Genomic DNA, 56725 nt, shown 5'->3' with positions numbered 1-56725 from the left:
CACTGCTCACCCAAGGAGGGTTCGCGCTGCTCGTCGTCGGCGGCGTCGCGGCCGGGTTCGGCTGGCTGATCGCGGGGCGCGTGCTGGCCCCGCTGTACCGGGTCACGGACACGGCGCACCGTATCGCCAGCTCGCCCGCCGCCGACCGGGGCCTGCATGAGCGCATCGCGCTGCGCGGCCCCGACGACGAGGTCAAGGATCTCGCCGACACCTTCGACACCATGGTCGAGCGGCTCGACCGCTCCTTCGACGGCCAACGTCGCTTCGTCGCCAACGCCTCCCACGAACTGCGCACCCCGCTGACGCTGGGCCGCGCGCTCGTCGAGGTGGCCATGCACCGCAAGACGGCCTCCGAGGACGTCCGGCAACTCGGCGAGAACCTGCTGGAGATCAACACCCGGCACGAGCGGCTGATCACCGGCCTGCTGCTGCTCGCCCGCTCGGAGAACGAGATCGCCGAACGGCTGCCCGTCGACCTCGCCGACGTGGTGACCCATGTGACGGACCAGATCATGGGGGAGGCGGGGCGCGCCGGAGTCACCGTTCAGGAGAAGGCGGAAGAGGCGCTCGTCCTCGGCGACGCGCTGCTCCTCGAACGCCTCGTCCACAACCTGGTCGAGAACGGCGTCCGGCACAACACCGGCGACGGGGGCTGGGTCCAGGTGGTCAGCCGCACGAACGACGAGGGCCGGGTGGAGGTGGAGGTCACCAACTCCGGTCCCGCCGTGCCGCCGTACGAACTCCCCGCCCTCTTCGAGCCGTTCCGCCGTCTCGGCGTCGACCGCGTGGTCACCTCGAAGGGCGCCGGCCTCGGCCTGTCCATCGTCCGCTCCATCGCCCGCGCCCACCTCGGAGAAGCCCTGGCCCGCCCGCGCGAGGACGGCGGACTGACGGTGACGGTGACACTGCCGGAGTGCCCGCAGGACGCGCACCCGTGATACCCGTGACACCGGCGCGACGGCTGTCACCGCAGCAGGGCCGTGACGTCGGCGGCGGCGGCCTTCAGCGCAGGATCGTGACACCCGCGGCGGCCTTCAGGGCAAGGCTGTGACGTTGGCGGCGGCGGGCTTCAGGGCAAGCCGTGACACCCGCGCGGCGGGCTTCAGCGCACGGTCATGACACCGGCGCGACGGCCTTCAGCGCAGCAGGGCCGTGATGCCGGCGATGGCGGGCTTCAGCGCAGGGTCATGAGACCCGCGTGGCGGCCTTCAGGGCAAGCCGTGACACCCGCGCGGTGGGCTTCAGCGCACGGCTGTGACGCCGGAGCGGCGGCTTTGAGGGCAAGTGACCGCACAGATGCGATGGCCGTGAGGGCAAGGCCGGGCGGGTCAGAGGCCGAACCTCTGCGGGTCGGTTGTCAGCGCCCGGAAGTACTCCCGCGGGTCCGCGACCAGCCTGCGCTCCTTGAGGTCCAGCAGCCCGCCGACGCTGGTGAGTTCGGCGGACACGGTGCCGTCCGTCCTGCGTATCGTCTGCTCAAGCCGGAAGGTCTTCCCTTCGCCCCAGACGAAGCCGCACGTCACCTCGACCTCGTCGCCCGCGCGCAGCTCCCGCAGATAGCGGATGTTCGTCTCCAGGACCACCGGGCCCACGCCCTTGCCCATCAGTTCCGTCTGGCTGATCCCGGCCGCGTGCAGTATCGACCAGCGGGCGTGTTCGGCGTACTGCAGGTAGACGCTCTGGTTGAGGTGTCCCTGTACGTCGGTCTCGTACCCGCGGACGGTCACTGGGACGGAAAACTGCTCTGCCACGACTTCCCCTTCAACGACGGTCAGGTCTGATCCAATCGGTCCAACTCCCTTCTACAGCAAGCCATTCCACCTTCGTCACACACGCCGGGGCGAAGCCAGCACATACCGCACACCGGTGCGCGGCTCCGTGTGCTCGCCGACCTGCCACCCCGCCTTCTCCAGCGTGGCCGCGCAGGCACGCAACGCCCCGGGGTCCGGCTCGCGCACGGCAACCGCCTCCGGCTGCGGTGTCGCGCGCACCCGATAACCGGCGCTCGGGGCATCCGCGTCGGCGGGTCGGTGGCCCGCCGCCTCCAGGGCGAGCGCCGCGGCCTGCACCAGATGCGTCCGCTCCCACCCGCATGGACGGTCCGTGGATCCGTCCGGATTGGTCATCCGGCGCAACTCCAGCAGCCCCTGCCAGGCGCTGTGCACCTCACGTACGCGGGCGGGCCCGGTGTCGGCCGCCGGTTCGCCGCCGATCCGCGCGGCGAACACCCCCGAGCCGGTGGACGTGGGCGTCTCGGTGACCATGGCCGGTTCGGGCTCGGGAACCTCACGTATGCGGTGCCCGGCAGGCGTCAGGAAGTGATCGCGCGGCGGCCTTGGATGCCGGAAGGCGAGCCCGCGCTTCACCAGTGCGGCGAGCTGCGTCTCCGTACCCCTCAGCCGCCCGGTCTCGGGGTCGGCGGCGTCGATGACACGCCGCTGTGCGGCGGTCGGCGGTCGTGTCACGGCGCGCTCCCTCCAGGGCCGGTCAGTGCTCCTCGGGCCCCTGTCCCGACGGGGAGAGCGGCTCATGAGAACAGTACGAGCCGGGTCTGACATTCCAGCCGGCCACCACATGCCGCCGGTGCTCCGTGCTCAACCGGCTCATCGTCCCGGTGCCGAGCTGGAACAGCGCGCCGTCCCCGGCGGGCAGCCCCAGCCGCCGCGCGGTCAGCACCCGCAGAAAGTGCCCGTGCGACACGACCACCACAGTGCCCTCCGCCTCGGAGAGCGCCGCGTCGATCTTCGCCAGCATCCGCTCCGCGCGCGCCCCGACCTCCTCCGGACTCTCTCCGGGGTGCTCGGGCGGTCCGGGCGTGACCCCGTCCGTGAACAGGAACCAGTCGGGTCTGCTCCGGTGGATCTCGACGGTCGTGACCCCCTCGTACCCGCCGTAGTCCCACTCGGACAGGTCCGCGTCCACCCGCGCCCCGCCGATCCCGGCCAGCCGTGCCGTCTCCTGCGCCCGCTGCATCGGGCTGACGAACGCCGCCGCGATGTGGTGGCGGGCGATCAGCGGAGCGAGCCTGCGCGCCTGCTCCCGCCCGTTCTCGGTGAGCGGGACATCGGTCGACCCCGTGTGCCGCCCGGACAACGACCACTCGGTCTCACCGTGCCGTACGAGGAGAAGGTCGCCCATGGCCGAAACCCTTTCTGTCCCTTCGCGCGCAACTGTCCTTCGTACGGTGACACCGGCCGGCGGCGCTCGCAGCACCGGCTGCGCCGGTCGGCCCTACGGCGGGTACCCGCTACTGCCGGTACCCGCTCAGGAACCGCCCGATCCGGCTGATCGCCGCGTCCAGGTCGTCGGCGTAGGGGAGGGTGAGGATGCGGAAGTGGTCGGGGCGGGGCCAGTTGAAGCCGGTGCCCTGGACGACCTGGATCTTCTCGCGGAGGAGGAGGTCCAGGACGAACTTCTCGTCGTCGTGGATCTTGTGGACCTTGGGATCGATGCGCGGGAAGGCGTACAGGGCGCCCTTCGGTTTCACGCACGAGACGCCGGGGATCTCGTTGAGCTTCTCCCAGGCGCGGTTGCGCTGTTCGTGCAGGCGGCCACCGGGGGCGGTCAGTTCGTGGATGGACTGGCGGCCGCCGAGCGCGGCCTGAATGGCGTACTGGGCAGGCGCGTTGGCGCACAGCCGCATGGAGGCGAGCATCGTCAGGCCCTCCAGATAGCTGCGCGCGTGCTGCTTGGGGCCCGTGACGACCAGCCAGCCGGAGCGGAACCCGGCGACGCGGTAGGTCTTCGACAGGCCGCAGAAGGTGAGGACGACCAGGTCGGGGGCGAGTGCGGCGGCCGTGTGGTGCACGGCGTCGTCGTACAGGATCTGGTCGTAGATCTCGTCGGCGAAGACCAGCAGGCCGTGGCGGCGGGCGAGGTCGAGGATGCCCTCGATGATTTCCTTGGGATAGACCGCGCCCGTCGGGTTGTTGGGGTTGATGATGACCACGGCGCGGGTCCGGTCGGTGATCTTCGCGGCCATGTCGGCCAGGTCCGGGTACCAGTCGGACTGTTCGTCGCAGAGGTAGTGCACGGCCTTGCCTCCGGCGAGCGTGGTCACCGCCGTCCAGAGGGGGAAGTCCGGGGCTGGGATGAGGACTTCGTCGCCGTCCTCGAGCAGTGCCTGTACGGCCATCGACACCAGCTCGGAGACACCGTTGCCGAGGAAGACGTCGTCGACGCCGACCTCCAGGCCGCGGTCCTGGTAGCGCTGGGCCACCGCGCGGCGGGCGGAGAGGATGCCCCGCGAGTCCGTGTAGCCGTGTGCCTGCGGGAGCATCCGGATCATGTCCTGGAGGATCTCGTCCGGCGCCTCGAAACCGAAGAGCGCGGGGTTGCCGGTATTGAGGCGCAGCACGCTGTGGCCCGCCTCCTCCAGCGCGTTGGCGTGCTCGATCACCGGGCCCCGGATCTCGTAACAGACCTCGCTGAGTTTGCTCGACTGCCGGAACTCCATGCGCTGTGCCCTCCGGTTCGTTGTGATGCTTGGTTTTACCAAGTAGGCACTTGGAAAGTCCAACAACATGTCTAGACTGCGTCGCATGTCACCTCGCCGAAGCTACGACCAGTACTGTTCCGCTGCCCGGGCGCTCGACGCCGTCGGTGACCGCTGGACCCTCCTGATCGTCCGCGAACTCCTCGGCGGGCCGCGCCGCTACACGGACCTGCACGCGGACCTGCCCGGCGTGAGCACGGACGTCCTCGCGTCGCGGCTCAAGGACATGGAGCGCGACGGGCTGACCACCCGGCGGCGACTTCCACCGCCCGGCGCGGCATACGTCTACGAACTCACCTCGCGCGGAAGGGAGTTGCTTCCCGTGCTACAGGCACTCGGTGACTGGGGCGCCGCCGAGCTCGGCGAGCGTCGGCCCACCGACGCCGTACGGGCGCATTGGTTCGCGTTGCCGCTGTTGCGGGGGCTGGAAGGCGAGGGGCTGGTGGAAGTCCGCCTGGACGAGGGGGAGTTCCATGTGTGGCTGGGAGCCGAGGAGGGGCCCGTGTACGGGGACGGGCCCGCCCGGGAGGAGCCGGACGTCCGGCTGTGCCTCGACACGGCGACGTGCGAGGCCGTGAGCCGGGGGGAGTCGACCCTCCTCGACGCGGTGCGGGAGGGGCGGGTCGGGGTGGTGGGGGAGGGGACGTTGGCGAAGGGGTTGCGGGAGGGGTGAGGCGGGGAAGTTTTTCGCCCCCTCCGCCTCTACCCGTCCCGCATCTCTGAGGCTCCGCCACGCTTCAGCCCGTCCGGCGTTTGAGGACGAGGCCGTTGAGGCCGAAGCGGGGGTCTGGGGGCGGCAGCCCCCAGATACGGGATGGGCAGGGGCGGAGGGGGCGAAAAACCACCCCTGCCCATGGGCGGTCAGACGCCCCGCGGCACCCGCGACGGTCGCCCAGACCCGCGGGTCAGTGCGTATCCGCCGATGCCCGCCAGGGCGGCGAGCACGCCACCGAACGCGGTCCACACCCACCGGTCGGACCACCACCCGGAGGCCCACCCGTCATCGGGTTCCAGAGACGACAGCGTGGCCGTGGTCGCCCCCTCGGAGTCGTCCGAGGTGTCCCCGGTCGTCGCAACCCCAGGAATCAGCGGCTGCGCGAGCGCCCCGTCCACCGCCGCCGCGCCGCCGATCTCCTTGGAGTCCACCTGGACCTCGGCGCTCAGCGGCAGGCCCAGATCGGAGGCCTGTAGACCGGTCGCGGTCAGCCGGATGTAGTACGTGCCCGGCAACGGGTCATCGGCCCAAGTCTCCGACCAGGCACGGACGTTGCGCAGAGTGCAGGACAGCTCCACGGACGCCGCGTCCTGCGCCGCCGTCCGCGTCTGCGCCCCGTACTGGCACGCCTGACGGCGCCGCAACCCGTCGTACACATCGAGCTGCCAGGTCTGCGCAGCGGTCCGTGTCGAGGCGTCCGGCAGCCGCACCGTCGCCTTCACGGTGGGCCGCTGACCGGCGTCCGCGGGGAACGACCAGTACAGGAAGTCGCTCGTGGACCCGCTCGCGGTGGCCTGCTGACCCTGCTCGATCTCGGTCGCCGTACGGAACGACGTACCGGCCTGGGTGGGTCCGGCGCTGTCGTCCGAGGGGCTCGCCGAGGGCGAGGAGTCGGCGACGGCGGGGGCCGCGGCCACCCCGAGGAGGAACAGGGTGATGGTCAACACTCGTCGGATACGCATCAGTTGGTCCTCCATACGGCGACCCGCAGGCGCGAGATCCAGCCCCACAGCACACCGGCGAGGAAGCCGGTGAGCACGAGGGCGCCGAGCAGCCACCAGCCGCGCCCGAGGCCGAACGAGGCCACGTCGGAGGCCTGGTCCGGCGCGTCGACGACATCGACCGTCAGCTCCAGTGGCAGTCCGGGTGTCGTCTTCACGCCCCCCGCGGCCGAGAAGGAGTTGGCGACCTGGATACACACCGTCTCGGCGGTGGCGTTCTCGTCGTCGCTCTCGGCCTTCGGATAGCGCAGCCCCGTCGAGATGACGTCGGTTCGGCCGCTGCCGGCCGCCTCACCACGGACGATCTCCCGTCCGCTCAGGGTGACGGCCCGCAGCAACACCCCGTAGTCCGGGCTGACTTCGCGGTCCGCGGCGACACTCACCGAGGCGCGCAGCTCCTGGCCCGGCTCGACGTCGACGCGGTACCAGCGGTGCTGCGCGAACTCCTCACGGTCGGTGAAGAGCCCCGACTCGATCGTGGGCGCCTTGGCGCACGACTCGGCGCCCTCGACCGCCTGCGGCACGACCACCGGATCGGCGGCGCGGTCCACCAACTGGTTGACCTTGTCGGTGAGTTCGTCGGTGTGTTCCACCGACGTGTATGTGCCGCCGGTGGCCTCGGCGATGCAGCTCAACTGCTCGCGCATCTTGGTGTTCGGCACCAGTCCGAGCGTGTCGATGGTGAGACCGATGCCCTTGGCCGCGATCTCCCGGGCCACCTCGCAGGGGTCGAGCGGGGCGCAGGTGTCCTCGCCGTCACTGATGAGGACGATGCGCTTGGAACCGTTGCCGCCGTCGAGGTCGTCGGCGGCCTTGAGCAGCGCGGGCCCGATCGGGGTCCAGCCGGTGGGGACGAGGGTGGCGACGGCGGTCTTCGCCTCGGTCCGGTCCAGTGGGCCGACCGGGTAGAGCTGTGCGGTGTCCTTGCATCCCGTCTTCTGGTCGTCGCCGGGGTAGTTGGCGCCGAGTGTGCGTATCCCGAGCTGGACTTCCTCGGGCGTTGCGTCGAGCACCTCGTTGAAGGCCTGCTTCGCCGCGGCCATACGTGACTTGCCGTCGATGTCCGTCGCCCGCATCGAACCGCTGACGTCCAGTACCAGGTCGACCTTGGGAGCGGCCTGCTCCGCCGTTTCGTCGGCGACCGCGCCGGCCGGGTAGGCGATTCCGGCCGCCAGGGCGGCGATCAGAGCACAAAGCCCTGTCGCCAGCCGTTGTCTTGTGATCATCGGCGGATCCTATTGACCAAAGGTGTCGTGCTTCAAAACGAGACCTCACAACGAGACCTCACTACGAGGTTCACCACGAGATTCACAACAAGGTTTTCACAAGGAGGAGTTGAGGAGCGGGTTGGGTAGCTGTGCCCAGGTGTCCCCGGGTGTCTCCGGAGAAAGCCGCATCAAGGTCAGCGCCTTGGTGGGGAGCGGCTCGTTCCGGAGGGCCGCGAGGTCCGGGGAGTCCGGCAGATCGGGTACGACCGTCTCCAGCGCCTCGCGCAGAGCGGCCGTCGATCCCGCCGTCGCGCCCAGTGTGCCGCCGACGAGGGCGCCGAAGAGCTTGCGGCGCAGGGTGGTCACGTCGTCGGTGACGATACGGCCCGCGAGGTCCGGCACCGGGATGCCGTGGCGGGCCAGGCGGGCCGGGCTGATCCTGATGTCGGCCAGGTCGCGATAGACGAGCCGGAGAGGGGTGCCCGTGGGGGAGAGGACCACGAGGAGGTTCTGGCCGTGCGCCTCCAGGGCCACGCCCAGGTCGAGCAGGCGCAGACCGGCGGTGAGGGCGAGACGGGTGAACTCGGCCATCCAGGCCGGAGATTGGGGCAACCCGGTGGTGGCGAGGGCGGCCACCGGGACGACCCGCTCACCGGAGTTCGCGTACATGTCCGGGGACTCCCTCAACACCGCCGCGAGATCAGGGCTGTTGGCGGTGGCGGCGCCCAGGGTCCGGGTGATGTGCAGCGGCACGTCCGGACGCTCCGCCATCGCCTCCATGAACGCCGAGACCGTCGCGGCCGTCTCGATCGAGTACACCGAGATGTCCCGCACGGAGGAGGTCAGCCGGGCGCTCAGCGCCGTCTTCACATGCGGCCCGTCCGGCAGGGCGAGGGTGCGCAGGGACATCAACGGGTGCGCGACGAAACCTTCTTGACGCAAGCCGCCTCCGTCGAGGCCCCCTTTGCTGAACCCGCCTCCGCCGAGGCCCCCCGTGCCGAACCCGCCTTCGCCGAAGCTCCCCTCGCCCAAGCCCCCCGCCGCGCCCGTCTTCTCCTGGCCCGGACCGCCCAGCACATGCGCCGTCTGCCAGGGGTGGACCGGAATCAGCACCCGCTCCCCGTCCCGCAGCCACTTCGGCCACTCTCCCGTCACGAGACAGTCGTCCGAGGCCACCAGCCCCAGCTCCACCAGCGGCCGGTGCTCCGGCCCGTACGCCAGCTGCTCGGCCGCCGAGAACCCGGGCCGCGAACGGCAGTTGGGGTGGTAGGGGTGCCCGTCGACGACCCGCTGCTCCCACTCCCAGCCTGCGACCGGCTCCTGGTCGGCGGCAGGCTGACCTGCGCGGGACAGGGCCAACGAGGCGACGCTGTTGCCGAGTTCAGCGGCGAAGGAGGCGGCGTGCGGGACGGCGAGGGCTGTCAGGAGCCGGTCCGGGCGGTCGTGCCAGGTGCCGTCGAGCCGTACCTCGGTGACGTACGCGGTGGTGGCGTACGGATCGGCGCGCGGGCCGTGCAGCCGGCGGCCGTCGGTCAGCCGCAAGGTGAGACCGTCACGCCCCGCCTCGCGGCGCGCGACCCAGGGCATCGGCTCGTACGCCAGCGCACGCCACAGCCGGGTCAGTACGGCCGCCCGCGCGCCGGGCAGCGCGGCCGCGTACGACGCCGACAAGCCGGGCCGGACAACACTCAGTTCCTCCGCGAGCGTGACCTCGGCCTCGGGTGTGGGGGGACGGTGCACGGTGGAGCTCCTTGGGTACGGGGGCGTTCGTCGAGTGGTCGCTCGCGACGAGGGTCTGTCGCCGCGGTCGCCGAAGCCCGACGTCGACACACATAATGATCACCAGAGCACCGTATGGAACGAATGGATCGCGTGGCCCCCATGCCCCCCATGCTCCCCCCGCCACCCGGAAACGACCTGAACGACGGCCTTCCCGGGGACCGCACGGACGACAGAGAAGAAGCCGCCGACGAGTATGCCGCGGCGCCGTTGCTCAATTGTCTGCTGCGGGAGGTGGGAGAGCCCGCCGGGGCCCCCGGCACATACCGGCTCCGTGCCAGTGACCGGCTGATCAGGGTCCGCGGCAGCCGCCGACCGACCCGCCCCGAGGTGTACGCCGACGACACCTGGCACCGGCTCACCCACGCCGAGCTGATCAAACTCACCGCCGAGGAACTGCGCGCCTTCACCGGTCTGGCCAATTCCGAACTGCCCACCGAGATGACCGACAGCCGGGACGCGGTCGCCGCGATCCTCGCCGCGCGGGCCCGTGCCACGCCGCCCGCGGACCCGTATCTGCGCTCCGAGCAGTCCCTGATCACCGGGCATCCGCACCATCCGGCCCCCAAGGCCCGCGGCGGCGGCCCGGTCGCCGGCTGGCTGCCGTACGCACCCGAGGCGTACGCCCGTTTCCCGCTGGAGCTGCTCGCGGTACGCGAGGACGCGGTCGTCGAGGAGGGCGACACGACAGCGCTCGACAGCCTCGGGGTCCCGCCGCCCGGCTACCGGATGCTCCCCGCCCACCCCTGGCAGCTCGACCTGGTCGCCGCCCGCCCGGCGATCCGGGACGCCTTCGCGGACGGCCGGCTCGTCCGGCTGGGGCGCACCGCGCACCCGCTCTGGCCCACGGCCGCGATCCGCACGTTGTACGACCCCGACCCCGACCCCGACGCCGACTTCTTCCTCAAGTTCAGCCTCGATGTGCGCATCACCAACGACATCCGCCGGCTGTGGCGCCACGACCTGCTGAAACTGCGCCGCACGGACGACGCGACCGCGACGGCGTTCGCGGCCCTCCCCGGCCCCGCGGCGTGGCTGAGCGACCGCGGCTACCGCACCGCCGACTTCGCCTTCGAGGAACTCGCCGTCATGGTCCGCGACGGACTGCGCGCCCATATCGTCCCCGGTGCGACCCCGCTCCTCGCGGCCGCCCTGGTCGAAGGCTTCGACGGCAGCCCCCTCGACCGGCTCACCGACCCCGCCGACTGGTGGGCGGCGTATCTGCGCCAGGTCGTGCCCCCGGCACTGGAGGTGTTCGCGCGTCACGGCGTGGTGGTCGAGGCACACCTTCAGAACACGGTGGTGGCGGTGGACGCGGGCGGCATGCCCGTGCAGGCGCTCTTCCGGGACGCGGAGGGGGTGAAGCTCCTGGCGGACGTGGACCGGGCCGCCGGGTGGGAGCGGTTGGTCTACTGCCTGGTCGTCAACAACATCACCGAGGTCGCCGCCCTGCTGGCGGAGGACCACCCGGGTTGGGACCCGTGGCCCGCCGTACGGACCGAGCTGGCCCGGCACGACCTTCCCGAGATCGCGGACCTGCTCTCCTCGCCCACCCTCCCCGGCAAGACGAACCTCCTGCTGCGGTGGACGGGCGCGGACGGGGCGGACGCCCGCTATGTGCCGCTGTCGAATCCACTCGCGAATGCACCGGCCGGCGAATAGTCCCGACGCCGCAGGTGACCGGCCGTTTCACCGTGGCCGGCTTCAGCCCCTGCTGCCGGGTTGACGGCCTGCGACGGTCGCGCCCTCCGCCCGAAGATCCTCGTCCGCGAGGAACCGGTGTCGGCACTCCAGGTGTCCGCGCAGGCGCAGGCGGTCAGCCTCCTCAAGGAGCCGCAAGGAGGCTTCGGGCTCGGTTACGTCTTCGTCGCGCATGACCTGACCGTGGTCCGGCACGTTTCCGACGAGGTCGCCGTCAGGTGTCCGGGGCGGATCGTCGAGAATGGCGAACGTGACACCGTCTACGTCCGCCCCGCGCCTCCCCGCCACCCGGATCAGCGGATCAATGGCCTGTTCCGGCCACGGAGTCGACGGTCGGACCACAACAGGTGGCGTGCCACTTCGCCGAGCACCGACGAGCCGTGCCACCGAGCACCACCGAGCACCACCGAGCACCGACGAGAACGGAAACGCAGCGCATGCTCCAGCAGGAGATCTTCCGGGTCGACGACCTCGGATGGATGCGTGATCTCACGCGGGCCCACCCCTGGGCGACCCTGATCAGCCACACGCCCCACCGCGGACTGGTCGTCTCCCACCTGCCGGTGCTGGTGGACGACGCGCCGCACGGCACGGGGGACGGCGTCCCCACCTTCCTCGGCCACCTCGCCAGAACCGACGCGGAGGCGCACGAACTCGGCTCCCACGAGGTCGTGATCGTGCTCCAGGGGCCGCACGGCTACATCTCGCCGCGCTGGTACGAGGAGACACCGCACGTTCCGACGTGGAACTTCACGGTCCTGCACGTCCACGGCCGTCCCGAAGTCCTCGACCCGGCGGACACCTACGACGTACTGTCCGCCACCGTCGACCACTTCGAGGACCGTTTTCCCGAGCCATGGCGGCTGGCCCGGGTGGAGACCTACGCCCACCGGATCGCCGCCGCCGTCACCGGATTCCGGTTGTCCGCCACCAAGGTGACGGCCAAGGCGAAGCTCAGCCAGGACGAGTCCGAGGACATCGTGCTGCGCCTTGCCGACGCCCTTGATTCCGACGGGCCGTACGCCGGTCCCGAACTCGCCCGCGCCATGCGCGACACCCGGAGGAAGCCGTGACCACCACGAACACCGCCAGCGCCGAGCCGATCACCCTGTGCCGCGTCCACCTCGGTGCGGGCGGACCGCTGAGCGATGTCCGTATCGAGTCCGGTCTCGTAGCGGCCGTCTTTCCGGCGGGCGAATCACCGCGCGCCGACGGGCGGAGCATCGATCTCGACGGCCGCACCCTGCTGCCGGGGCTGTGGGACTCGCACGTACACATGGTCCAGTGGGCGGGTCTGCGCCGTCGGCTCGATGTGTCCGGCGCCGGTTCGGCGCGGGAGGCCGCCGACGCGGCCGGCGAGCGAGCCGCCGTCCTGCCGCCCGGTGAGCCGGTGATCGGCCACGGCTTCCGCGACGGACTGTGGCCGGACGTGCCTCACAAGGACCTCCTCGACGCCCTTGTTCCGGACCGCCCCGCCCTGCTGATCAGCATGGATCTGCACTGCGCCTGGCTCAACTCGGCCGGCCTCGCCCTGCTGGACCGCGGTGACCACGCCACCGGCCTGCTCCTTGAGAACGAGTGCATGCAGGCCATGGCCGAACTCGCCACCGCTTCGGTGGAGTTGACCGACCAATGGGTCCAGGACGCCTGTGTGGCCGCCGCCGCGCGGGGGATCACCGGCATCATCGACTTCGAGTTCGCCGACAACATCACGGACTGGACCCGCCGAATGGACGGCGCCGCGGTGCCGCTCCGGGTGGCGGCCTCCATCTGGCCCCCGCACCTGGACGCGGCGATCAGCCGCGAGCTCCGCACCGGCCGGCCCCTGGACACCCCCGGCGGGCTGCTGGAGGTCGGACCATTCAAGCTGTTCACCGACGGCTCGCTCAACACCCGCACCGCGTTGTGCCACGAGGCGTACCCGGGCGCGATCCCCGGCGCTCCCGGCTCCCACGGACTGGAGCAACTGTCCCCGCAGGAACTGGTGTCCCTGCTGCGTCGCGCCTCCTCCCACGGGATCGAACCCGCCGTACACGCGATCGGGGACCGCGCCAACGAGATGGCCCTCGACGCCTTCGAGGCGGTGCGCTGCCGCGGCCGTATCGAGCACGGCCAGCTACTCGCCGCCAAGGACATCCCGCGCTTCGCCGAACTGGGCGTCATCGCGAGCGTCCAGCCCACCCACGCGGTCGACGACCGGGATGTCGCCGACCGGCACTGGGCGGGCCGGACCCACCGGGCCTACGCCTTCGCCGACCTGCTTGAGGCCGGGGCCGTCCTGGAGTTGGGCTCCGACGCCCCCGTCGCGCCCCTCGACCCCTGGCTGACCATGGCGTCAGCGGTGACCCGGACCGGCGACGAGCGCCCCGCGTGGCACCCGGAGCAGCGGATTCCGGTGGCGGCCGCCCTCGCGGCTTCGTCCCAGGGGCGGCGGCTGATCCGGGTCGGCGACCGGGCGGACCTGGTGGTGACCGACGCCGACCCGCTCACCGCGGACGTCCGGACACTGCGCGAGATGCCGGTGCACGCCACCATGCTCGCCGGTGCCTGGACCCACGGCCCCTCGCTCTGACATGTCGGCGGTCACCCTCGGTCACTATGCTGACTTCATGCCGGAGGCCGGAAGCAAGGGGCACACCGCCACTGACGGGCCGCTCGGAGGACAGGGGACGTGCATGCCGGTCGAATCCTCGCGGACGCTGCGAGAGGTCACCGCGACCCGCTACGTCGCGCCCCTGCACTCCGGTGGTTCCGTGCCCGGAGTCGTCGAGGCCGATGACCTGGGGACGTATGTCGTGAAGTTCACGGGTTCCGCGCAGGGCACGAAGGCCTTGGTCGCCGAGGTGATCGTCGGTGAGCTCGCGCGCGCCCTCGGGCTGCGGTTCCCCGAGCTGGTCCTGGTGCACTTCGATCCGGCGGTCGCCGCGCACGAGCCCCACCAGGAGGTCCAGGACCTGCTGCGCGCCAGCGCCGGGCTCAACCTCGGCATGGACTATCTGTCGGGCGCAAAGGACTTCACCCCGGAGATCGCCGAGACGTTCGCCGTCGACCCGCTGGAGGCGGGCAAGGTCATCTGGCTGGACGCCCTCACGGTCAACGTCGACCGCACGGTGCACAGTTCGAACCTGATGATCTGGCCCACGCTCGGTTTCGCGCCCCCGCGCCTGTGGCTCATCGACCACGGCGCCGCCCTCGTCTTCCACCACCGCTGGGACACCTCGGCGCCGGAGAAGTCGTACGACTTCAGACGCCACGCCCTCGGCGGCCACACCCCGGACACCCGCGCGGCGGACGCTGCACTCGCCCCCCTCGTGACCGAGGAGCTGCTGCGTGGGATCACGGCCGAGGTCCCCGACGCGTGGCTCGCGGACGAGCCCGGTTTCGCGACCCCCGACGAGGCGCGTGAGGCGTACGTCCGTTATCTCCTCGCCCGGGTGCGGGCCTCCGCGCAGTGGCTGCCCACCGGCTTCCCCACCGGGGGACAACTCGCCGCTGAGGACGCGGACCGCGCGGCGAAAACCCGGCGAGGACGGCCGAACTGGCTCAAGCAGGTACCTGACCTGCACGGCAAACCGGCAGCGGAACAGGATTGGTCGGTACACCTCGGATGACCACGGAGAAGACGGAGAAGACGGAGAACATGGCGGACGTCGTCACGGACACGGAGCCCTCGCACACCCCTCACCGCGTCCAGATCGAGTACTGCACTCAGTGCCGCTGGCTACCCCGTGCGGCCTGGCTCGCCCAGGAACTCCTCACCACCTTCGAGACCGAGTTGACGGAACTCGCCCTCAAGCCCGGCACCGGCGGTGTCTTCGTCGTACGTGTGGACGACGAGGTCGTCTGGGACCGCCGTGAGCAGGGCTTCCCCGAGCCGACGGCCGTCAAGCGCCTCGTACGCGACCGAGTGGCCCCGGAGAAGTCCCTGGGCCACTCGGAGAAGTGAGCGTCAGCCGACCAGTTGCTCGTACGCGGGCAGCGTGAGGAAGTCCGCGTAGTCCTCGTCGAGGGCGACCTTCAGCAACAGGTCGTGCGCCTGCTGCCAGTTGCCCGCGGCGAAGGCCTCGTCGCCGATCTCGGCGCGGATGTTCGCGAGTTCCTCGGCGGCGATGCTGCGCGCCAGCTCGGGCGTCGCGGTCAGGGCCTTGCCCTCGTGCTCGAACACGACCCCCGCGTTGATCCACTGCCAGATCTGTGAGCGCGAGATCTCGGCGGTGGCCGCGTCCTCCATGAGGTTGAAGATGGCGACCGCGCCGAGCCCGCGCAGCCAGGCCTCGATGTAGCGGATGCCGACCTGGACGGCGTTGACCAGGCCGTCGTACGTCGGCTTGGCGTCGAGGGAGTCGACGGCGATCAGGTCACCGGCCGCCACCGAGACGTCCTCGCGCAGCCGGTCCTTCTGGTGGGGCCGGTCGCCGAGGACCGCGTCGAAGGAGGCCATGGCGATCGGGACGAGGTCCGGGTGGGCCACCCATGAGCCGTCGAAACCGTCGTTCGCCTCACGGTCCTTGTCGGCCTTGACCTTCTCGAAGGCGACCTTGTTGACCTCTTCGTCGCGGCGCGAGGGGATGAACGCCGCCATGCCGCCGAGCGCGTGGGCGCCCCGCTTGTGGCAGGTGCGGACGAGGAGCTCGGTGTACGCGCGCATGAACGGGGCTGTCATCGTCACCGCGTTGCGGTCCGGCAGCACGAACTTCTCGCCGCCGTCACGGAAGTTCTTGACGATGGAGAAGAGGTAGTCCCAGCGGCCGGCGTTCAACCCGGAGGCATGGTCGCGGAGTTCGTAGAGGATCTCGTCCATCTCGTACGCGGCGGTGATCGTCTCGATCAGGACGGTCGCGCGGACGGTGCCCTGCGGGATGCCGACGTAGTCCTGTGCGAAGACGAAGACGTCGTTCCAGAGGCGCGCCTCCTGGTGCGACTCCGTCTTCGGGAGGTAGAAGTACGGGCCCTTGCCGAGGTCGAGCAGGCGCTGCGCGTTGTGGAAGAAGTACAGGCCGAAGTCGACGAGCGCGCCGGGGACGGGCGTGCCGTCGGTGTCGACGAGGTGGCGCTCGTTCAGGTGCCAGCCGCGCGGCCGCATGACGACGGTCGCGAGTTCGTCGGCCGGCTTGAGCGCGTACGACTTGCCGGTGCGCTCGTCCGTGAAGTCGATGTTCCGGGTGTACGCGTCGGTCAGGTTGACCTGACCGAGGACCACGTTCTCCCAGGTGGGCGCGGAGGCGTCCTCGAAGTCCGCGAGCCAGATCTTTGCGCCGGAATTGAGGGCGTTGATGGTCATCTTGCGGTCGGTGGGGCCGGTGATCTCGACGCGGCGGTCGTTCAGGGCCGCCGGGGAGGGGGCCACCCTCCAGGAGTCGTCCGCGCGGATCGCGGCCGTCTCCGGGAGGAAGTCGAGCGTGGAGGTGCGGGCGATCTCGGCGCGGCGCTCCGCACGGTGGACGAGGAGCTCGTCACGCCGGGGCGTGAACAGCCGGTGCAGCTCGGCCACGAAGGCGAGGGCCGCGTCGGTGAGAACCTCTTCCTGCCGGGGCAGGGGCTCGGCGTCGACGATGGCCAGCGAGGACGGCGCTGGTGCGGACATGAGCTGTCACTTCCTTCAGCGAGCGTGGCACCGGGTGCCAGTCAATCTGAGTACGGCTGTGAGCGCCTGCGGAGCCGCCGGGCGCTTCTGAACAGTGGATACTAGTTTCCTCATGGTGGAAGTTCAATGGTTTGTTGATGTCGAGATTCTCTGAGTCGAGGGAAGTTGGCGCTCAGTGCCACCCCGTTCACTCAAGGTGGACCAGGTCTTCCGCCGTGTCGATGTCGTACGGCTGTGCGACGTCTCCGCACTCGACGAGAGTGATCGCCCCCGCGTACTCCTTCAGGTAGGCGCGTGCCCCGCGATCCCCGGTGGCAGTCGCGGCGATACCCGCCCAGTGGGCGGCGCCGAAGAGAACGGGGTGACCGCGCACCCCCTCATAGGCGGCCGAAACCAGCGACGACTCGCCCTGATACGCGGCAAGGACCCGGCCCACCGCCTCGGGGCCGATACCGGGCTGGTCGACGAGCGACACCAGTGCGGCCCGCGCTCCCGTGCCCGCCAGCGAGTGGAGCCCCGCGCGCAGCGAGGAACCCATGCCCTCCTCCCACTCCGGGTTGTCGACGAGCGTGCAGCCGGGCAGCGAAGCCTGCCTCCGTACGGCGTCGGCCCCGGCCCCCAGGACCACGTGGACGCGCGTGCAGCCGCCCGCGCGCAACACCTCGGCCGCGTGTTCGACAAGGGGTCGCCCCCGGTGGGTCAGGAGCGCCTTGGGCCGCCCCCCGAGGCGCCGGCCGCCGCCGGCTGCCAGCAGCAGCCCGGCCACCTGGTCTTTGTTCACCGTCATGTCCCCTGCATACCGGACCCGGCCGGGACGCGCTCCGGGACCCCGGCGGACCGCACGAATTCCGAGGGCTGAATTTCGGTCAGGGGAGTGGCGCCCACGGCGCCGGGTGGCGTTTACTGGCCCGCGTCCCTCGGCGCCCGACCACCGCCATGGGGTGTCCGACGGACGTACGACGGACTTGCGCACACGGACGTGCGAGGGGGGAGAGCTGTGTTGCGGAGCTTGGGGCAGAGGCCAGTGACCGGCAGCGACGAGGACCCGAGAGTGGCGGAACTGCGTACCGCCGTCGCTCGGCTGCGCCGTCAACTCGCCGCACATCCCGCCGAGTTCCCCGACCGGGGCATCGCGGAGGACGAACTCGCGGCCCTCGCCGCGATGACCATCAGCGGCATCCCCGAAGTCCCGCGCCTACGCCGCTCCCTGTTACTGGTCGCGGGCTCGATCGGCTCGGTCAGCGCACTGGCCACCAGTCTTGCCGACGTCCGCAGCGCGGTGGAGCTGTTCGGGGAACCGCCGCGACGGTAGGGCTGGGCCCCGGGACCGCCGTGACGGTGGGTCTGGATCCGGGGAACTGCCTTGACGGTGGGGCTGGTTGGCCCGGGGAGCCGCCGAGACGGTGGGCCGGGTGGATCCAGGGGATGGCCGTGATGGCGGGTCGGTCGGGGCCGGCTCGGCGAACCGCCGCAGCGGTAGGTCCGGTGGATTCGGCGCACCGCCCGGCGGCGGTCACGCACCGCCCGACGCAGCTCACGCCACCCAGTGTGGGCGCCCCGCGTCCGTCCCGGCCGCGTCGAGTCCGCTGTCCAAGGCGGTCGCCACACGGCGTACTGCGTCATCGAGGACGTCCGGCGACAGTGTGTACGGGAACCGCAGGCGCTGTTCGTGTGTGCCGGGATCGGCACCGAAGCGGGCGCCGCCCTCGACGCGTACCCCCTGCGCCAGCGCCGCACGGGCCAGCGCCGAGGCGATCGGACGGCCCAGGTCGATCCACAGGGTCAGCCCGCCGGGCGGCAACTGCCAGCGCCAGTCCGGGAGATGACGGCCCAAGGACTCGGCGAGCGCGTCCCGCTGGGCCCGCAGCCGTGGCAGCCGCTCGCGCAGTACGTCGTCGGTGCGCGCCAGCAGACCGAGCGCGACCAACTGGTCGAGGACCGGGCCGCCCATGTCGGCCGGCACCCGCGCCGTCGCCAGCTCCGTGATCAGCCGGGACCCCGCCCGCACCCAGCCGACCCGCAGCCCGCCCCAGTGCGTCTTGCTCAACGACCCTACGGTCACGATCTGTTCGGCCATCCCGCGCGGCGCCAGTGACGCGAAGGGCGCAGGCGACGGAACGTCCAGCGCGATCTCCGACATCGTCTCGTCGATCAGCAGCCAGGTACCGGTCGCACGCGCCGACTCCATTACGGCCAGGCGCTGTTCGGACGGCATCAGCCGCCCCGTCGGATTGTGGAAGTCGGGGATCAGATAGGCGATCCGGGGCGCCGCCTGCCGCAGAGCGCAGTCGATCAGAGCCGAGTCCCAGCCCCTCTCCGTGACCGGCACGGGAGTTGTCCGCAGCCCGGCGCGGCGGATCGCGTCGAGGGCGTTCGGATAGGAGGGGTTCTCCACCAGCACCCGGTCGCCGGGCCGCCCGAGCAGACCCAGCGTCAGGGACAGGGCCTGCTGCGCCCCGGCCGTGATGAGGATCTGGTCCGGCAGCGTCGGCAGCCCGCGCCGGGTGAACCGCTCGGCGACCGCGGCCCTCAACTCCGGGATTCCGTACGGGTGATAGCCCGGTGTCGACGCGTAACGGGCCAGCATCGTGCCCGCCGCGGCGACCGCCTCCGCGAGCTCCGCCTCGGGCGCGCCGGGCGCCGCGAAGGCGAGGTCGATCACCCCGTCGTCGACAGGGAACGACGCCACGTTGGTCGGGCGGTGCCCCGCGGGGAGCTCCGTCCAGGTACCGGCACCCCGACGGCTGCGCGCGAACCCGCTCTCGCGCAGGAGGTCGTACGCCGCCGTCACCGTGGCCCGGCTGATCCCCAGCGCCGAGGCCAGCTCCCGCTCGGCGGGCAGCCGGATGTGCAGCGCGATCCGGCCGTCGAGGAGCAGTTTCCGTACGCCGTCCGCGAGCGCGCGATAGCCGGGACGGCCGTCGGTGTGGGGCGCGGCGGACAGCAGCCCCGCCAGCTGCCGGCTCCCCAGCGTCCTGTCCGCGGAGTGGACCACCGGTCCGTTCACCATGCCAACTCCCTCGTATTGGCCCTGTGGGGCAGGCCAATCAGCCTACAGACTTCCGGGAGACAGTGAATTCGGCCCGTCTGATTGGCCTGGGAAGGGGAGCAGTGAGATGAAAGCCGGGAAAACTCGCCTCTACGGGAAAGAAGCCGCCGACGTCACCGACCGCCTGGAGCGAGAGCTGCAACGGCGTCAGGAGGAGCGCCAAGCAGGTGTGCCTCTGCGGGAGTGGGCGCGGGGGCTGCTCGTCAGGTCGCCGAGGCGAGGGGGCGGGCGCTGATGGCCGCCGACGGAGGGCGCGTCGTCGTCGGGGTCGGCGGCTCGCTCGCGAGTCTCGCCGCGCTCCGGGTCGCCGCCCACGCTGCCCGCGAGAGCGGCCGTACGCTTGTCGCCGTCCTGGCCTGGGAGCCGCCCGAGGGCGAAGCCCTCTACGTCAGGAACCCCGAGAGCGCCTGGGCCGCCCAGTGCGAACGCGAGGCCCGAGCCCGTCTGGACCGGGCCTTCGACGAGGTCTTCGGCGGTGCGCCCCAGGGGGTCACCGTCCGCCGACGAGTGATCCGCGCCCGCCCGGATCGCGTCCTGTGCGCATGGGCCGCGGACCCGGGCGACCTGCTCGTCCTCGGCGCTCGCACCGGCCCGCGTCGGGCGGCCGTCCGCCGACGCGTCCTGGCGCGGGCCCGTTGCCCGGTCCTGTTGGTCCCCGCCCCCGCGTTCCCGAGGCGGGAGCGCCGAGCGCTGCGGCGCGCGACGACCGGGGACTTCGAGATGCCGGCCTGAATGGGCCAGGGTTTGATCAGGCCGCCGGGCCCGAGCTCGCCAGCGCCGCGGAGAGTTCCACCGCGACCTGCTGCAGCACGGGCACGATCTTCTCGGTGGCCGCCTCGGTGACGCGGCCCGCCGGGCCGGAGATCGAAATGGCGGCGGCGGTGGGGGAGTTGGGTACGGTGACGGCGAGGCAGCGGACCCCGATCTCCTGCTCGTTGTCGTCGATCGCGTAGCCGAGCCTGCGCACCTCTTCCAGTGCGGTCAGGAAACCGTCCGGCGTGGTGATCGTCTTTTCCGTCGCGGCGGGCATACCGGTCCGGGCCAGGAGTGAGCGCACCTCGTCGGCGGGAGTGTGGGCGAGCAGTGCCTTGCCCACGCCCGTGGAGTGCGGCAGCACACGGCGGCCCACCTCGGTGAACATGCGCATCGAGTGCTTGGACGGCACCTGGGCGACGTAGACGATCTCGTCGCCGTCGAGCAGCGCCATGTTCGCGGTCTCGCCGGTCTCCTCGACCAGACGCGCGAGGTAGGGGCGGGCCCAGGTGCCGAGGAGCCGGGCGGCGGATTCCCCGAGCCGGATCAGGCGGGGGCCCAGCGCGTACCGGCGGTTGGGCTGCTGACGTACGTAACCGCAGGACACCAGTGTGCGCATGAGGCGGTGGATGGTGGGCAGCGGCAGACCGCTGCTCACGGCGAGCTCACTCAGGCCGACCTCGCCCCCGGCGTCCGCCATCCGTTCGAGCAGATCGAAGGCGCGCTCGAGAGACTGGACACCACCGCTCGGCGAGGATGACTTGGCGGCGTCGGTGGTGCTGGCGCTGGACGACGGCACGGGCGCGGTCCTTTCACGGCTCAGAATCAGGAGGAGCGGCCCGCAGGGCCTCGAAGAGGGCGGTGGCGGGCGACAGGCGGGCAGTGGTGCAGCCTATCGGGGAGCCGGCCGGCTCCCCTTTCGTGCGTACCTACGTTCTGCTGGGCGGAATTGTAATTCCACTTTGTGGAAACGTCCAGAGTGGGCAAGCGGGGAGCAGAGTGGAGAAGTGTCCCCTTGACGGCGCGTGGGTCGAAGTGAAGACTCCTTCAACAGAACGTTGAATTTCGTTACGCGGAAGTAAACAGCCGCGTCGGGAGTCAACAGGGCAGAGAGAGGGGTCCGGGTGTCCGACGTCGAACTGGTGCTGCGCTCGACGCGCGTCATCACTCCCGAAGGTACGCGCGCCGCCTCGGTCGCGGTCGCCGGGGGAAAGATCACGGCCGTACTCGCGCATGACGCGGAGGTGCCGGCCGGTGCCCGCATCGAGGACTTCGGCGACGACGTCCTGCTGCCCGGCCTCGTCGACACCCACGTGCACGTCAACGATCCGGGGCGTACGGAGTGGGAGGGCTTCTGGACGGCCACGCGTGCGGCGGCCGCCGGCGGCATCACCACCCTGATCGACATGCCGCTCAACTCCCTCCCGCCGACGACGACGGTCGACAACCTCCGTACGAAGAAGGACGTCGCCCGCTCCAAGGCGCACATCGACGTCGGTTTCTGGGGCGGCGCGCTGCCCGACAACGTCAAGGACCTGCGCCCGTTGCACGACGCGGGCGTCTTCGGTTTCAAGGCGTTCCTGTCGCCGTCGGGCGTGGAGGAGTTCCCGGAGCTCGACCAGGAGCAACTCGCCCGGTCACTGGCCGAGATCGCCGGCTTCGGCGGCCTCCTGATCGTGCACGCCGAGGACCCGCACCACCTCGCCGCCGCCCCGCAGAAGGGCGGCGGGAAGTACACCGACTTCCTCGCCTCGCGCCCGCGTGACGCCGAGGACACCGCCATCGAGAACCTCATCGCCCAGGCGAAGCGCCTCAACGCGCGCGTGCACGTGCTGCACCTGTCGTCGAGCGACGCGCTGCCGCTGATCGCCGCAGCGAAGGCGGAGGGCGTACGGCTCACGGTCGAGACGTGTCCCCACTACCTCACGCTCACCGCGGAGGAAGTCCCGGACGGCGCAAGCGAGTTCAAGTGCTGTCCGCCCATCCGTGAGGCCGCCAACCAGGACCTGCTGTGGCAGGCCCTGGCCGACGGCACCATCGACTGCGTGGTCACCGACCACTCGCCCTCCACGGCCGACCTGAAGACCGACGACTTCGCGACCGCCTGGGGCGGCATCTCCGGGCTCCAGCTGAGCCTGTCCGCGGTCTGGACGGAGGCCCGCGCACGCGGGTACGGCCTGGAGGACGTGGTGCGCTGGATGTCCGCGCGCACGGCGGAACTCGTCGGCCTCGGTGACCGCAAGGGCGCCATCGAGGCGGGCCACGACGCCGACTTCGCGGTCCTCGCACCGGACGAGACCTTCACCGTCGACCCGGCCGCGCTCCAGCACCGCAACCGCGTCACGGCGTACGCCGGCAAGACCCTCAGCGGGGTCGTCAAGTCCACCTGGCTGCGGGGCGAACGCATCGTGTCCGCAGGGGAGTTCGGCGAGCCGACGGGGATCCTGCTGAGCCGCCGGCCCTAGTCGCACCACCCGCACCCGCACCCGCAGCGGCCGACCTTCGAAAGGCAGACCTGATCATCGTGACGGCGCAGCAGCAATCCTCTCCGGACCGGTTCACCGGCGACGCGAACCCCTATGGAGGCGGCGACCCGTACGCGGACTACCGCACCGCCGACTTCTCCTTCACCCGGTACACCAACCTCGCCGACCGGCAGCTCGGCGCCGGGGTCGTCGCCGCGAACGACGAGTTCTTCGCCGAACGCGAGAACCTTCTCGTGCCCGGGGAAGCCGAGTTCGACCCCGAGCACTTCGGCCACAAGGGCAAGATCATGGACGGCTGGGAGACCCGCCGCCGGCGCGGTGCCTCGGCCGAGCACCCGTGGCCCACCGCCGAGGACCACGACTGGGCCCTCGTGCGCCTGGGCGCGCCCGGCGTCGTACGGGGCATCGTCGTCGACACGGCGCACTTCCGCGGGAACTACCCGCAGGCGGTGTCGGTCGAGGGCGCCTCCGTTCCTGGCTCTCCCTCGCCGCAGGAGCTGTTGGCGGACGACGTGAAGTGGACGACGCTCGTCCCGCGCACGGCGGTCGGCGGCCACGCGGCCAACGGCTTCGCGGTGTCGGTGGAGCAGCGCTTCACCCACCTGCGCGTCAACCAGCACCCCGACGGTGGCATCGCGCGCCTGCGCGTCCACGGCGAGGTCGTACCGGACCCCGAGTGGCTCGCCGCGCTCGGTACCTTCGATGTCGTCGCCCTGGAGAACGGTGGCCGCGCCGAGGACGCCTCGAACCTCTTCTACTCCCCTGCCTCGAACACCATCCAGCCCGGCCGCTCCCGCAAGATGGACGACGGCTGGGAGACCCGTCGCCGCCGCGACCAGGGCCACGACTGGATCCGCTATCAGCTGGTCGCCCGGTCGGAGATCCGCGCGATCGAGATCGACACGGCGTATCTGAAGGGCAACAGCGCGGGCTGGGCCTCGGTGTCGGTGAAGGACGGCGACGGCGGCGACGGCGGGGGAGACGGTGACTGGACGGAGATCCTGCCCCGTACCCGTCTCCAGCCCGACACCAACCACCGCTTCGTCCTCGACACCCCCGCCGTGGGCACCCACGCGCGCGTGGACATCTTCCCCGACGGCGGGATCTCACGACTGCGCCTGTTCGGCTCGCTGACGGAGGAAGGGACGGCGCGACTGACGGCCCGCCATCAGGAACTGGGCGGCTGAGGAGATCCTTCAGCCCGTCCGGCGTTTGAGGACGAGGCCGTTCAGGCCGATGGCGATGGTCTGGGGGCGGTACGGCGCGATGCAGACGCCCGCCGGCCGGGCCTCCAGCCTCGGCCGCCCCGTGCCCGGAGCCCCCAGGTAACGGGACGGGTAGGGGCGGTAGGGGCGAAGAAAACCCGCCCCTACGCCGCATGCCCCCCGTCCACCGAGAACTCCGCCCCCGTGACATATCCCGCCTCGCTCCCGGCGAGATACGCGACCATCGACGCCACCTCGTCAGCCGAACCGAACCGCCCCAGCGCGGTCATCGCCGCCTGCCCGGGCCCGTACGGCCCACCCGCCGGGTTCATGTCCGTGTCCACCGGCCCGGGGTGGACGATATTGGCCGTGATCCCCCGCTCGCCCAGCTCACGGGCAAGCGCCTTCGTGAGCCCGACCAGGGCCGACTTGCTCGTCGCGTACAGCGTGCCGCCCGGCCCGGGCACACGTTGCGTCATACACGTACCGATGGTGATGATCCGCCCGCCACGGCCGAGGTGGAGCGCCGCCGTCTGGGAGGCCAGGAAGACCCCGCGTACGTTGACGGAGAGGACCCGGTCGATGTCGGCGAGGGACAGCGAGTCCAGTGGACCGAGCAGCCCGACGCCCACGTTGTTGACCAGCACGTCGAGCCGTCCGAACGCCTCGGCCGCCCTCCGTACCGACTCGACGGTCTCCACCGCTTCCGCGGAGTCCGCCCGCAGGGCCAGCCCACGCCTGCCGAGCGCCTCGATCCGCCGTACGACGTCCTCGGCGGCGTCCTTGTCCCGCACATAGGTGATGGCCACATCGGCGCCCTCCTGGGCCAGCCGCAGGGCTGTGGCGGCCCCGATCCCCCGGCTGCCGCCGGTCACCAGGGCCGCCGCGCCGCTCATGTTCTCCCGTGAGGTCATGAGTCCATTCCACCGGCCGCGCTGCCCGGATGCTGGCGGCAAACGGACGATGCGCTAGCTGCGGCAGCAGGCCCCGCGGACGGCCGGAGCTCTTCGCTCCGCCTTCCGCGTTTCCCTTTGGTGACTCTTCAGGAGGAGATCGTCGGCGACAGGCAGGGCCCGACGGGCGGACTGTTCTCGACGAACGCCGGATGAAGCGATGAGTTGCGGGTGCCGGTGGGGTCTGAACTGATGACAACAGACCCCACCCGAAAGCGAGGGCACCCGTCATGGGCAAGCTCGTCTCCCAGATCTTCGTCAGCCTCGATGGCGTCTACCAGGGGCCGGGCGGCCCCCAGGAGGACCCCAGGGACGGTTTCGAGCAGGGCGGCTGGACCGTCCCGTTCAGCGACGAGGACTTCGGCCGGTTCGTCACCGAGGTCTTCGGCGGCGTCGACGCGTTCCTCCTCGGCCGCCGTACGTACGACATCTTCGCCGGGTACTGGCCGAAGATGACCGACCCGGCCGACCCCGTCGCCTCGAAGCTCAACGCCCTGCCGAAATACGTCGCCTCGTCGACCCTGACCGACCCTGCCTGGACCGGCACGACCGTGATCGGCGGAGACCTCGCCAAGGAGGTCGCCGCCCTCAAGGAGCGCACCGAAGGTGAGATCCAGGTGCATGGCAGCGGCGCCCTCCTACAGTCCCTGCTGGCCCTTGACCTCGTCGACACCGTCCACCTGCTGACCTTCCCGGTCGTGCTGGGCGCCGGCCGTCGCCTCTTCCCGGAGGGCTCCGTGCCGACCGCCTTCCGGCGCACCGGCGGACGCGTCACCTCGACGGGCGTCTCCATCCAGTCGTACGACTTCGCGGGCCGCCCGGAATACGGCTCCTTCGAGCTCCCGGAAAACGCCTAGCCGCAGGTCAACTGCCCCGGGACAGTGATCGATCCAGGTGCGGGCCGCCGGCGTCTCCACCCTCTCGAAGTAGGCCGGGAGAACCGTGGGGACGCCGGGCGGCGGGTTAACTCCCGGAAAACTCATCGGACTTGGCGGAAGAAAACGCTTGGCGTGTTCTTGACATGTCATGGTCTACGCGCGTCATCCTAGGTCCATGAGATTCCCCCCACGCACCACTCGCACGGGCGCCCTGGTCGCCCTCATGTCCGCCCTGCTCATCGGCGGCACCGCCGCGGTACCGGCCAACGCGGCGGCGACCGCAGTGGGCAGCGTCTGCTACAGCGCGCTGCCGTCGCAGGCGTACACCACGCTCCGCCTGATCGACTCGGGAGGACCCTTCCCGTACTCCCAGGACGGAATCGTCTTCCAGAACCGGGAAGGCGTCCTGCCCGCGCAGTCCACCGGCTACTACCACGAGTACACGGTCGTCACGCCCGGCGACTCGACGCGTGGCGCCCGGCGCATCGTCACCGGCAACAAGACCAACGAGGACTACTACACCGCGGACCACTACGTCACGTTCAGGCTGATCAACTACGGCTGCTGAACCGAGGGTGATCGGGTCCGTCGGGTCCGTCGTGCGTCCGGAGTCCGGTCCGTGTTCAGCCGGGCTTTCGGCTCTCGGCCGCGGCGAACAGCGCGAATGACAGTACGAGCAGGGCCACGCTCACGTAGATCTCGTAGCCGTCGAACACACCGAACCGCTGCACGAGGCCCCACCCCTGCGGCCAGCCGGTGATCGTGTGCAACAGGCCCAGAGCGCCCTGGACCAGGGCGAGGAAGCCGAGAATCTCCAGAAACTGCTTCATGAAGAAAATCCTCGCCCCGCGGACCTCCCAGTTCATCGGCCGCGGGGCGAGGCATGCCCGACCTAAGTGCAGACCGCGGAGTGCGGGTCGGTACCAAAGTCTGAAGAGGTACGACTTTGGTCGGTGATCCCGGCTGTGAGGAGGTGGGGGCGGGCGTGGCTGCGTAGATTTGTCGACCGTGAGTGGTGACAATCCGGCGCGTGCGCCACGAGATCTTTCCGTGTCGGGGGGCCTGGCCCTCGGCTCGGGCGCCGCGGTGTCCGGGGACCTGGGCCTCGGGTCGGGCACCGCCGCGGTGTCGGGGGACCTGGGCCTCGGGTCGGGCACCGCCGCGATGTCGGGGGAGCTGGGTGTCGCGGCGGTGTCGGCCGGTGCGCAGGCGTTGCCCGGGCGGCGGTGGCTGCTGCCGTCGGCCGTCGCCGCGGAGTTCGATCAGGTGCGGCGCGTCGACCGCAAGGGGCGTCCGCGGCGTACGGCGCGCGACTGGGTCGTGGACTTCACCTGCTTTCTGATCGCCGTCGGGGTCGGCCTCCTCGGCGCGGACGCCGCATCCGGCGACCCGAACATTCCGCACGCCCTGGCGGTCGTCGACCAATGGCTCGGTGCCTTCGCCTGCGCGGCCGTATGGCTCCGCCGACGCTGGCCGGTCGGGCTCGCCGTGGCGATGATCCCCGTCTGCTTCATCTCGAACACCGCCGGGGGCGCGGGTCTGGTCGCCCTCTTCACGGTCGCCGTGCACCGGCCCTTCAAGTACGGGGCCTGGATCGGCGGCATCTCCTCCGCGCTGAGCTTCGTCTTCTTCTGGCTGCGGCCCGACCCCGACCTGCCGTACGGCTGGATGGTCGCCCTCGGCGTGCTGCTCAACGTCGCCGTGATCGGCTGGGGCATGTTCGTGCGGTCCACGCGGCAGCTCATGCTCAGTCTGCGGGACCGGGCGCGGCGGGCCGAGACGGAGGCGGCGCTGCGGGCCGAGCAGGCGCAGCGGCTCGCGCGTGAGGACATCGCGCGCGAGATGCACGATGTGCTCGCGCATCGGCTCACGCTGCTGAGCGTGCACGCCGGCGCGCTGGAGTTCCGGCCGGACGCGCCCCGTGCGGAGGTCGCGCGGGCGGCCGGGGTGATCCGGGAGAGTGCGCACGAGGCCTTGCAGGATCTGCGGGAGATCATCGGGGTGCTGCGGGCGGGGGACTCCGAGGAAGCGGGGCGGCCGCAGCCGACGCTTGCCGCGCTCGACGGGCTGGTCTCCGAGTCCCGCTCGGCGGGCATGAAGGTTGTCCTCGACGGTCGCGTCAACGACCCGGCCGCCGTGCCCGCGTCCGTCGGTCGCACCGTGTACCGGATCGCCCAGGAGGGCCTGACGAACGCCCGTAAACACGCGCCGGGGGCGGAGGTGACGGTGTCCGTCTCGGGCGCTCCCGGGGACGGCCTCACCGTGGTCGTCCACAACCCGGCTCCGCCGGGGGCGGTTCCGCACGTTCCCGGGTCCGGGCAGGGGCTGATCGGGCTGACCGAGCGGGCGACGCTTGCGGGTGGGCGGCTTTCGCACGGGGGTGTGGGGGGGGGGGGGTTCGAGGTGCGGGCTTGGTTGCCGTGGGGTGGGTGAGTGTGTGCTGTCCGGTGCGGGTGCGTTTGCCGTCTGGTGGGTGGGTCGGGGGCGTGCCGGTACGTCCCGCCCGTCGCCGACGGATCAGACCTTGGGCAGGGGGTGGCGGGTCCGGTGACGCGGGCGTACGCGACGGGCATGTGGACGTACCGGCACGCCCCCTTCCGCCGTCGTTCGGCTGCGGGCCGTGGGGCAGCGGCAAGGCTTTTCGGCTCCGGCCCGGCGGGAGAGAGATCTTTCAGCCTGTCCGGCGTTTGAGGGTGAGGCCGTTCAGGGCGAACGGGGGTCTGGGGGCGGAGCCTCCAGGTACGGGATGGGTAGGGGCGGAGGGGGCGAGGAAACTGTGCGTCACCTCCCGCGGTGCGTCACTACGGTAGGGCCATGACTGCGATCCGACTGCTGCTCGTCGACGACGACCCTCTGGTGAGAGCCGGCCTGTCCTTCATGATGGGCGGCGCCGACGACATCGAGATCGTCGGAGAGGCCGCCGACGGCAGCGAGGTGGCGGCACTCGTCGACCGCACCCACCCGGACGTCGTCCTCATGGACATCCGGATGCCGAACGTCGACGGACTGACCGCCACCGAAGAACTGCGCGCACGCAAGGACGCCCCCCAGGTCGTCGTCCTCACCACCTTCCACGCCGACGACCAGGTACTGCGGGCGCTGCGCGCGGGAGCGGCCGGGTTCGTTCTCAAGGACACCCCGCCGACGGAGATCCTCGCGGCGGTACGACGCGTCGCGGCGGGCGACCCCGTGCTCTCGCCCACCGTCACCCGTCAGTTGATGGCCCACGCCGCCGGATCCAGCCACGACACCCGGCAATCCGGGGCCCGCACGAGGATCGCCACGCTGAACGACCGTGAGCGCGAGGTCGCCGTTGCTGTCGGGCAGGGCAGGGCGAACGCCGAGATCGCCACCGAGCTCTTCATGAGCGTCGCCACCGTCAAGACGCATGTCTCGCGCATCCTCGCCAAGCTCGGCCTCAACAACCGTGTGCAGATCGCCCTGTTGACGTATGACGCCGGACTGCTCGAAGAGGACGGGCGCTAGACGGGTACAAGTCGGGCACCAGTCAGGGGACTTGCGCGTTATGGAGGTGGAGGGGGAGGCACATGGCGGAAGTGATCGATCTGGGGGAGTACGGGGCGCGGTTCAGGGAGGATCCGCATCCCGTGTATGCCGAGTTGCGCGCGCTCGGGCCGGTACACCGGGTGCGGTTGCCGGTTCCCGATACCCACCACGAGACCTGGCTCGTCGTCGGATACGAGGAGGCGCGGGCGGCGCTCGCCGATCCGCGACTGGCCAAGGACGGGGAGAAGATCGGGGTCAGGTTCCTCGACGAGGAGCTGATCGGCAAGTATCTGCTGGTCGCGGACCCGCCGCAGCACACGCGACTGCGGGCGCTCATCGCGCGCGAGTTCACCATGCGCCGAGTGGAGACACTGCGGCCGCGCGTCCAGGAGATCACCGACGAGCTGCTCGAAGCGATGCTGCCGCTCGGGCGCGCCGACCTCGTGGAGTCGCTCGCGTATCCGCTGCCGCTCACCGTCATCTGTGAGCTGCTCGGCGTGCCCGAGATCGACCGGGCCGCGTTCCGCGCGCTGTCGAACGAGGCCGTCGCGCCCAGCAGTACGGCGCGCGAGTACGACGCCTTTGTCCAACTCGCCGCGTATCTGACCGACTTGATCGAGGACAAGAGGTGTTCCGCTCCGGCCGGCGACCTGCTCAGCAGTCTCATCCGCACGACCGCGGAGGACGGCGACCGGCTCTCGCCCCAGGAACTGCGCGGCATGGCCTTCGTGTTGCTCATCGCCGGACACGAGACGACCGTCAACCTCATATCGAGCGGCGTCCACGCACTGCTCACCCACCCCGGCCAACTCGCCGACCTGCGCGCCGACATGACGCTTCTGGACGGCGCAGTGGAGGAGACACTCCGCTATGAGGGTCCGGTGGAGAACGCGACGTTCCGGTACGCCGCCGAACCTCTCGACATCGGCGGCAGGGCCATCGATGCGGGCGACGCGGTGATGATCGGCCTCACCGCCGCCGACCGCGACGGGGTGCGGTATCCGGCGCCCGACCGCTTCGACATCCGGCGTGACGCCCGCGGTCACCTCGCCTTCGGGCACGGCCTCCACTACTGCCTGGGCGCGCCCCTCGCCCGCCTCGAAGCCCGCGTCGCCCTCCGCTCCCTGCTGGACCGCTGCCCGGACCTCGCCCTCGACGGCCCGCCCGGCGACTGGCTGCCCGGCATGCTGATGCGGGGCGTGCGCAGCCTGCCCGTGCGGTGGTGAGTGAGCAGCTTGCGGGGTTTCGATCCCGCGAGCCGGGGCCGGGGTGCCGAGCGAAGGAGCCCGGCCCTGAAGCCTCGCGCCCGGCCGTCAGTTCCGTACGCCCGAAGTGTCCGCGGTCAGTCCCGGCCGCCGGGAATCTCCGCCAGTCGGACCATGCGCCGCTCGTGTCGTGACAGTTCGCACGCCTCCGCGATGCGCAGGGCGTGCAGGGCCTCGCGGCCGTCGCACGGGTTGGTGCGTTCGCCGCGGACGACGTCGACGAAGGCGGCGAGCTCGGCCTCGTACGCGGGGGCGAAGCGCTCCAGGAAACCCGTCCACGGCTTGTCGGCGGCCGGCGGCCCGGCAGGCTCCGTGGACGCGATCGGCGTACGGTCGTCGAGGCCGACGGTGATCTGGTCCAGCTCGCCGGCGAGCTCCATGCGGACGTCGTAGCCCGCGCCGTTCAGGCGGGTCGCCGTCGCCGTGGCGAGGGTGCCGTCGTCGAGGGTGAGGACGGCGGCGGCTGTGTCGATGTCCCGCGCCTCGCGGAACATCGCGGGCCCGGCGTCCGACCCGGTCGCGTACACCTCCACGACCTCTCGGCCCGTGACCCAGCGCAGCATGTCGAAGTCGTGGATCAGGCAGTCCCGGTAGAGGCCGCCGGAGAGCGGGAGGTAGCCGGCCGGGGGCGGTGACTGGTCGGACGTCATCGCCCGGACCGTGTGCAGTCGCCCCAGCCGTCCGGAGCGCACCGCCTCGCGCGCGGCCGTGTAGCCGGCGTCGAAGCGGCGCTGGAAGCCGAGCTGGAGCACGGTTCCGGCCGCGTCGACCTCGGCGAGGGCGGCGAGTGTGCCGGGCAGGTCGAGAGCGATGGGCTTCTCGCAGAAGACCGGGAGTCCGGACCGCGCCGCGCGGCCGATCAGTTCGGCGTGGGCGGAGGTCGCCGCGGTGATGACCACGGCGTCCACGCCCCAGGTGAAGATCTCGTCCACGCTGGGCGCTGCCGTGGCACCGAGGCGGTCCGCGAGCTCCTGAGCCCGTGCGGTGTCCGCGTCCGTGACGATGAGAGAGCCGCCGACCTCGCGGTGGCGGCTCAGAGTGGTCGCGTGGAATGTCCCAATACGGCCCGCTCCGATGAGTCCGATGCGCATGGCTACAAAGTGAGGGTGGACCCGGCACCCTGTCAATGGTTTGTCCGGACAATCGAACTTCACAACTTCCCGTCAACATCTCCCGGAGCTACGCTCGGGGCCGTGCCCAAACCAGATGTGGACCCGACCGTGTCGCTCCAGCTCAGCGTCGACCGCAGCAGCCCGGTCCCGCTCTACTTCCAGCTGTCCCAGCAGTTGGAGGCCGCGATCGAGCACGGAACGCTGACCCCGGGCTCCCTCCTGGGCAATGAGATCGAGCTCGCCGGACGTCTCGGGCTGTCCCGGCCCACCGTCCGCCAGGCCATCCAGTCCCTCGTCGACAAGGGCCTGCTCGTGCGGCGCCGGGGCGTCGGCACCCAGGTCGTGCACAGTCAGGTCAAGCGCCCGCTGGAGCTCAGCAGCCTGTACGACGACCTGGAGGCGGCCGGGCAACGGCCCGCGACCCGGGTACTCGTCAACACCGTGGAGCCGGCGTCCGCCGAGGTCGCGGCCGCTCTGGCGGTGGCCGAGGGCAGCGACGTACACCGTGTCGAGCGGCTGCGGCTGGCCCACGGGGAGCCGATGGCGTACCTCTGCAACCACCTGCCACCGGGGCTGCTGAAGTTCGACTCCGCCCAGCTGGAGGCCACCGGCCTGTACCGGCTGATGCGTGCCACGGGTATCACCCTGCACAGCGCCCGCCAGTCCATCGGCGCCCGCGCGGCCACCGCGGAGGAGGCCGAGCGGCTCGGCGAGCCCACCGGAGCACCCCTGCTCACCATGCAGCGCACCACCTTCGACGACACCGGCCGCACGGTCGAGTTCGGGTCCCACACCTACCGGGCCTCCCGCTACTCCTTCGAGTTCCAGCTCCTCGTACGGCCCTGACGCGCGGCGGCTCCGCCGACAGTCCCTGCCTGAAGATCCTCACCGAGAAGGGCGTACGGCAGCGGCGGAAGTACGCCGCGCGCGGGACCCGCTGGTGGGGTGCATGATCCCCGTGACTGATACTTGGGCGTTTGGGTCGGTGAGATGCCGGCCCCCGGGATCCATGGGACGGCCCTCCGGGCCGGTCCGCGGGGCCCGCGGACCAAGCAGCACGGCAAGAAGGGCACGGCCTCGTGGCACGGACTCGGACCTGGGTAAGCATCGCGCTCGCAGGGGCGCTGGGGGTGTCCCTCGCGGGATGCAGCGCCACCGGCGGGAAGCGGGCCGAGGACGCCCGGGAGGCGGCGGCAGCCCAGGGCCGGGCCGCGGTGAACACTCCCGAGTGGACCTTCGCGATGATCACCCACTCGGGCGATGGCGACACCTTCTGGGACATCGTCCAGAGCGGCGCGAAGCAGGCCGCGATCAAGGACAACATCAACTTTCTGTACTCGCACGACGACGAGGCACAACAGCAGGCGCAGCTCGTGGACGCCGCGGTCGACAAGCAGGTCGACGGCATCATCGTCACGCTCGCCAAGCCCGACGCCATGAAGGCGGCGGTCGCCCGCGCCGAGAAGGCCGGCATCCCCGTGATCACCGTGAACTCGGGTTCCGAGGAGTCCAAGGCGTTCGGCGCGCTCACGCACATCGGCCAGGACGAGACGATCGCCGGTGAGGCCGTGGGCGACGAGCTGAACAAGCGGGGCAGGAAAAAGGCCCTGTGCATCCTGCACGAGCAGGGCAACGTCGGCCACGAGCAGCGCTGCGCGGGCATCAAGAAGACCTTCGACGGCACCGTGGAGAACCTCTACGTCACGGGCACGAGCATGCCCGACGTGCAGTCCTCCATCGGCGCCAAGCTCCAGGCCGACAACTCCATCGACACGGTCGTCACGCTCGGCGCCCCCTACGCGGACACCGCGGTCAAGGCCAAGGCGGACGCGGGCAGCAAGGCCGAGATCGACACCTTCGACCTGAACGCGAAGGTCGCGACGGAGCTCAAGGACGGCACGCTCGGCTTCGCCGTCGACCAGCAGCCCTACCTCCAGGGGTACGAGGCCGTGGACCTGCTCTGGCTCTACAAGTACAACGCCGACGAGCTCGGCGGCGGCGAGCCGGTCCTCACCGGACCGCAGATCATCACCAAGGACATGGCCGCCGCACTGGAGAAGTACACCGAGCGGGGCACCCGGTGACCGCCACAGCACCTGCGCCCGCGCCCCGTGCCAAGTCCGATGACCGCCTCCTCAAGACCTCGCCGCTGCGCAAGCTCCTGGGCCGGCCGGAACTCGGCTCGGTGGTCGGCGCGATCGCGGTCTTCCTCTTCTTCGCGATCTTCGCGGACAGCTTCGTACGGGCCGCCAGCCTCAGCACGGTCCTGTACGCCTCCTCGACCATCGGCATCATGGCCGTACCCGTCGCGCTGCTGATGATCGGCGGCGAGTTCGACCTGTCCGCGGGCGTCATGGTGACGTCCTCCGCGCTGATCTCCTCGATGTTCAGCTACCAGATGACCGCCAACGTCTGGGTCGGCGTCCTGGTCTCGCTGGTCGTCACACTGGCGATCGGCGTCTTCAACGGCGTCATGCTGACCCGCACCGACCCGCCCAGCTTCATCATCACGCTCGGCACCTTCCTGATGCTGACCGGCATGAACCTCGGCTTCACCAAGCTGATCAGCGGCACGGTCTCGACCAAGTCGATCTCCGACATGCAGGGCTTCTCCTCCGCCAGGGCCGTCTTCGCCTCGACGCTCACCATCGGCGGCGTCGACTTCAAGATCACCATCCTGTGGTGGCTGGGCCTGATCGTCGTCGCCACCTGGATCCTGCTGCGCACCCGCATCGGCAACTGGATCTTCGCCGTCGGCGGTGGCGAGGAAGCGGCCCGCGCGGTCGGCGTGCCGGTCGACAAAACAAAAATCGGCCTCTACATGGGCGTCGCCTTCGGCGCCTGGATCTCCGGCCAGCACCTGCTGTTCTCGTTCGACGTAGTGCAGTCCGGCGAGGGTGTCGGCAACGAACTGACGTACATCATCGCGGCCGTCATCGGCGGCTGTCTGATCACCGGCGGCTACGGCTCCGCGGTCGGCGCGGCGGTCGGCGCCCTGATCTTCGGCATGGTCAGCAAGGGCATCGTGTTCACCGAGTGGAACCCGGACTGGTTCAAGTTCTTCCTGGGAGTGATGTTGCTCCTGGCGACCCTGCTCAACCACTGGGTCCGCAAGCGCGCGGAGGCGACGAAATGACGACGGACGCGAAGATGACGAAGGACGCGGCCGCCCCGGAAGGTGCGGCACTCGTCGAGCTCGACGACGTCAGTAAGTACTACGGCAACATCCGCGCCCTCGAAGGCGTCTCACTGGAAGTCCACGCAGGCGAGATCTCCTGCGTCCTCGGCGACAACGGCGCGGGCAAGTCGACCCTCATCAAGATCATCGCGGGTCTGCACCAGCACGACGCGGGCACCCTGCGCATCGAGGGCGAGGAGACCCGCCTGTCGTCCCCGCGCGATGCCCTGGACCGCGGTATCGCCACGGTCTACCAGGACCTCGCCGTCGTCCCCCTGATGCCGGTCTGGCGGAACTTCTTCCTCGGCTCCGAGCCGTCCAGGGGCGTCGCCCCCTTCAAGCGCATGGACATCGAGTTCATGCGCCGGACCACCCACGCGGAACTCCTGCGTATGGGCATCGACCTCCGCGACGTCGACCAGCCCATCGGCACCCTCTCCGGCGGTGAACGCCAGTGCGTGGCGATCGCCCGCGCCGTCCACTTCGGCGCCAAGGTCCTCGTCCTCGACGAGCCCACCGCCGCCCTCGGCGTCAAGCAGTCCGGTGTGGTCCTCAAATATGTGGCCGCAGCACGGGATGCCGGGCTGGGCGTTGTCTTGATCACCCACAACCCGCATCACGCATACCTGGTGGGCGACCGCTTCGTGCTGTTGAAGAGGGGCACGATGTCCGGCAGCCATCTGCGCGACGAGATCACCCTGGACGAGCTGACCCGCCAGATGGCGGGCGGGAGTGAGCTGGACGACCTGCGTCACGAGCTGGAACGGGCGACGTGAGGAGGGCGCCCCGCAGGGGAGCGGGGCTGTGACATGCGCGGCCCCGCGCGGGGCGCGACCAGCCACAGCGAGCCCGCGGTGTACGCACCGGCCCGAAGCGCCCCTGCGGATCCCCCAAGCCCCTGCGTATTACGCACCGGCCCGAAGCCTCTGCGGATCCCCCAAGCCCCTGCGTATTACGGACCGGCCCGGCGCACCGCCGGTCTCCCACCGTGCAGGCCAGCGCGTGCGTAGGGCAGAATCGGCACGATGAGCACCTACCGCGACCTCGCACACCGCGGCTCCGCGCGGGCCACCGTCCTGCGGACCGTGGGCACACGCGAGCGCCGTTCCCACCTGACTGCCCCCCGCGTCCCCACCGTCGGCATCGACATCGGCGGCACGAAGGTGATGGCGGGTGTCGTCGACGCCGACGGCAACATCCTGGAGAAGATCCGCGCCGAGACGCCGGACAAGTCCAAGAGCCCCAGGGTCGTCGAGGACACCATCGTCGAACTGGTCCTGGACCTCTCCGACCGGCACGACGTCCACGCGGTCGGCATCGGCGCGGCCGGCTGGGTCGACGCCGACCGCAACCGCATCCTGTTCGCCCCGCACCTGTCGTGGCGCAACGAGCCCCTCCGGGACCGCATCTCCAGCCGTCTCGCCGTCCCCGTCCTGGTCGACAACGACGCCAACGCCGCCGCCTGGGCCGAGTGGCGCTTCGGCGCGGGCCGCGGCGAGGACCACCTCGTCATGATCACGCTGGGCACCGGCATCGGCGGCTCGATACTGGAGGACGGCCAGGTCAAGCGCGGCAAGTTCGGCGTGGCGGGCGAGTTCGGCCATATGCAGGTCGTGCCCGGCGGCCACCGCTGCCCGTGCGGCAACCGCGGCTGCTGGGAGCAGTACAGCTCGGGCAACGCGCTGGTTCGCGAGGCCCGCGAACTCGCCGCCGCCGACTCCCCGGTGGCGTACGGCCTCATCGAGCGGGTCAAGGGCAGCATCCCCGACATCACCGGCCCGCTGATCACCGAACTGGCCCGCGAGGGCGACGCCATGTGTGTCGAGCTGCTCCAGGACATCGGACAGTGGCTGGGCGTCGGCATCGCCAACCTGGCGGCGGCCCTGGACCCCTCCTGCTTCGTGATCGGCGGCGGTGTCAGCGCGGCCGACGACCTGCTGATCGTCCCCGCGCGGGACGCGTTCCGCAGGCACCTCACCGGCCGCGGCTACCGTCCCGAGGCCCGCATCGCCCGCGCCCAGCTCGGTCCCGAGGCCGGCATGGTCGGCGCCGCCGACCTCGCCCGGCTCGTCGCCCGCCGCTTCCGCCGCGCCAACCGCCGCCGGGTGGAGCGCTACGAGCGGTACGAGCGCTTCGTGGAGTCCCGCCGTACGTCCCAGGAGTCGCTGTGACGGCCTCGCTGCCGCGCCAGGCGTCCCCGCCGGACGAGCCCGAACGGCCGCCGGAGAACCCGCGCCGCAAGTTCCGCCGCCGCGCGATCACCCTGCTGATCATCGGGCTGCTCATCGGCGTCCCGGCCGGGTATCTGGTGATCTCCGCCAACCAGAGCCGCAACGCCGGTAAGGAGAAGGAGGACAAGTACTCGGCGACCGGCCTCACCGCGGGCTGGCCGTCACGCGTCCAGCGCCGCGTCTACCAGGTGACCATCCCGGGGGGCGCGACCGACATCGCCTACTACGAGACGAACAACTGGAAGACGAGCCGCCTGTACGTCCAGTTCGGCACCGACAGCGCGGGCCTGGACAGGTTCCTGGGCTACGTCGGCACCAGCCGCGCCGCCCTGCAGAAGGACGACTTCACCATCAGCGCCCACGACCAGCAGGTCGTCGGCTGGAAGTTCACCGGCACCGGCCCCTGGTCGGGCCTCGTCCACACGCAGAAGAACCCGGCACCCACCCAGGACATCGTCGTGAACCTGTCCAACCCCGAGCGCCCCATGGTGTACCTGGTCTCGCGCACCACTCCCTGACAGGTGCCGCTGCCTGCCGGCGTCGCCGCCGAGGCCGATTGTCAGAGCCCGCCCGTACAGTCGAAGACAACTGATCGGACTCACGGGCTGGAGGTGACCGGGCGTATGGGGGACAGGATGGATGCGGTGGCCGAGAGGGCGGTACCGGTGCGCCTCGCCGCGGTCTTCCTGCCCGCGCCGCTGCCGCGTGAGGGGCGGATCGCCTTCTGGGATCCGGACGCCGAGCCGCTGCCGCCCGAGGGACCCGCCGACGAACGGGGACCGTCTTTCGGCGAGAGCGTCGAGCGAGGCCCGTCCTCCGGTGAGCGTGTTGAGCGGGGACCGTCCACGGAGCCGACCGAGCTGACGGTGGTACGGCGGCACGGTTCCGGAGTCCGCAGAGGCACCGTCCCCGCCGTGTGCCTGCCGATCGACGAGGCCCTGCCGCTGCTGGCCGGGGCGCGTCGCGACCCCGCCGCGCATCCCGCCACGGCCTGCTGGGGCGCGGCCGCGCTGCACGCGCTGCGGCTCGTCGCACGCGGGAGGCTGCTGCCTGGCCTGACCGCAGACGGTTTCGACGCCTGGCGCGCGGGCCCGCTGGACCCGGACGACATCGCGCACCTGAGGGCGGTCGCCGCGGCCCTGCCGTACGAAGGACACGCCGTCCCCCTCCCCGGCAAGGGCCCGCTCCGGCTGCCGGAACCGGAAGCGCTGATGCGGTCCTTCCTGGACGCCGTCGCCGACACACTGCCGCGCACCCCAGCCGCGCGGTTCACCTCAGGCAAACCCTTCGCCGCGATCGCGCCGCAGCGGCTGCCCGGCGCCCATGACTGGGCCGCGGAGGTCGCCGCGGGCATGGACGCGGGCGTGCGGATCTCGCTCCGCCTGGACCTGTCGGCCTACCAGCTCTTCGACGACGGCGAGGGAGCGCGCCGCGCGGGTGCGGCCGTCGTGCAGGTGCACAGCCTCGCCGACCCCACCCTCGTCGTCGACGCCGCCGCGCTGTGGTCGGGCGACGCCGACGCGACGTTCGGTCCCCGCGCGCGCGTGGACGCCGCCCTGGCCGTCCGTCGCGCGGCCCGTGTCTGGCCGCCCCTGGACCGGCTGTCCGAGCAGGACGTGCCCGACGTACTCGCGCTCTCCGAAGAGGAGTTGTCCGACCTGCTCGGCATCGCGGCGAACCGGCTCGGTGCGGCCGGAGTTGCCGTGCACTGGCCCCGGGACCTCGCCCACGACCTGAGCGCGGCGGCGGTGGTGCGCCCGGCGCCCGGGTCGGCCACGGACGGCACCGGGTTCTTCGAGAGCGAGGAACTGCTCCAGTTCCGCTGGCAGTTGGCGCTCGGCGGTGACCCGCTCACCGAAGCCGAGATGGACACCCTGGCCGAGGCCCACCGTCCCGTCGTACGGCTGCGTGACCAGTGGGTGCTCGTCGACCCGGCCCTCGTCCGCAAGGCCCGCAAACGCGAACTGGGCCTGCTCGACCCGGTCGACGCGCTCTCCGTCGCGCTCAGCGGCAGCGCCGAGATCGACGGCGAGACCGTCGAGGCGGTGCCGGTCGGCGCACTGGCCGCGCTGCGCGACCGGCTGACGGCGGGCGTGACCCCCGTCGAGCCACCACCCGGTCTCCAGGCCAAGCTCCGGGACTACCAACTCCGCGGGCTCGCCTGGCTGGACCTCATGACCTCCCTCGGTCTCGGCGGCTGCCTTGCCGACGACATGGGGCTCGGCAAGACCGTCACCCTCATCGCACTGCACCTGCGCCGGGCCCGCCGCGAACCGACCCTGGTCGTCTGCCCGGCCTCACTGCTGGGCAACTGGCAGCGGGAGATCACCCGTTTTGCGCCCGGTGTCCCCGTCCGCCGCTTCCACGGACCCGACCGCACCCTGGAAGACCTCGACGGCGGCTTCGTCCTCACCACCTACGGCACGATGCGGTCGGCCGCGGCGCACCTCGCCCAGCAGACCTGGGGCATGGTCGTCGCCGACGAGGCACAGCACGTCAAGAACCCTTACTCGGCGACGGCGAAGGCGCTCCGGACGATCCCGGCCCCCGCGCGCGTGGCGCTGACCGGCACCCCTGTGGAGAACAACCTCTCCGAACTCTGGGCCCTGCTCGACTGGACCACCCCAGGTCTGCTCGGCCCCCTCAAGTCCTTCCGCGCCCGGCACGCGCGCGCCGTGGAGAACGGCGAGGACGAGGAGGCGGTGCACCGCCTGGCCCGGCTGATCCGCCCGTTCCTGCTCCGCCGCAAGAAGTCGGACCCCGGAATCGTCCCCGAACTCCCGCCCAAGACGGAGACGGACCACCCGGTCCCGCTGACCCGCGAACAGGCCTCCCTGTACGAGGCGGTGGTCCGCGAGTCCCTGCTCGCCATCGAGACCGCCGACGGCATCGCCCGACGAGGTCTGGTCCTGAAACTCCTCACCTCCCTCAAGCAGATCTGCAACCACCCGGCGCTCTACCTGAAGGAGGACGCTCGGGCGGCCGGCCACGGGCCCTCCGCCCGGTCCGGCAAACTCGCCCTGCTCGACGAGCTGTTGGACACGCTGCTCGCCGAGGACGGCTCGGCACTCGTCTTCACGCAGTACGTCGGCATGGCGCGTCTCATCACCGCACACCTCGCCGCGCGCGCGGTCCCCGTGGAGCTCCTCCACGGCGGAACCGCGATCCCCGAGCGCGAGCACATGGTGGACCGTTTCCAGAGCGGTTCGACCCCGGTCCTGGTGCTCTCCCTCAAGGCCGCCGGCACCGGCCTGAACCTCACCCGGGCGGGCCACGTCGTCCACTTCGACCGTTGGTGGAACCCGGCCGTCGAGGAACAGGCCACCGACCGCGCCTACCGCATCGGTCAGACCCAGCCCGTCCAGGTCCACCGCCTCATCACCGAAGGCACCGTGGAGGACCGCATCGCCGAGATGCTCGAAGCGAAGCGGGCCCTCGCGGACGCGATCCTCGGATCCGGCGAGGCGTCCCTCACCGAGCTGACCGACCGCGACCTGTCGGACCTGGTGTCCCTTCGGAGGTCCGCGTGAACGACGGCGTGGAGGAGACCCCTCCGGTGACCGAGGGTTCGGGCACCGACCAGTCATGCCCTGCGTCGGGGACGCGCCCCGCTGATGTGGCCCGTCGGGCGCTGCGGGCCGCGCGGGAGCGCGAGGCCAGGGGAGACGAGGGGGCTGACGACTCAGCCCAGTCAGCCCAGTCAGCCCAGTCGGATCAGTCCGATCAGTCGGCTGAGCAGGTCGCTGCCGACGCGCCTCTCCAGAGGGCGTCCTCCCCGGGCGCGCGACCGGGTGACGTGGCACGCGAGGCGCTGCGACGGGCGGCCGCGGAGAGGTCCGCCTCCGGTACCGGAGCGGTTCAGGGTGCCCGCGCCGGTGCGGTTGAGGTGTCCGGCGCTGCCGTGGCCCCCAGCCAGGCGCGGTCTCCTGCCAAGACCGGGACACCGGTCGAGGTGTCGGCCGGGACACCGGTCGAGGCGGAGGTCGAGACGGAGGCCGAGACGTCGGGTATCCCGACGGGCAGTCCCGCCGCAGGGGGCTCGCGCCCGGGGGACATCGCGCGCGAGGCGTTGCGCGCCGCGCGGGGTGAGGCGAGGCAGGCGCGCACGGACGCCGGAACCAAGCGGGGAACGGACCCCGGAAACAGGGGGGTTGAGGCGGGACGCCGGTCCACCGACCCGACGCGCGCCGCTTCCGGGGCCCGGCCGAACACCCGGAGCCAGAACCGGCGAACCCAGCCTCAAGACGTACGCGATCTGCTCGCCGCAGCCTTCCACCTGCCCTCCGACCCAGCACCACGCGACGCGGCCGACCCCTCCGCCCCCGCTGACGCCGGGACTGCGGGACGTCGGCCTGCACGCACGGACGACCGGCTCGACGGGGCCTCAAGTGCGGGCCCGGCGCGGCGCGGAGGCGATGGCGAGGCAGTTCCGGGCTCGGGCTCGGTGCAGGCCGGAGTCGCGAGCGCGGCCGACTCGTCCGCTCTCGCGGAGGCTGGGGCAGCGGGACGGCGGTCGGCACTCGTGGACGATCGATCCGAGGGGGCCTCAGGTGTGGGCCCGGCGCGGCTTGGGGGCGATGGCGAGGCAGTTCCGGGCTCGGGCTCGGTGCAGGCCGGGGACACGTCCGGGGCGTCCAGGGATGCGTATTCCGCGCGCGCTGCTGCCGCGGGTGAGTCGATCCAGGACTTGCGGGCTCCACGGTCTGAAGACTCGCGCGACACGGCCTCGGATTCGCCTTGGGCGCAGCCCGAGGGGGTAGTGGTGGAGGTCCGGGGCGCGCACCCCGGGCCCGCACGCGAGGCGACCCCGGACTCGCACCCCGCCACCCAGCCGGATTCCGCAGCCGTCGCCTCCCCGGAGGCCACGCCCTCGCGCGCAGCGCCCCAGACCCCGCGCGCCGCGCACCCCATGCCCGCAGAGCAGCCTGCGACCGTGGCCGCCCGGCTCCCGCGTTCCATGGGATCCCCTGGGCGCGACGGTGAGTTGCGCCGCACGTTCGAGGCCTTTCCGGCGCGGGCGTCAGGGGATGACGGCTTCGCGGAGACGTGGTGGGGAAACGCGTGGGTGAGGGCGTTGGAGGAGGGGGCGCTCGATGCGGCGCGGCTCGCTCGGGGGCGGGCGTATGCCGGGCGCGGGCACGTGGACGCGGTCACCGTCACACCGGGGCTGGTGCTCGCGTACGTGCACGGGAGCCGTCCGCGGCCCTATCGCGTGCAGGTCGCCCTGGGGACATTGTCCGACGCCGACTGGGACCGATTCCTCGACACGGTCGCCGAGCGGCCCGGGGACATCGCCGCGCTGCTCGACAAGGAGATGCCCAAGTCGCTCGCCGAGTGCGGGGTCGCCCTGCTCCCCGGCCCCGGCGAGCTCGAACCGCACTGCAGCTGCCCCGACTTCGGGCACCCCTGCAAGCACGCGGCCGCCCTCTGCTACCAAACCGCACGGCTGCTGGACGAAGACCCCTTCGTGCTCCTCCTCCTGCGCGGCCGAGGCGAACGCGAACTGCTCGACGCGCTGTCCCGCCGCAACGCGACCCGGATCGCCCGCGCCGCCCAGGACCAGGAACCGGCCCCCGTCCCCGGCATCCGCGCCCGCGACGCCCTCGCGCGGCGTGTACTTCCACCCCTCCCGGCACCGCTCCCACCGCCCACGCACCCCGAGCAGCCACCGACCTATCCGGACGCGCCGGGCGGCCCGGACCCGTTCGCGCTGGACCAGTTGGCCACCGACGCCGCCGCCCGCGCGCACGCGCTGCTCACCGCGGGCCGCGATCCGGTCGCGGGGCTGACGCTCTGGCAGGACGCGGTGCGCCTCGCCGCCGCCCGGCCCGGTTCCGGCCTCACCGCCGCGACCCGCACCCTGTACGCCTCGCTCGCCGCTGCCGCGGGACGCACCCGGGCCGACCTCGCCCGTGCGGTCGCCGCCTGGCGGCAGGGCGGTTTCGAAGGGCTCGCCGTCCTCGAAGAGCCCTGGGACCCACCGGCGGGCCGCTTCGACCGGGCCCGCCCGCTGCTCCTCGCCGCCGACCTCCCCGCCTTCCGCCCCTGGCGCAACCACCTCACCCACCCCCGAGGCCACGCCCAACTCCGCCTCGGCCACAGCGGCCTCTGGTACGCCTACGAATCCGAACCGGGCCAGGACGACTGGTGGCCCCGTGGCACCCCCGACCTCGACCCGGTGGGCGCGCTCACGGGCCTCGGCGCATCGGGCGACCTCTGACACGGGCGTCGGCGCTCGCCCGCCGTCCGCTGCCGACCAGTTGATGCTCCGGAACACCGACTGCCCGGAATTCTCGACGAGTTGGGCCACCGGCTCGTACCCTGGCGCTCATGTGCCTCAGTGACCACCGCCCCGCCCCGCGGTCCTGCGCGTGTTCGTCGCGCGGTTGTTGTTGCTGATCCTCACCACGGACACGGTCCGTGCCTTGGCCGTCGCGGTCCCGCTGCCGACGCCGTAACCCCTCTTGTAGTTCAGGCGCCCCCTGGGGTGCCGTCCCCTCGCACGCCCACGGCGCGGCGCACCCCACCGTGCCCCGCGCGTTCGCCTCCCGCCCGAACGGCCCGAAAGGCAGGCCCCTCCATGCCCCAGTCGTCTCCCACGCCCGACTCCGAATCCGCCTACGACCGCCGCAGACTCCGTCAGTGGCTGGCGGGAGACGCGCGGGCCGACGGGGTGGCCCGCCGCGACATGCTCAGGCTGCTCGCCGCGGCCGGGCTCACCACGGCCGTGCCCACGGCCTTCGGCGCACCCGCAGCGGCCGCCACGGCTACCAGTGCTGCCACGGCTGCCAACGGGACATCGGTGGCTCCCTCCGCGACGGTTCCCGGGATCGTGAAACCCCTCCCGGACGAGTGGTTCACGGCCCGTGGCACGAACGCCGAGACCAGGTTCGCGTCCCTCGCCGGCACCGGCTACCACACCCCCAACGACCACTTCTTCGTACGCAACCACACCTCCACCCCCGTCCTGGACGCCAAGGCATGGACCCTCACCCTCTGGGGAGACGGGCTCGCGCGCGAGGAGCCCGTCGAGTTCACCCTCGCCGACCTCAAGCGGCTCCCCGCCACCACCCGCACCGCGTTCGTGGAGTGCGCGGGCAACGGCCGCAGCTTCTTCACGACGCAGCAGGGGCAGCCGGTCAGCGGCACCGCGTGGACGCTCGGCGCGATCGGCACGGCGCGCTGGAAAGGCGTACGGCTGGCCGAGGTCCTGCGCAGGGCCGGACTCACGGACCGAGCCGTGGACGTCCTGCCCCGGGGCCTGGACGCCGAATACGTCACCGCGGACGGCACGAACCTGGGCCGTGTCCGCCGTCCGCTGCCGCTGTCGAAGGCACTGGACGACGTACTGCTCGCGTACGAGATGAACGGCGAACCGCTGCCGGTCGACCACGGTCACCCGGTGCGCGTCCTTGTGCCCTCCTGGGTGGGCATCGCCTCGATCAAGTGGGTCGGCGACATCGAGGTGTCCGCCCAGCCGCTCTACTCGCCGTGGAACACCGACTTCTACCGGCTGTTCGGCGCCGCGTACCCCGAGGGCGGCAGCGCGCCCCTCACCCGCCAGACCCTCAAGAGCGCCTTCGAGCTCGCCTGGAACGCGAACCTCCCGGCCGGCGCGGACCATCGGCTCACCGGCCGCTCCTGGTCGGGTGCCGGTGGCGTCCGCCGTGTCGACGTGAGCACCGACGGCGGGACGAACTGGCGACGTGCCCGGCTGTACGACGCCCCGAGCCGCGCGGGCTGGGTCCGCTGGTCCACCGACTGGCGTCCGAAGACTCCAGGGACGTACACCCTGCTGGCCCGGGCGACCGACACCACGGGCCGCACCCAGCCGGAGACGACCGTTCTCAACACCCAGGGTTATCTCTTCGACGCGGTGGTCCGACACCCCGTGCAGGTGTCCTGAGTGCATGTGCAGGTGGCGGACCCGTGTGGGCGGCGTGCACAAGCAGGGCCTGTGTCCGCCCCCACGGGGACGGACGTTGGCGTGGAACGGTGAGTGAGACGACGAGCCCTGCCCTCTCGTTTGTACAGGTGAGGGCTTCTTGGTCCCGGTGCATCGATAGTGTTCGTGATCGGAGTGTGGCAGAAGAGCACGAGGCAGAACCCCCGCTGGCCCGCCTCCATCCGGCGGGGCTCCGTGATGTGAGGGGGCATGGTCCGTTAGCCGACTGGAAGGAAACGGCTGGCCCCGGGTGCTCGCTGAAGGCCCGGCCGACGCCGGGACGGCGAAAAACTTGGTGTGCGGGGCCGACGGGACCGGGTACCGTCTTGGTCATGTTCTTTCAGACGCCGATTTACGAGTGAGCGGGTGATGGGCCCCTGCTGACGTCCTTCGACGTCGCCGCGCCCGTCTCTCACCGATGAATCCGTAGATCACTTCACATCTTTGCCGGGAGAACCCGTGACCGTGAGCAAGAACATCAACAACCCCGTGGGCATGGGCGGCGGCAAGCGGAAGAAGCTGTCCCGCGCCGAACGGCAGAACCACGGTCCGCACCGCAACCTCGACCGCCAGGGTGCTGCCGACCAGAAGGCGGAGCTGGTGCGCAAGATGCGCGAGAAGGTCGGCGCAGCCGAGGACGCTGGGCAGACGAGCGACGACGCCGCACAGAGCTGACGCACCGCCGCCGCAGGGCGGCACCGCATGGGGTAGGGCCCGGACCGCGACGCGCGGTCCGGGCCCTACTGACGTACTGGGCGCCGCCGGTCCCGCTCAGCTCTCGGCCGAGCACCCGCCGAACCCGATCCTTCGGGAGGAACTGGCCGGGCTGCGACCCGACACACTTCCGTACCTGCGCACGGTTCGCCGACGACAGCAAGAACGACGAGGACGCAAGCAGGGACGGAGCTGCAGGCCACCCGCATCACCCTGTGTCTGCTGGCCCCCACCGAATAGGACAGCTCACCGCGCAAATCCAGGATTTGGACGGCCGCCTGCCCCGGCTCGTCGAACGCTGCGCCCCGCAACGGCTGACCGTGGTGGGCATCGGCACGGACACGGCCGTCACCTGCTGATCACGGTGGGGGCCAACCCGGAACGCGTGGACAGTGAGGCGTCCTTCGCTGTGCTGTGCGGGGTCAGTTCCGCCGAGCGTTCCTCCGGACGCCGGCAGCACCGTCGCCTCAACCGCGGCGGCGACCGTCAGGCCAACGCCGCGCTCCATCGCATCGTGTTCACGCGTCTGCGGGTCGACCCGCAGACGCAGGACTCCTGGACGCGCTGCCCAGGGGAGCAGCGGCGGTGTAGCCACGGGGTGTACGGCTGGGCAGGGTGACAATGCCGAATACGACGACCGCCGCTTCGCCCGGGTGGCCGAGGCCGTGGGCGCGGCCGTGGGCGCGGCTCTGCGGTGGCGTCGCCTCAGGGGCGACGCCGTACGAAGCTCAGGTAGGCGAAGCCTTCGCCCTCACGCGGCGCCCGGGTCCAGGACCGGGTGGTGAACATGGGGAGGCTGCCCTGGGACAGGGCGAAACAGGGAAGCGAAATGCCCAGTTCGGCGTGCAGGGTCTCCAACAGGCGTATCTCTCGGTCAGGATGGGTGTCCGGTGAGCCGACAAATCGCGCGGGATCCAGGGTGTTGGGTATCGCACCCGAGCGCCGGATGTCGTTGCCCCGCACCGTGAACGCATAGAGTTCCACGCCGCGTTCGGCCACCGAGACATGGAATGCGGCCGGGTGATCAGCCGAGTGCCGCTGCGGCTCACGCCACACCACCACGGCGCGACCCGACGCGGAGGCGGCCGCGGCGGGGGACTGGAACAGGTGGTTGATGCCCTGGTGGGACTGGCCGTCGAAGGCGAAGGCCCACCCCTCGCCGCAGCGGCCGGCCATGACCGCGGCCCGGTCCTCCCAGAGCTCGACGCCCTCCTGCTCGTGGTTCTGCCTCAACGACCGGTACGCCCTGGCTGCGTGCACGGGCGCACTCAGTTCGGCACCCTCGTCGCCTATCAGAGCGGGTAGGTCGGCGGGGTCGGTGCCCTCGACCCAGACGCAGCGGTACGCGTCGAACGGCCGCCCATGTATCCCGGTCGTCACCAGCCAGCTGAGACCCGGCGGGTCGAGATCGGGCGTCGGCTCGGGAGCGGGCCCGGACTCGCCTGCGCGCGGGGTCGCGAGGATCTCTCGCCCGCGCTGCGGGGTGATCAGCGACCCCAGAACCGGATCGGCGAGCAGGCCAAGCGGCGCGAGTAGCAAAGGCCCAGGTGGTGTCCACTGGGTAAGCGCGCCACGCAGCATTCGCCACGCGGCATCGGTCGCTCCCCATCGGGCCGACTCCCGGGCCGCGTTGACGGCCCGGCCCCACGCACCCGGCGGCTCATAGCGATGGGTGCCGTCGCGCAGCGCGCTCAACAGGGCCTCGGCGATTTCCCGGTCGACTCCACGGGCGGCCATCATCCCCAGCCAGTGGTCGTCTCCGCCCAGTCGCCATGCGCCAGAGGCCGGTTCGATGGCCGACACCGTAAGGAGCTCGGGCAGATAGCGGGGGTCAGCCACAAGGGAGCCGTAGTCCCGCTGAGCGCGGGGAGCCGCCAGATGCTGCAACTGGTTCAGCAGAATGGCGCTGTTCGGTCGTCCGAAGGACCGGGCCTCCTCGAGCAAGGGCAGGGCCTCCTCATGCTGTCCGCGCAGGGCGAGGAGGCGGGCCTCCTCGACCCGGGCGTCCTGGGCGCGCGTGGTGGCGTTCTCGAAGTCCGGCCGCCCCGCCCGGTCGCCGTGGAAGCTCCGGTACATGGCCTCCATGTAGGCACGAAACGACGGGTAGCGGTTCGGGTATTCACCGCTCCAGCCCTTGTAGATGTAGAGCGGCCACTCGCCGTGCTCATCGCGGTCGCCCGGGTCGAGCAGAGCCAGCGTCATATCGGAGTCCGTCTCCAGGCGCAGCGATCGCTGCCACATGCCGGCGAGCAGGACTTCCTGCTCGCCCGGGTCGTCGTCCAGATTCTCTTCGTACATCTCGGTCAATCCGTAGGGATCCCCGGACCAGTCGATGTCCGCGATCCCACCGAGCTGATAAACCCCGGCCGTCTGCTCCACACGCCATCCGTCGCTCGCAACCAGGAACTGGCGGTAGGAGGGCGGCAGTCGCTTCCCCAGCCGCTTCTCGACCGTGGTGATCGCGGCCTCGTCCGCCCCTGGCCTGCCCAGCCTGACGGGACCCGGCCCGCCGTCCCCGCCCTCCTGGTGCTCGGCGCGGGGAACCCACTCCTCCTGCCAACGGCCGAGGAAGTTCTGCCAGTTGAAAGACTCGTCGCTCATGACCGAGATCGTGCCAGCCACCACTGACAACGAGTCACTCAGAAGGCGTACGCCGTCCGTTCTTGACGGCGGTTGGCCGGGATGGTGAGTTGTCGGTGCCGGCTGGCGGGGCGTGTCCCGATAGGGGCCCTGCGTTGCACCGGTCGGCCGGCCAGCGCCACGTCCTGGAGCTGCCGATGGCAGTGGTCCTGGACACGAGCCGAGGGGCATCCGCAGTTCGGGCAGCACCCTTCACGGCCGCGCGCCCCGATGCCCAGGTGTCGGCGCACGCGGGGAAGAGCTCGGACCGGGAAGGTTGGCCGCAGTCTGTGTTGTCCAGCGGTTTCAACGGCGGTGCGCGTCGGATGGCGGCGCAAGGTCAGGGATGCGTTCTGGGTTGAAATGGCCGACCGGCGGCGTCCGCGCAAGGGAGGACGAGGCACGATCTGACTCCTCGGTGAACCGGTCCATGCCGGATTGTCGGCCCGCTCCGTGTTATCGAGTGGGGCGCCGCTGCGGGGAGCGGAGTATGAGCAGGGTGATCTCGCTGGGGGCGAAGACGCGGAACGGCGGGCCCCAGAAGCCGGTGCCGCGGCTGGTGTAGAGGAGGGTGCGGGTGCCGTGGCGGCTGAGGCCGGCGACGGTGGGCTGGTCGATGCGGACGAGGTGGTGGAAGGGCCAGATCTGGCCGCCGTGGGTGTGGCCGGAGAGTTGGAGGTCGATGCCGCCTGCTGCGGCTCGGTCGACGAACTTGGGCTGGTGGGCCAGGAGCAGGACGGGAAGGTCGGGGTCGGCGCCGTTCAGGGCTCCGGCGAGGTGGGCGCGGTGGCCGGCCAGGCCGGAGGATTCGGCGGTGACGTCGTCCACGCCGGCGACCACGAGGGTGTCGCCGCCGCGTTCGATCAGCAGATGGCGGTTGCGCAGCGGCTCCCAGCCCAGCTCGTCCATCAGGTCGACCCAGCCCTGGGCCTCGCTGTAGTACTCGTGGTTTCCGGTGACGTAGACCCGGGCCCGGGTGGCTCGCACGCTGCCGAGCGGGGCGGCCTGGGCGCGGCGGCGTTCGGCCGTGCCGTCCGCGATGTCGCCGGTGTGGCAGACCAGGTCGGCCTCCAGGGCGTTGACCTTCGCGCAGACCTGCGCAGACCAGCGGGCGCGGTCGAGCGGGCCATAGTGGGTGTCGGTGATGAGAACGACGCGGGTGCCGTCCAATCCGGCTCCCAGGCGCGGGAGTTGTACGTCGAGCTGGCGCACCCGTGGCACCCGGCGGGCCTCGGCGTACCCCCAGGCGAGCAGCACGGCGGCTACGCCGAGGACCGCCCAGGTGACGATCCGGGCCCGGTTCTGACCGTCGCCCACGCCGGCCAGGGTCAGGGCGAGGCGCAGCAGGACGCCGAGCAGGACGGACCAGGTGAACAGCACCCAGCTGGCCCCAAGGAGGATGTCCCCGACGATCGCCGCCCAGTCCTGCTGGCGCCGGCCGTGGCCGCGCACCATCGCGAGCGGCATAGCGATGAGACCGAGGACGAACAGGGCCGTGCCGCCCAGCGCCACGGGGAGTGGCCAGTGCTGCCCGGCGTGCAGTAGCACCCAGCAGGGCACGGTCCACAGCAGGACGGGGGCGATCAAAGGGATGTAGCGCATCAGGCGGCTCAGTCGGCTCTGCTGGGTCGCAGGCCCTGCACTGTCCGCGGATCGGGCCTCGCTGGTGGCGGTCACGCTTCCCCTCCTCAAGTAGCCGGACTGCCGGAGCGCGCACTGTATCCGGTCGTCCTGAGAGACGTCTTGCCGATCGCTGATGCCCATTTCATCGCCACCGTGCGCGACGGGGCGACCGAGGAACTGTGTCATCCCTCTGGGGACGAAGGCGTCAACGCCGCGATCCCCAGGGCCAATTCTGTGGCGTCCACGGGGGGAATTTCGCCGTTCACACCTCGGGACACCGGCAGTACCGTCGCCTCAACCGTGGTGGTGGCCGGCAGGCCAATGCCGCGCTCCATCGCATCGTGTTCACTCGCCTTCGGGTCGACCCGCGCACCCAGGACTGCTACGAGCGCCGGATCACGGAGGGCAAGACCGGCGCGAAATCGTCCATTGCCTCAAACGCTACGCTGCCTGAGAGGTCTTCCACCTGGTTGGACAACTACAGCCAGCCCCCGCTCATAGGGGCTGTCGTGACAGATGAGAGGGTCAGGCGAGTGAGTGAGACACCGAAGAGCACCCTGCAATACCGCTTCGACGGGCCAGAAGACGCCCCTGTCCTGATCTTGGGTCCCTCACTGGGTACCACTTGGCACATGTGGGATCGGCAGGTCCCGGAGCTGGCGAAGCACTGGCGGATCTTCCGCTTCGATCTGCCCGGACACGGTGGCGCGCCCGCCTATCCGGCGGGTTCGGTCGCCGAAGTCGTCGAGCGGCTGCTCACCACGCTCGACGGGCTCGGCGTGCAGCGTTTCGGCTACGCGGGGTGCGCTTTCGGAGCCGCCATCGGGATCGAGCTGGCGTTGGGCCACCCGGAGCGGCTCGCCTCCCTCGGGGTGATCGCCGCCTCGCCGCGCTTCGGAACGGCGGACGAGTTCCGGCAACGCGGTGTGATCGTACGAACGAACGGGCTCGACCCGATCGCCCGGATGTCGCCCGAGCACTGGTTCACCGAAGGGTTCGCCGCCACCCAGCCCGCGATCACCGAGTGGGCCGTGCAGATGGTGCGCACCACGGACCCGGGCTGCTACATCGCCGCCTGCGAGGCGCTCGCCGCGTTCGACGTACGGGCCGAACTCACCCGCATCGGGGTGCCGATGCTCGTCCTGGTCGGCTCCGACGACCAGGTCACCGGGCCCGCGGAGGCCCGCACCCTGGTCGCCGGGATACCGGACGCCCGGCTCGCGGTCGTACCCGGGGCCTCGCACCTGGTCCCCGTGGAACAGCCCGCCGCGGTCACCGACCTGCTGGTACGGCACTTCACCAGCGCCTGGCAGCCCGCCTTCGACTCGGCGACCGGCCAGACGGCGATCCCGGCGGCGCCGGTCAAGCCGGTCCTCGTCCCGCCTGCTTCGGGGGCCCCGGTGGGCGAGATCGCGGGGCCCGTCGCCCGGGCCGAGACCCTGGGGCGACCCGACCCGTACGACGCCGGGATCAAGGTGCGCCGTGAGGTGCTCGGCGATGCGCACGTGGATCGGGCGCTGGCCTCGGCGGACGAGTTCTCCGGGGACTTCCAGGAATTCGTCACCCGGTACGCCTGGGGCGAGATCTGGGACCGGCCCGGTCTCGACCGGCGCTCGCGCAGCTGTGTCACGCTCACCGCGCTGGTCGCGGGCGGCCACCTCGACGAGCTCGTCTTCCACATCCGCGCCGCCCTCCGCAACGGTCTCACCCCGGTGGAGATCAAGGAGGTGCTCCTCCAGGCGGCCGTCTACTGCGGCGTACCGGCCGCGAACAGCGCCTTCAAGGTGGCCCAGCAGGTCATCCGCGAAGAGACCACGCCCCAGGAGTGACCGCCCCCGTGATCTTCATCCGGGCAGTAGGACCACCAGTCTGAGCAGGCGGTCGCCGGGTCGGTGGGGGGAGGATGGAGGCATGACTCTGATGAAGTTCACCAAGAAGTCGCACTCCTGCGTCCGCCTGGAGAAGGACGGACGCACGCTCGTCATCGACCCGGGCATCTTCAGTGAAGAGGACGCCGCGGTCGGCGCGGACGCGATCCTGATCACCCACGAGCACGCCGACCACTTCAGCGAAGAGCGGCTGCGGGCCGGTCTGGAGGCCAACCCGGCCGCGGAGATCTGGACGCTGAAGTCGGTCGCCGACCAGATCTCGGCGGCGTTCCCGGGGCGCGTGCACACCGTCGGCCACGGTGACACCTTCACGGCCGCGGGCTTCGACGTCCAGGCGCACGGCGAACTGCACGCCGTGATCCACCCGGACATCGCGCGCATCACCAACGTCGGCTACCTCGTCGACGGCCGTGTCTTCCACCCGGGCGACGCACTCACCGTCCCCGACCACCAGGTCGAGACGCTGCTGCTCCCCGTCATGGCCCCCTGGAGCAAGATCTCCGAGGTCATCGACTACGTGCGCGAGGTCAAGCCGCAGCGCGCGTACGACATCCACGACAGCCTGCTCACCGACCTCGCCCGGCCGATCTACGACAACCAGATCGGCGCCCTGGGCGGCTCCGAGCACCTGCGGCTCACGCCGGGGACGTCCGCGGAGGTCTGAGCCACCGCGGATACGGGGGCTCCCGCACGCGCCAGGCCACGCACGGACATGGCCGCCCACGCGCCAGGCCCCCCACGGACACGGCCGCCCACGCACCAGGGCACGCACAAGGCGCTGCCGGGCTCGTTGTCGTACCCGCCCGGTAGGTTGTGAGTCATGCGCATCGCCACCTGGAACGTGAACTCGATCACCGCCCGTCTCCCGAGGCTGCTGGCCTGGCTGGAGAGCAGCGGCACGGACGTGCTGTGCATCCAGGAGACCAAGACCACCGCCGAGCAGTTCCCCACGGATGAGCTGCGCGAGCTGGGCTACGAGTCGGCGGTGAACGCCACGGGGCGGTGGAACGGCGTGGCGGTGGTCTCCCGAGTGGGCCTTGAGGACGTCGTCAAGGGCCTCCCCGGCGACCCCGGCTTCGACAGCGTCCAGGAGCCCCGCGCGGTCTCCGCGACCTGCGGCCCGGTCCGCGTCTGGTCGGTGTACGTGCCGAACGGACGCGAGGTGGACAACCCCCACTACGCGTACAAGATCCAGTGGTTCGAGGCACTCAAGGCGGCGATCGCGGGCGACGCGACCGGGAGCCGGCCGTTCGCGGTGCTGGGTGACTACAACGTGGCGCCGACGGACGAAGACGTCTGGGACATCACCCTCTTTGACGGTGCCACGCACGTCACGCCGGCCGAGCGCGCCGCTCTCGCCGCCCTGCGCGAGGCGGGCCTCTCGGACGTGGTCCCGCGCCCCCTCAAGTACGACCACCCGTTCACCTACTGGGACTACCGTCAGCTGGGCTTCCCGAAGAACCGCGGCATGCGCATCGACCTGGTCTACGGGAACGAGGCGTTCTCGAAGGCCGTCACCGACGCGTATGTGGACCGCGAGGAGCGCAAGGGCAAGGGCGCGTCGGATCATGCGCCGGTCGTGGTGGACCTGGACGTCTAGGGGCTGTCCGAGGGGTCGTGTGACGCTCCGGCTGGGAACTCGTTCCGTGGGACATGGGGCGGGGGGATCTTTCGGATGAAGAGTGGGCTCGGCTGGAGCCGCACTTGCCGGCGAATCGCGGCCGGGGTGGACGCTGGCAATGCCACCGGCGTGTGATCAACGGGATTCTGTTCCGGCAGCGGACCGGCCTCGCCTGGCGGGACCTGCCGCCCCGCTTCGGCAGTTGGAAGACGGTTCACGACCGTCATCGAAGGTGGTCGGCGGACGGCACGTGGGAGAGAATCATGCGGGCCGTCCAGGCCGACGCCGATGCCGAAGGCCGGATCGACTGGAGCATGGTCAGCGTCGATTCCACGACCTGCCGTGCTCATCAGCACGCGGCTGGCGCCTCCACCCGTGCCCCGAAGATCCCGGGTCGGCGAAGGGGACCGGCGCGTCACCGCACCGATGAGGCACTGGGACGCTCGCGAGGCGGGCTCACCTGCAAGATCCACCTCGCCGGAGAGGGCGGGCTCCGCCCGCTCGGGTTTGTCATCACGCCCGGTCAGTTGGGGGACGCACCGCAGATGATTCCCGTGCTGGAGGAGAACCGCGTGCCCCGGCCGGCTGGTGGACGACCGCGCACCCGGCCTGACCATGTCGGAGGGGATAAGGCGTACTCGTCACGCCAGAACCGACATCACCTGCGCAGACGCCAAATCAAGCACACGATCCCCGAGCCTAGAGACCAGCGGGCCAACCGCCGGCGCCGCGGCAGCCAAGGCGGCAGGCCCACCGGGTTCGACAAGACGGATTACCGCCGCCGTAACGAAGTCGAGCGGACCATCAACGGGCTCAAGAACTTCCGCGCCGTCGCCACGCGCTACGACAAGAGGGCGTACGTCTTCCAGGGGACGGTCACCGTGGCCTCGATCCGCCTATGGCTCCACCCGGGGTGAAACACCTTCTCTCAGAGGTCCGTTGCACCCGGATAGTGGCGGCGAAGTTCGCTGAGTACGCGCTCGTCGACAGCCCTGACGTCCCACAACGAGCTGTCTCTTTCCGTCAGGACGACCAACACCCTGTCGTCGGCGGACCCGCGTGCTTCGGCGTCGATCAGTTGGAGGAAGGGGGTCGTCAGCGACAGCAGCGTCAACGTGTCTATGCCAGCGTCGGCAGACCGTCTCTCCATCTCGACACAGCGGGGATCGACGATCTCATCAAATTCGACGCGCCACTTCAGGTCCAGGCCGAAGCTGCCGAGGCGGACCAGTAGCTCAGCCAGGGTCACGTAGTGCTTTCCGTGCCAGGCAGGAAACGTGATCCCCTTCATCCCCGCCTCTGCTTCGGCTGTATCGCGTGGCAAGCGACCCCCTTCGTTCAGCAGCAAACACTAGGCCACGGCCCTGAACAGCTCACACGACCCATCGGACAGGCCCTAGTTCCGTGCCCCGGGGGCACCCCTCAGCCCCCGTCCGTGCTGACGGGCCTGTCCTCAAACGCCGTACGAGCTGAATCCCGGCCGAGCGGGTCGTCCGACTTCACCGGCGCGGCAAGACCCGCCCCGCATCCCCCGGATGCGCATGGTGCCCGCTGTAGGACTCGGGCAGAATCCGCGCCGGATGCTCGGGATCCCGCAGCACCGCGTCGAAGCCGTCAAAGTCCGGGCTGTCCATGATCCACGCGGTTCCCGCGGTCGCGCTCCGGGGGACGTCGTTCACGCCCTGGAAGACGAGGGCCGTACGCGCCGACGGCCGGGTGCTCCAGCGGAGGGGCCCGGCTCTGCGGGACAAAGAGGCCTCGGCGTCCGCCGCGAGCATTTTGCCCGCGGACAGCCTGAGCACCAGGGCCGCGCCCCATCGATGTTGGCGCAGGTCGGGCTTCTCCCTTGCGTGAACTGACCTGAAGACAGCTGCGTATGAAGCCGAGGAGACGGCCGGGACGCGTCAAAGTGTCGTGTGTGATCCTGCGCCGAGCTCACCCTGACAGCTGGGTGCTCCACCTGGACCTCACGGGGAGGCCGGGACCGGCAGGGCTGCCACCACGGGGTGGTCGCGCTCGACCGGGCCGAGGCCGGCGGCACCACCCGGCGGGCCGAGCTCGGCGAAGAACTCGGCGTCCGCCGTGCGGAAGTCAGCCCACTCATCAGGGGTGTCGTCCTCGAAGAAGATGGCCTCGACGGGGCAGACGGGCTCGCACGCACCGCAGTCGACGCATTCGTCGGGGTTGATGTACATCTTGCGAGGGCCTTCGTAGATGCAGTCGACGGGGCATTCGTCGATGCAAGCCTTGTCTTTCAGGTCCACGCAGGGCTGGGCGATGACGTACGTCATGGGGAGCTCTCCACGGTCCAGGTGTCGTTGCCGGCCAGCAGTGTGGCGAGGTCGCCTTTGCCGTTCTGTTCGATGGCGGTGTCGAGTTGGTCGGACATCTGGGTGTCGTAGACGGGCCGTTCGACGCTGCGGAAGACGCCGATGGGGGTGTGGTGCAGGGTGTCGGGGTCGGCGAGGCGGGAGAGGGCGAAGGCGGTGGTCGGGGACGCGGTGTGGGCGTCGTGGACGAGGACCTGCGGCCGGTTCTCGTCCGTGACGGGTACGACCTTGAGGTCGCCGGTCAGCGTGTCGCGCACGACACCCTTCGAGCCGTCCACGCCGAAGCGGATGGGCTGTCCGTGTTCCAGGCGGATGACCGCTTCCTGGGCCTGCTGTCTGTCTTTGAGGACTTCGAAGGCGCCGTCGTTGAAGATGTTGCAGTTCTGGTAGATCTCGACGAGTGCGGTGCCGGGGTGGGCGGCGGCCTGGCGCAGTACGTCGGTGAGGTGTTTGCGGTCGGAGTCGACGGTGCGGGCCACGAAGGAGGCCTCGGCGCCGATGGCGAGGGACACCGGGTTGAAGGGTGCGTCCAGGGAGCCCATCGGCGTCGACTTGGTGATCTTGCCGATCTCTGAGGTCGGGCTGTACTGGCCCTTGGTGAGTCCGTAGATCCGGTTGTTGAAGAGCAGGATCTTGAGGTTGACGTTGCGGCGCAGGGCGTGGATGAGGTGGTTGCCGCCGATGGAGAGGGCGTCGCCGTCGCCGGTGACGACCCACACGCTCAGGTCGCGTCTGCTGGAGGCGAGTCCGGTGGCGATGGCGGGGGCGCGGCCGTGGATGGAGTGCATGCCGTAGGTGTTCATGTAGTAGGGGAAGCGGGAGGAGCAGCCGATGCCCGAGACGAAGACGATGTTCTCTTTCGCCAGGCCGAGTTCGGGCATGAA

Annotated in this window: 53 protein-coding genes (1 of these 53 cut by a window edge); 32 read left to right on the top strand and 21 right to left on the bottom strand. The window is 70.9% G+C overall.

The window, feature by feature from the left end; all coding sequences use genetic code 11:
• A protein-coding gene (locus tag ACIPC1_RS20580; protein WP_402519514.1) for a sensor histidine kinase crosses the window boundary here: on the top strand, positions 1–938 show its 3' portion. 271 nt of this gene lie to the left of the window's left edge; 938 of the gene's 1209 nt are visible here — the last part of the coding sequence; its start codon lies off the left edge, out of view; its stop codon occupies positions 936–938.
• A 390-nt stretch (positions 939–1328) separates the two neighbouring features.
• Here ACIPC1_RS20580 and ACIPC1_RS20575 read toward each other — a convergent pair whose 3' ends face one another.
• From ACIPC1_RS20575 to ACIPC1_RS20560, 4 genes are all read right to left on the bottom strand, one after another.
• Entirely contained in the window at positions 1329–1751 is a 423-nt protein-coding gene (locus tag ACIPC1_RS20575; RefSeq protein WP_402518884.1) for an acyl-CoA thioesterase, read from the bottom strand.
• Positions 1752–1826: 75 nt separating this feature from the next.
• Positions 1827–2465 carry a hypothetical protein gene (locus tag ACIPC1_RS20570; RefSeq protein ID WP_402518882.1) on the bottom strand — a complete coding sequence of 213 codons (639 nt, stop codon included), beginning with the start codon at positions 2463–2465 and terminating at the stop codon, positions 1827–1829.
• 22 nt (positions 2466–2487) lie between these two features.
• Entirely contained in the window at positions 2488–3138 is a 651-nt protein-coding gene (locus ACIPC1_RS20565) for a histidine phosphatase family protein (RefSeq protein WP_402518880.1), read from the bottom strand.
• Positions 3139–3247: 109 nt separating this feature from the next.
• The gene (locus ACIPC1_RS20560; protein WP_402518879.1) at positions 3248–4456 is read right to left on the bottom strand and encodes a pyridoxal phosphate-dependent aminotransferase; all 1209 of its coding nucleotides are present in this window, start codon (positions 4454–4456) and stop codon (positions 3248–3250) included.
• A gap of 85 nt (positions 4457–4541) precedes the next feature.
• Between ACIPC1_RS20560 and ACIPC1_RS20555 the strand changes: the two genes are divergently transcribed.
• Positions 4542–5168: a winged helix-turn-helix transcriptional regulator gene (locus ACIPC1_RS20555; protein WP_402518877.1), complete on the top strand. Its 627-nt coding sequence runs from the start codon at positions 4542–4544 to the stop codon at positions 5166–5168.
• 188 nt (positions 5169–5356) lie between these two features.
• Here ACIPC1_RS20555 and ACIPC1_RS20550 read toward each other — a convergent pair whose 3' ends face one another.
• From ACIPC1_RS20550 to ACIPC1_RS20540, 3 genes are all read right to left on the bottom strand, one after another.
• Entirely contained in the window at positions 5357–6172 is an 816-nt protein-coding gene (locus ACIPC1_RS20550) for a hypothetical protein (RefSeq protein WP_402518876.1), read from the bottom strand.
• A complete protein-coding gene (locus tag ACIPC1_RS20545) occupies positions 6172–7437 on the bottom strand; it encodes a VWA domain-containing protein (RefSeq protein WP_402518874.1) in 1266 nt (421 codons plus the stop codon). The genes ACIPC1_RS20550 and ACIPC1_RS20545 overlap by 1 nt, the downstream gene beginning before the upstream one ends.
• A gap of 96 nt (positions 7438–7533) precedes the next feature.
• The gene (locus ACIPC1_RS20540; protein WP_402518873.1) at positions 7534–9159 is read right to left on the bottom strand and encodes an IucA/IucC family protein; all 1626 of its coding nucleotides are present in this window, start codon (positions 9157–9159) and stop codon (positions 7534–7536) included.
• A 114-nt stretch (positions 9160–9273) separates the two neighbouring features.
• On the opposite strand from ACIPC1_RS20540, the gene ACIPC1_RS20535 reads away from it, so the two are divergent.
• Positions 9274–10860, top strand: a complete 1587-nt coding sequence (locus tag ACIPC1_RS20535; protein ID WP_402518872.1) for an IucA/IucC family protein — start codon at positions 9274–9276, stop codon at positions 10858–10860.
• Positions 10861–10902: 42 nt separating this feature from the next.
• Here the strand turns inward: ACIPC1_RS20535 and ACIPC1_RS20530 are convergent, their stop codons facing one another.
• A complete protein-coding gene (locus ACIPC1_RS20530) occupies positions 10903–11073 on the bottom strand; it encodes a hypothetical protein (RefSeq protein ID WP_402518870.1) in 171 nt (56 codons plus the stop codon).
• A 263-nt stretch (positions 11074–11336) separates the two neighbouring features.
• On the opposite strand from ACIPC1_RS20530, the gene ACIPC1_RS20525 reads away from it, so the two are divergent.
• From ACIPC1_RS20525 to ACIPC1_RS20510, 4 genes are all read left to right on the top strand, one after another.
• Positions 11337–11972: an FMN-binding negative transcriptional regulator gene (locus ACIPC1_RS20525; RefSeq protein WP_402518869.1), complete on the top strand. Its 636-nt coding sequence runs from the start codon at positions 11337–11339 to the stop codon at positions 11970–11972.
• Positions 11969–13471, top strand: a complete 1503-nt coding sequence (locus ACIPC1_RS20520; RefSeq protein ID WP_402518867.1) for an amidohydrolase — start codon at positions 11969–11971, stop codon at positions 13469–13471. Before ACIPC1_RS20525 ends, ACIPC1_RS20520 begins: the two co-directional genes overlap by 4 nt.
• A gap of 103 nt (positions 13472–13574) precedes the next feature.
• Positions 13575–14510: a HipA family kinase gene (locus ACIPC1_RS20515; protein ID WP_402518865.1), complete on the top strand. Its 936-nt coding sequence runs from the start codon at positions 13575–13577 to the stop codon at positions 14508–14510.
• A 29-nt stretch (positions 14511–14539) separates the two neighbouring features.
• Complete coding sequence (locus ACIPC1_RS20510) at positions 14540–14845, top strand: SelT/SelW/SelH family protein (RefSeq protein ID WP_402519511.1); 306 nt, start codon at positions 14540–14542, stop codon at positions 14843–14845.
• Positions 14846–14848: 3 nt separating this feature from the next.
• On the opposite strand, the gene aceB is transcribed toward ACIPC1_RS20510, so the two are convergent.
• Positions 14849–16483, bottom strand: coding sequence for a malate synthase A (aceB, locus tag ACIPC1_RS20505; RefSeq protein WP_402518864.1), 1635 nt, complete (start codon positions 16481–16483; stop codon positions 14849–14851).
• 187 nt (positions 16484–16670) lie between these two features.
• On the bottom strand, positions 16671–17270 hold the full coding sequence (locus tag ACIPC1_RS20500) for an NTP transferase domain-containing protein (RefSeq protein WP_402518863.1): 600 nt from the start codon (positions 17268–17270) through the stop codon (positions 16671–16673).
• A 210-nt stretch (positions 17271–17480) separates the two neighbouring features.
• Between ACIPC1_RS20500 and ACIPC1_RS20495 the strand changes: the two genes are divergently transcribed.
• The gene (locus ACIPC1_RS20495; RefSeq protein ID WP_402518861.1) at positions 17481–17795 is read left to right on the top strand and encodes a DUF5955 family protein; all 315 of its coding nucleotides are present in this window, start codon (positions 17481–17483) and stop codon (positions 17793–17795) included.
• Between the two features lie 222 nt (positions 17796–18017).
• Here ACIPC1_RS20495 and ACIPC1_RS20490 read toward each other — a convergent pair whose 3' ends face one another.
• Positions 18018–19493, bottom strand: a complete 1476-nt coding sequence (locus tag ACIPC1_RS20490) for a PLP-dependent aminotransferase family protein (protein WP_402518859.1) — start codon at positions 19491–19493, stop codon at positions 18018–18020.
• Between the two features lie 273 nt (positions 19494–19766).
• Here ACIPC1_RS20490 and ACIPC1_RS20485 point away from each other — a divergent pair, with 273 nt between their 5' ends.
• Positions 19767–20264: a universal stress protein gene (locus ACIPC1_RS20485; protein ID WP_402518857.1), complete on the top strand. Its 498-nt coding sequence runs from the start codon at positions 19767–19769 to the stop codon at positions 20262–20264.
• Between the two features lie 16 nt (positions 20265–20280).
• Here ACIPC1_RS20485 and ACIPC1_RS20480 read toward each other — a convergent pair whose 3' ends face one another.
• On the bottom strand, positions 20281–21084 hold the full coding sequence (locus ACIPC1_RS20480; RefSeq protein WP_402518855.1) for an IclR family transcriptional regulator: 804 nt from the start codon (positions 21082–21084) through the stop codon (positions 20281–20283).
• 325 nt (positions 21085–21409) lie between these two features.
• Between ACIPC1_RS20480 and allB the strand changes: the two genes are divergently transcribed.
• Together allB and alc are read left to right on the top strand one after the other, a co-directional pair.
• On the top strand, positions 21410–22750 hold the full coding sequence (allB, locus tag ACIPC1_RS20475; RefSeq protein ID WP_402518854.1) for an allantoinase AllB: 1341 nt from the start codon (positions 21410–21412) through the stop codon (positions 22748–22750).
• 59 nt (positions 22751–22809) lie between these two features.
• Positions 22810–23958, top strand: a complete 1149-nt coding sequence (alc, locus tag ACIPC1_RS20470; protein WP_402518852.1) for an allantoicase — start codon at positions 22810–22812, stop codon at positions 23956–23958.
• 182 nt (positions 23959–24140) lie between these two features.
• On the opposite strand, the gene ACIPC1_RS20465 is transcribed toward alc, so the two are convergent.
• A complete protein-coding gene (locus ACIPC1_RS20465; RefSeq protein ID WP_402518851.1) occupies positions 24141–24890 on the bottom strand; it encodes a 3-oxoacyl-ACP reductase family protein in 750 nt (249 codons plus the stop codon).
• Between the two features lie 269 nt (positions 24891–25159).
• On the opposite strand from ACIPC1_RS20465, the gene ACIPC1_RS20460 reads away from it, so the two are divergent.
• Both ACIPC1_RS20460 and ACIPC1_RS20455 read left to right on the top strand, forming a co-directional pair.
• Positions 25160–25786 carry a dihydrofolate reductase family protein gene (locus ACIPC1_RS20460; protein ID WP_402518850.1) on the top strand — a complete coding sequence of 209 codons (627 nt, stop codon included), beginning with the start codon at positions 25160–25162 and terminating at the stop codon, positions 25784–25786.
• A 196-nt stretch (positions 25787–25982) separates the two neighbouring features.
• Positions 25983–26375 carry a ribonuclease domain-containing protein gene (locus tag ACIPC1_RS20455; RefSeq protein ID WP_402518849.1) on the top strand — a complete coding sequence of 131 codons (393 nt, stop codon included), beginning with the start codon at positions 25983–25985 and terminating at the stop codon, positions 26373–26375.
• 55 nt (positions 26376–26430) lie between these two features.
• On the opposite strand, the gene ACIPC1_RS20450 is transcribed toward ACIPC1_RS20455, so the two are convergent.
• Positions 26431–26637: a hypothetical protein gene (locus ACIPC1_RS20450; RefSeq protein WP_384383291.1), complete on the bottom strand. Its 207-nt coding sequence runs from the start codon at positions 26635–26637 to the stop codon at positions 26431–26433.
• A 334-nt stretch (positions 26638–26971) separates the two neighbouring features.
• On the opposite strand from ACIPC1_RS20450, the gene ACIPC1_RS20445 reads away from it, so the two are divergent.
• From ACIPC1_RS20445 to ACIPC1_RS20435, 3 genes are all read left to right on the top strand, one after another.
• A complete protein-coding gene (locus ACIPC1_RS20445) occupies positions 26972–28240 on the top strand; it encodes a sensor histidine kinase (RefSeq protein ID WP_402519509.1) in 1269 nt (422 codons plus the stop codon).
• A 381-nt stretch (positions 28241–28621) separates the two neighbouring features.
• Positions 28622–29293 (top strand): response regulator, encoded by a 672-nt coding sequence (locus ACIPC1_RS20440; protein ID WP_402518848.1) that lies wholly within the window; start codon positions 28622–28624, stop codon positions 29291–29293.
• A 62-nt stretch (positions 29294–29355) separates the two neighbouring features.
• A complete protein-coding gene (locus tag ACIPC1_RS20435) occupies positions 29356–30540 on the top strand; it encodes a cytochrome P450 (protein ID WP_402518846.1) in 1185 nt (394 codons plus the stop codon).
• Between the two features lie 116 nt (positions 30541–30656).
• Here ACIPC1_RS20435 and ACIPC1_RS20430 read toward each other — a convergent pair whose 3' ends face one another.
• Positions 30657–31670, bottom strand: coding sequence for a Gfo/Idh/MocA family oxidoreductase (locus tag ACIPC1_RS20430; protein WP_402518845.1), 1014 nt, complete (start codon positions 31668–31670; stop codon positions 30657–30659).
• Between the two features lie 129 nt (positions 31671–31799).
• Here ACIPC1_RS20430 and ACIPC1_RS20425 point away from each other — a divergent pair, with 129 nt between their 5' ends.
• From ACIPC1_RS20425 to ACIPC1_RS20370, 12 genes are all read left to right on the top strand, one after another.
• On the top strand, positions 31800–32537 hold the full coding sequence (locus tag ACIPC1_RS20425) for a GntR family transcriptional regulator (protein WP_402519506.1): 738 nt from the start codon (positions 31800–31802) through the stop codon (positions 32535–32537).
• A 233-nt stretch (positions 32538–32770) separates the two neighbouring features.
• On the top strand, positions 32771–33775 hold the full coding sequence (locus ACIPC1_RS20420; RefSeq protein ID WP_402518844.1) for a sugar ABC transporter substrate-binding protein: 1005 nt from the start codon (positions 32771–32773) through the stop codon (positions 33773–33775).
• Complete coding sequence (locus tag ACIPC1_RS20415; RefSeq protein WP_402518843.1) at positions 33772–34827, top strand: ABC transporter permease; 1056 nt, start codon at positions 33772–33774, stop codon at positions 34825–34827. Before ACIPC1_RS20420 ends, ACIPC1_RS20415 begins: the two co-directional genes overlap by 4 nt.
• On the top strand, positions 34824–35645 hold the full coding sequence (locus ACIPC1_RS20410) for an ATP-binding cassette domain-containing protein (protein ID WP_402518841.1): 822 nt from the start codon (positions 34824–34826) through the stop codon (positions 35643–35645). Before ACIPC1_RS20415 ends, ACIPC1_RS20410 begins: the two co-directional genes overlap by 4 nt.
• Positions 35646–35894: 249 nt before the next feature.
• Entirely contained in the window at positions 35895–37040 is a 1146-nt protein-coding gene (locus ACIPC1_RS20405; protein ID WP_384383303.1) for an ROK family glucokinase, read from the top strand.
• Entirely contained in the window at positions 37037–37618 is a 582-nt protein-coding gene (locus ACIPC1_RS20400; RefSeq protein ID WP_402518840.1) for a sugar kinase, read from the top strand. The genes ACIPC1_RS20405 and ACIPC1_RS20400 overlap by 4 nt, the downstream gene beginning before the upstream one ends.
• Before the next feature lie 105 nt (positions 37619–37723).
• Positions 37724–40630 carry an SNF2-related protein gene (locus tag ACIPC1_RS20395; protein ID WP_402518839.1) on the top strand — a complete coding sequence of 969 codons (2907 nt, stop codon included), beginning with the start codon at positions 37724–37726 and terminating at the stop codon, positions 40628–40630.
• 8 nt (positions 40631–40638) lie between these two features.
• Complete coding sequence (locus tag ACIPC1_RS20390) at positions 40639–43320, top strand: SWIM zinc finger family protein (protein ID WP_402519503.1); 2682 nt, start codon at positions 40639–40641, stop codon at positions 43318–43320.
• A gap of 360 nt (positions 43321–43680) precedes the next feature.
• Entirely contained in the window at positions 43681–45006 is a 1326-nt protein-coding gene (locus ACIPC1_RS20385) for a sulfite oxidase (protein WP_402518837.1), read from the top strand.
• A 498-nt stretch (positions 45007–45504) separates the two neighbouring features.
• A complete protein-coding gene (locus ACIPC1_RS20380) occupies positions 45505–45720 on the top strand; it encodes a DUF6243 family protein (protein WP_384383320.1) in 216 nt (71 codons plus the stop codon).
• 254 nt (positions 45721–45974) lie between these two features.
• Complete coding sequence (locus ACIPC1_RS20375; RefSeq protein WP_402518835.1) at positions 45975–46118, top strand: hypothetical protein; 144 nt, start codon at positions 45975–45977, stop codon at positions 46116–46118.
• 5 nt (positions 46119–46123) lie between these two features.
• Positions 46124–46378 (top strand): transposase, encoded by a 255-nt coding sequence (locus ACIPC1_RS20370; RefSeq protein ID WP_402518833.1) that lies wholly within the window; start codon positions 46124–46126, stop codon positions 46376–46378.
• Positions 46379–46464: 86 nt separating this feature from the next.
• Here the strand turns inward: ACIPC1_RS20370 and ACIPC1_RS20365 are convergent, their stop codons facing one another.
• Both ACIPC1_RS20365 and ACIPC1_RS20360 read right to left on the bottom strand, forming a co-directional pair.
• Positions 46465–48360: an SMI1/KNR4 family protein gene (locus tag ACIPC1_RS20365; protein WP_402518832.1), complete on the bottom strand. Its 1896-nt coding sequence runs from the start codon at positions 48358–48360 to the stop codon at positions 46465–46467.
• A gap of 474 nt (positions 48361–48834) precedes the next feature.
• A complete protein-coding gene (locus ACIPC1_RS20360; protein ID WP_402518830.1) occupies positions 48835–50055 on the bottom strand; it encodes a metallophosphoesterase in 1221 nt (406 codons plus the stop codon).
• A 479-nt stretch (positions 50056–50534) separates the two neighbouring features.
• Here ACIPC1_RS20360 and pcaC point away from each other — a divergent pair, with 479 nt between their 5' ends.
• The 4 genes from pcaC (at position 50535) to ACIPC1_RS20340 (ending at position 54428) form a co-directional block, all read left to right on the top strand.
• Positions 50535–51830: a 4-carboxymuconolactone decarboxylase gene (gene pcaC / locus ACIPC1_RS20355; protein ID WP_402518828.1), complete on the top strand. Its 1296-nt coding sequence runs from the start codon at positions 50535–50537 to the stop codon at positions 51828–51830.
• A 91-nt stretch (positions 51831–51921) separates the two neighbouring features.
• Positions 51922–52554 (top strand): MBL fold metallo-hydrolase, encoded by a 633-nt coding sequence (locus tag ACIPC1_RS20350; RefSeq protein ID WP_402519501.1) that lies wholly within the window; start codon positions 51922–51924, stop codon positions 52552–52554.
• Between the two features lie 156 nt (positions 52555–52710).
• Positions 52711–53490 (top strand): exodeoxyribonuclease III, encoded by a 780-nt coding sequence (locus ACIPC1_RS20345; RefSeq protein ID WP_384383377.1) that lies wholly within the window; start codon positions 52711–52713, stop codon positions 53488–53490.
• A gap of 53 nt (positions 53491–53543) precedes the next feature.
• Positions 53544–54428 (top strand): IS5 family transposase, encoded by an 885-nt coding sequence (locus tag ACIPC1_RS20340; protein ID WP_402518826.1) that lies wholly within the window; start codon positions 53544–53546, stop codon positions 54426–54428.
• 11 nt (positions 54429–54439) lie between these two features.
• On the opposite strand, the gene ACIPC1_RS20335 is transcribed toward ACIPC1_RS20340, so the two are convergent.
• The 4 genes from ACIPC1_RS20335 to ACIPC1_RS20320 form a co-directional block, all read right to left on the bottom strand.
• Positions 54440–54802, bottom strand: a complete 363-nt coding sequence (locus tag ACIPC1_RS20335; RefSeq protein WP_402518825.1) for a hypothetical protein — start codon at positions 54800–54802, stop codon at positions 54440–54442.
• 208 nt (positions 54803–55010) lie between these two features.
• A complete protein-coding gene (locus ACIPC1_RS20330; protein WP_402518824.1) occupies positions 55011–55313 on the bottom strand; it encodes a hypothetical protein in 303 nt (100 codons plus the stop codon).
• A 165-nt stretch (positions 55314–55478) separates the two neighbouring features.
• Positions 55479–55802, bottom strand: coding sequence for a ferredoxin (gene fdxA / locus ACIPC1_RS20325; RefSeq protein WP_384383382.1), 324 nt, complete (start codon positions 55800–55802; stop codon positions 55479–55481).
• Positions 55799–56725: 2-oxoacid:ferredoxin oxidoreductase subunit beta (locus ACIPC1_RS20320; protein WP_402518822.1), on the bottom strand; the 927-nt coding region annotated here is incomplete at its 5' end. The genes fdxA and ACIPC1_RS20320, both read right to left, overlap by 4 nt.

The organism is Streptomyces sp. NPDC087263, assembly GCF_044744645.1.
Taxonomy (GTDB): domain Bacteria; phylum Actinomycetota; class Actinomycetes; order Streptomycetales; family Streptomycetaceae; genus Streptomyces.
The sequence above is the reverse complement of the archived record's forward strand: the minus strand, read 5'-3'. Positions and strand labels throughout refer to the sequence as shown.

Excerpts from the sequence above, each read along its gene's own strand:
- ACIPC1_RS20530 (WP_402518870.1), bottom strand. The coding sequence starts at position 11,073 with ATGCGCGACGAAGACGTAACCGAGCCCGAAGCCTCCTTGCGGCTCCTT.
- ACIPC1_RS20340 (WP_402518826.1), top strand. The coding sequence starts at position 53,544 with ATGGGGCGGGGGGATCTTTCGGATGAAGAGTGGGCTCGGCTGGAGCCG.
- fdxA (WP_384383382.1), bottom strand. The coding sequence starts at position 55,802 with ATGACGTACGTCATCGCCCAGCCCTGCGTGGACCTGAAAGACAAGGCT.
- ACIPC1_RS20460 (WP_402518850.1), top strand. The coding sequence starts at position 25,160 with ATGGGCAAGCTCGTCTCCCAGATCTTCGTCAGCCTCGATGGCGTCTAC.
- ACIPC1_RS20455 (WP_402518849.1), top strand. The coding sequence starts at position 25,983 with ATGAGATTCCCCCCACGCACCACTCGCACGGGCGCCCTGGTCGCCCTC.
- ACIPC1_RS20365 (WP_402518832.1), bottom strand. The coding sequence starts at position 48,360 with ATGAGCGACGAGTCTTTCAACTGGCAGAACTTCCTCGGCCGTTGGCAG.
- ACIPC1_RS20560 (WP_402518879.1), bottom strand. The coding sequence starts at position 4,456 with ATGGAGTTCCGGCAGTCGAGCAAACTCAGCGAGGTCTGTTACGAGATC.
- ACIPC1_RS20485 (WP_402518857.1), top strand. The coding sequence starts at position 19,767 with ATGGCCGCCGACGGAGGGCGCGTCGTCGTCGGGGTCGGCGGCTCGCTC.
- ACIPC1_RS20435 (WP_402518846.1), top strand. The coding sequence starts at position 29,356 with ATGGCGGAAGTGATCGATCTGGGGGAGTACGGGGCGCGGTTCAGGGAG.
- ACIPC1_RS20345 (WP_384383377.1), top strand. The coding sequence starts at position 52,711 with ATGCGCATCGCCACCTGGAACGTGAACTCGATCACCGCCCGTCTCCCG.
- ACIPC1_RS20545 (WP_402518874.1), bottom strand. The coding sequence starts at position 7,437 with ATGATCACAAGACAACGGCTGGCGACAGGGCTTTGTGCTCTGATCGCC.
- ACIPC1_RS20410 (WP_402518841.1), top strand. The coding sequence starts at position 34,824 with ATGACGACGGACGCGAAGATGACGAAGGACGCGGCCGCCCCGGAAGGT.
- ACIPC1_RS20525 (WP_402518869.1), top strand. The coding sequence starts at position 11,337 with ATGCTCCAGCAGGAGATCTTCCGGGTCGACGACCTCGGATGGATGCGT.
- ACIPC1_RS20550 (WP_402518876.1), bottom strand. The coding sequence starts at position 6,172 with ATGCGTATCCGACGAGTGTTGACCATCACCCTGTTCCTCCTCGGGGTG.
- ACIPC1_RS20510 (WP_402519511.1), top strand. The coding sequence starts at position 14,540 with ATGGCGGACGTCGTCACGGACACGGAGCCCTCGCACACCCCTCACCGC.
- ACIPC1_RS20440 (WP_402518848.1), top strand. The coding sequence starts at position 28,622 with ATGACTGCGATCCGACTGCTGCTCGTCGACGACGACCCTCTGGTGAGA.
- ACIPC1_RS20500 (WP_402518863.1), bottom strand. The coding sequence starts at position 17,270 with ATGACGGTGAACAAAGACCAGGTGGCCGGGCTGCTGCTGGCAGCCGGC.
- ACIPC1_RS20385 (WP_402518837.1), top strand. The coding sequence starts at position 43,681 with ATGCCCCAGTCGTCTCCCACGCCCGACTCCGAATCCGCCTACGACCGC.
- ACIPC1_RS20350 (WP_402519501.1), top strand. The coding sequence starts at position 51,922 with ATGAAGTTCACCAAGAAGTCGCACTCCTGCGTCCGCCTGGAGAAGGAC.
- ACIPC1_RS20490 (WP_402518859.1), bottom strand. The coding sequence starts at position 19,493 with ATGGTGAACGGACCGGTGGTCCACTCCGCGGACAGGACGCTGGGGAGC.
- ACIPC1_RS20445 (WP_402519509.1), top strand. The coding sequence starts at position 26,972 with ATGTCGGGGGAGCTGGGTGTCGCGGCGGTGTCGGCCGGTGCGCAGGCG.
- ACIPC1_RS20555 (WP_402518877.1), top strand. The coding sequence starts at position 4,542 with ATGTCACCTCGCCGAAGCTACGACCAGTACTGTTCCGCTGCCCGGGCG.
- ACIPC1_RS20535 (WP_402518872.1), top strand. The coding sequence starts at position 9,274 with ATGGAACGAATGGATCGCGTGGCCCCCATGCCCCCCATGCTCCCCCCG.
- ACIPC1_RS20335 (WP_402518825.1), bottom strand. The coding sequence starts at position 54,802 with ATGAAGGGGATCACGTTTCCTGCCTGGCACGGAAAGCACTACGTGACC.
- ACIPC1_RS20405 (WP_384383303.1), top strand. The coding sequence starts at position 35,895 with ATGAGCACCTACCGCGACCTCGCACACCGCGGCTCCGCGCGGGCCACC.
- ACIPC1_RS20465 (WP_402518851.1), bottom strand. The coding sequence starts at position 24,890 with ATGACCTCACGGGAGAACATGAGCGGCGCGGCGGCCCTGGTGACCGGC.
- ACIPC1_RS20515 (WP_402518865.1), top strand. The coding sequence starts at position 13,575 with ATGCCGGTCGAATCCTCGCGGACGCTGCGAGAGGTCACCGCGACCCGC.
- ACIPC1_RS20450 (WP_384383291.1), bottom strand. The coding sequence starts at position 26,637 with ATGAAGCAGTTTCTGGAGATTCTCGGCTTCCTCGCCCTGGTCCAGGGC.
- ACIPC1_RS20430 (WP_402518845.1), bottom strand. The coding sequence starts at position 31,670 with ATGCGCATCGGACTCATCGGAGCGGGCCGTATTGGGACATTCCACGCG.
- ACIPC1_RS20565 (WP_402518880.1), bottom strand. The coding sequence starts at position 3,138 with ATGGGCGACCTTCTCCTCGTACGGCACGGTGAGACCGAGTGGTCGTTG.
- ACIPC1_RS20395 (WP_402518839.1), top strand. The coding sequence starts at position 37,724 with ATGGGGGACAGGATGGATGCGGTGGCCGAGAGGGCGGTACCGGTGCGC.
- aceB (WP_402518864.1), bottom strand. The coding sequence starts at position 16,483 with ATGTCCGCACCAGCGCCGTCCTCGCTGGCCATCGTCGACGCCGAGCCC.